Source organism: Delftia tsuruhatensis NBRC 16741, assembly GCF_001571325.1.
GTDB classification, from domain to species: Bacteria; Pseudomonadota; Gammaproteobacteria; order Burkholderiales; family Burkholderiaceae_C; genus Comamonas; species Comamonas tsuruhatensis.
Genome location: NZ_BCTO01000018.1, coordinates 1 through 50,299, shown reverse-complemented (window position 1 = coordinate 50,299; position 50,299 = coordinate 1). Strand labels below are relative to the sequence as shown.

At 68.3% G+C, this 50,299-nt stretch carries 46 protein-coding genes and 1 pseudogene; 19 read left to right on the top strand and 28 right to left on the bottom strand.

All coding sequences use genetic code 11. From position 1 onward, the window contains the following. On the top strand, positions 1–490 hold a 490-nt coding region (gene rdgC / locus DTS01S_RS07990; RefSeq protein WP_169804690.1), incomplete at its 5' end, for a recombination-associated protein RdgC. Between the two features lie 64 nt (positions 491–554). Here the strand turns inward: rdgC and DTS01S_RS07985 are convergent. The 8 genes and pseudogenes from DTS01S_RS07985 to DTS01S_RS07950 all read right to left on the bottom strand — a co-directional run bounded on the left by DTS01S_RS07985 (position 555) and on the right by DTS01S_RS07950 (position 9,524). After that, complete coding sequence (locus DTS01S_RS07985; RefSeq protein WP_061287549.1) at positions 555–1,742, bottom strand: acetyl-CoA C-acyltransferase family protein; 1,188 nt, start codon at positions 1,740–1,742, stop codon at positions 555–557. A 123-nt stretch (positions 1,743–1,865) separates the two neighbouring features. Next, positions 1,866–2,654: an enoyl-CoA hydratase/isomerase family protein gene (locus DTS01S_RS07980; RefSeq protein ID WP_061287548.1), complete on the bottom strand. Its 789-nt coding sequence runs from the start codon at positions 2,652–2,654 to the stop codon at positions 1,866–1,868. Between the two features lie 9 nt (positions 2,655–2,663). Beyond that, positions 2,664–4,499 (bottom strand): AMP-dependent synthetase/ligase, encoded by a 1,836-nt coding sequence (locus DTS01S_RS07975; protein ID WP_061287547.1) that lies wholly within the window; start codon positions 4,497–4,499, stop codon positions 2,664–2,666. A gap of 145 nt (positions 4,500–4,644) precedes the next feature. Then, entirely contained in the window at positions 4,645–5,463 is an 819-nt protein-coding gene (locus DTS01S_RS07970; RefSeq protein ID WP_016447277.1) for an ABC transporter ATP-binding protein, read from the bottom strand. Between the two features lie 25 nt (positions 5,464–5,488). Next, positions 5,489–6,665 (bottom strand): annotated as a pseudogene (locus DTS01S_RS07965) (ABC transporter substrate-binding protein). Positions 6,666–6,701: 36 nt separating this feature from the next. Then, the gene (locus DTS01S_RS07960) at positions 6,702–7,739 is read right to left on the bottom strand and encodes a branched-chain amino acid ABC transporter permease (protein ID WP_034365427.1); all 1,038 of its coding nucleotides are present in this window, start codon (positions 7,737–7,739) and stop codon (positions 6,702–6,704) included. A gap of 22 nt (positions 7,740–7,761) precedes the next feature. Next, positions 7,762–8,643: a branched-chain amino acid ABC transporter permease gene (locus DTS01S_RS07955; protein ID WP_061287546.1), complete on the bottom strand. Its 882-nt coding sequence runs from the start codon at positions 8,641–8,643 to the stop codon at positions 7,762–7,764. Beyond that, entirely contained in the window at positions 8,640–9,524 is an 885-nt protein-coding gene (locus DTS01S_RS07950) for an ABC transporter ATP-binding protein (protein WP_061287545.1), read from the bottom strand. The genes DTS01S_RS07955 and DTS01S_RS07950 overlap by 4 nt, the downstream gene beginning before the upstream one ends. A gap of 130 nt (positions 9,525–9,654) precedes the next feature. Between DTS01S_RS07950 and DTS01S_RS07945 the strand changes: the two genes are divergently transcribed. Beyond that, on the top strand, positions 9,655–10,410 hold the full coding sequence (locus DTS01S_RS07945; RefSeq protein WP_061287551.1) for a TetR/AcrR family transcriptional regulator: 756 nt from the start codon (positions 9,655–9,657) through the stop codon (positions 10,408–10,410). Positions 10,411–10,610: 200 nt separating this feature from the next. Here the strand turns inward: DTS01S_RS07945 and DTS01S_RS07940 are convergent, their stop codons facing one another. The 3 genes from DTS01S_RS07940 to DTS01S_RS07930 are packed head-to-tail and all read right to left on the bottom strand — an operon-like array spanning position 10,611 to position 12,904. Beyond that, a complete protein-coding gene (locus tag DTS01S_RS07940) occupies positions 10,611–12,236 on the bottom strand; it encodes an ATP-binding protein (protein WP_016447283.1) in 1,626 nt (541 codons plus the stop codon). 14 nt (positions 12,237–12,250) lie between these two features. Beyond that, a complete protein-coding gene (gene cueR, locus DTS01S_RS07935; RefSeq protein WP_016447284.1) occupies positions 12,251–12,688 on the bottom strand; it encodes a Cu(I)-responsive transcriptional regulator in 438 nt (145 codons plus the stop codon). Between the two features lie 21 nt (positions 12,689–12,709). Continuing rightward, a complete protein-coding gene (locus DTS01S_RS07930) occupies positions 12,710–12,904 on the bottom strand; it encodes a heavy-metal-associated domain-containing protein (RefSeq protein WP_012201975.1) in 195 nt (64 codons plus the stop codon). A gap of 300 nt (positions 12,905–13,204) precedes the next feature. Between DTS01S_RS07930 and DTS01S_RS07925 the strand changes: the two genes are divergently transcribed. Continuing rightward, entirely contained in the window at positions 13,205–14,908 is a 1,704-nt protein-coding gene (locus DTS01S_RS07925; protein ID WP_016447285.1) for a methyl-accepting chemotaxis protein, read from the top strand. Positions 14,909–15,013: 105 nt separating this feature from the next. Here the strand turns inward: DTS01S_RS07925 and DTS01S_RS07920 are convergent, their stop codons facing one another. The 3 genes from DTS01S_RS07920 to DTS01S_RS07905 form a co-directional block, all read right to left on the bottom strand. Continuing rightward, on the bottom strand, positions 15,014–16,132 hold the full coding sequence (locus DTS01S_RS07920; protein WP_017405069.1) for an alkene reductase: 1,119 nt from the start codon (positions 16,130–16,132) through the stop codon (positions 15,014–15,016). A 287-nt stretch (positions 16,133–16,419) separates the two neighbouring features. Next, entirely contained in the window at positions 16,420–17,028 is a 609-nt protein-coding gene (gene gstA / locus DTS01S_RS07910) for a glutathione transferase GstA (RefSeq protein WP_013799958.1), read from the bottom strand. A 95-nt stretch (positions 17,029–17,123) separates the two neighbouring features. Next, positions 17,124–17,711 (bottom strand): NADPH-dependent FMN reductase, encoded by a 588-nt coding sequence (locus DTS01S_RS07905; RefSeq protein ID WP_017405070.1) that lies wholly within the window; start codon positions 17,709–17,711, stop codon positions 17,124–17,126. Between the two features lie 302 nt (positions 17,712–18,013). Here DTS01S_RS07905 and mnmG point away from each other — a divergent pair, with 302 nt between their 5' ends. From mnmG to DTS01S_RS07865, 8 genes are all read left to right on the top strand, one after another. Continuing rightward, on the top strand, positions 18,014–19,993 hold the full coding sequence (gene mnmG, locus DTS01S_RS07900) for a tRNA uridine-5-carboxymethylaminomethyl(34) synthesis enzyme MnmG (protein ID WP_017405071.1): 1,980 nt from the start codon (positions 18,014–18,016) through the stop codon (positions 19,991–19,993). Further along, positions 19,990–20,652 carry a 16S rRNA (guanine(527)-N(7))-methyltransferase RsmG gene (gene rsmG, locus DTS01S_RS07895; RefSeq protein ID WP_016447289.1) on the top strand — a complete coding sequence of 221 codons (663 nt, stop codon included), beginning with the start codon at positions 19,990–19,992 and terminating at the stop codon, positions 20,650–20,652. Before mnmG ends, rsmG begins: the two co-directional genes overlap by 4 nt. Before the next feature lie 106 nt (positions 20,653–20,758). Continuing rightward, positions 20,759–21,373 carry a LysE family transporter gene (locus DTS01S_RS07890; RefSeq protein WP_016447290.1) on the top strand — a complete coding sequence of 205 codons (615 nt, stop codon included), beginning with the start codon at positions 20,759–20,761 and terminating at the stop codon, positions 21,371–21,373. Between the two features lie 13 nt (positions 21,374–21,386). Continuing rightward, entirely contained in the window at positions 21,387–22,157 is a 771-nt protein-coding gene (locus DTS01S_RS07885; RefSeq protein ID WP_016447291.1) for a ParA family protein, read from the top strand. 2 nt (positions 22,158–22,159) lie between these two features. Next, positions 22,160–22,738 carry an RBBP9/YdeN family alpha/beta hydrolase gene (locus tag DTS01S_RS07880; RefSeq protein WP_017405073.1) on the top strand — a complete coding sequence of 193 codons (579 nt, stop codon included), beginning with the start codon at positions 22,160–22,162 and terminating at the stop codon, positions 22,736–22,738. A gap of 13 nt (positions 22,739–22,751) precedes the next feature. After that, positions 22,752–23,687 (top strand): ParB/RepB/Spo0J family partition protein, encoded by a 936-nt coding sequence (locus DTS01S_RS07875; protein ID WP_016447293.1) that lies wholly within the window; start codon positions 22,752–22,754, stop codon positions 23,685–23,687. 195 nt (positions 23,688–23,882) lie between these two features. Then, a complete protein-coding gene (locus DTS01S_RS07870) occupies positions 23,883–24,917 on the top strand; it encodes a peptidoglycan-binding domain-containing protein (RefSeq protein ID WP_016447294.1) in 1,035 nt (344 codons plus the stop codon). A gap of 24 nt (positions 24,918–24,941) precedes the next feature. After that, complete coding sequence (locus DTS01S_RS07865; protein WP_016452286.1) at positions 24,942–25,766, top strand: class I SAM-dependent methyltransferase; 825 nt, start codon at positions 24,942–24,944, stop codon at positions 25,764–25,766. Positions 25,767–25,779: 13 nt separating this feature from the next. Here DTS01S_RS07865 and sorU read toward each other — a convergent pair whose 3' ends face one another. The 5 genes from sorU to DTS01S_RS07840 form a co-directional block, all read right to left on the bottom strand. Next, on the bottom strand, positions 25,780–26,127 hold the full coding sequence (gene sorU / locus DTS01S_RS07860; protein WP_061287544.1) for a SorU family sulfite dehydrogenase c-type cytochrome subunit: 348 nt from the start codon (positions 26,125–26,127) through the stop codon (positions 25,780–25,782). Between the two features lie 96 nt (positions 26,128–26,223). Next, the gene (gene sorT / locus DTS01S_RS07855; protein WP_061287543.1) at positions 26,224–27,468 is read right to left on the bottom strand and encodes a SorT family sulfite dehydrogenase catalytic subunit; all 1,245 of its coding nucleotides are present in this window, start codon (positions 27,466–27,468) and stop codon (positions 26,224–26,226) included. 56 nt (positions 27,469–27,524) lie between these two features. Next, positions 27,525–28,112 carry a hypothetical protein gene (locus DTS01S_RS07850; protein ID WP_061287542.1) on the bottom strand — a complete coding sequence of 196 codons (588 nt, stop codon included), beginning with the start codon at positions 28,110–28,112 and terminating at the stop codon, positions 27,525–27,527. Further along, on the bottom strand, positions 28,109–28,684 hold the full coding sequence (locus tag DTS01S_RS07845) for an RNA polymerase sigma factor (RefSeq protein ID WP_016452283.1): 576 nt from the start codon (positions 28,682–28,684) through the stop codon (positions 28,109–28,111). Before DTS01S_RS07845 ends, DTS01S_RS07850 begins: the two co-directional genes overlap by 4 nt. Before the next feature lie 98 nt (positions 28,685–28,782). Continuing rightward, entirely contained in the window at positions 28,783–29,793 is a 1,011-nt protein-coding gene (locus tag DTS01S_RS07840) for an AraC family transcriptional regulator (protein WP_074931777.1), read from the bottom strand. Positions 29,794–29,858: 65 nt separating this feature from the next. On the opposite strand from DTS01S_RS07840, the gene DTS01S_RS07835 reads away from it, so the two are divergent. Together DTS01S_RS07835 and DTS01S_RS07830 are read left to right on the top strand one after the other, a co-directional pair. After that, entirely contained in the window at positions 29,859–31,133 is a 1,275-nt protein-coding gene (locus tag DTS01S_RS07835; RefSeq protein WP_016452281.1) for an MFS transporter, read from the top strand. 157 nt (positions 31,134–31,290) lie between these two features. Beyond that, positions 31,291–32,580 carry a M20/M25/M40 family metallo-hydrolase gene (locus DTS01S_RS07830; protein ID WP_012202000.1) on the top strand — a complete coding sequence of 430 codons (1,290 nt, stop codon included), beginning with the start codon at positions 31,291–31,293 and terminating at the stop codon, positions 32,578–32,580. 189 nt (positions 32,581–32,769) lie between these two features. Here DTS01S_RS07830 and DTS01S_RS07825 read toward each other — a convergent pair whose 3' ends face one another. Both DTS01S_RS07825 and DTS01S_RS07820 read right to left on the bottom strand, forming a co-directional pair. Then, entirely contained in the window at positions 32,770–33,771 is a 1,002-nt protein-coding gene (locus DTS01S_RS07825; RefSeq protein ID WP_012202001.1) for a Bug family tripartite tricarboxylate transporter substrate binding protein, read from the bottom strand. 71 nt (positions 33,772–33,842) lie between these two features. Next, complete coding sequence (locus tag DTS01S_RS07820) at positions 33,843–35,051, bottom strand: CaiB/BaiF CoA transferase family protein (protein ID WP_061287540.1); 1,209 nt, start codon at positions 35,049–35,051, stop codon at positions 33,843–33,845. Positions 35,052–35,180: 129 nt separating this feature from the next. Here DTS01S_RS07820 and DTS01S_RS07815 point away from each other — a divergent pair, with 129 nt between their 5' ends. Next, the gene (locus tag DTS01S_RS07815) at positions 35,181–36,086 is read left to right on the top strand and encodes a LysR family transcriptional regulator (RefSeq protein WP_016452279.1); all 906 of its coding nucleotides are present in this window, start codon (positions 35,181–35,183) and stop codon (positions 36,084–36,086) included. Here DTS01S_RS07815 and DTS01S_RS07810 read toward each other — a convergent pair. Together DTS01S_RS07810 and DTS01S_RS07805 are read right to left on the bottom strand one after the other, a co-directional pair. After that, positions 36,076–37,500: an FAD-binding oxidoreductase gene (locus DTS01S_RS07810; protein WP_013799978.1), complete on the bottom strand. Its 1,425-nt coding sequence runs from the start codon at positions 37,498–37,500 to the stop codon at positions 36,076–36,078. The genes DTS01S_RS07815 and DTS01S_RS07810 overlap by 11 nt on opposite strands. Positions 37,501–37,582: 82 nt before the next feature. Continuing rightward, the gene (locus tag DTS01S_RS07805) at positions 37,583–37,942 is read right to left on the bottom strand and encodes an EF-hand domain-containing protein (RefSeq protein WP_061287539.1); all 360 of its coding nucleotides are present in this window, start codon (positions 37,940–37,942) and stop codon (positions 37,583–37,585) included. A 181-nt stretch (positions 37,943–38,123) separates the two neighbouring features. On the opposite strand from DTS01S_RS07805, the gene DTS01S_RS07800 reads away from it, so the two are divergent. Both DTS01S_RS07800 and DTS01S_RS07795 read left to right on the top strand, forming a co-directional pair. Beyond that, complete coding sequence (locus DTS01S_RS07800; RefSeq protein WP_061287538.1) at positions 38,124–38,696, top strand: cob(I)yrinic acid a,c-diamide adenosyltransferase; 573 nt, start codon at positions 38,124–38,126, stop codon at positions 38,694–38,696. A gap of 18 nt (positions 38,697–38,714) precedes the next feature. Further along, on the top strand, positions 38,715–39,620 hold the full coding sequence (locus tag DTS01S_RS07795; RefSeq protein ID WP_016452275.1) for a LysR substrate-binding domain-containing protein: 906 nt from the start codon (positions 38,715–38,717) through the stop codon (positions 39,618–39,620). Positions 39,621–39,632: 12 nt separating this feature from the next. Here the strand turns inward: DTS01S_RS07795 and DTS01S_RS07790 are convergent, their stop codons facing one another. After that, positions 39,633–40,862, bottom strand: coding sequence for a D-amino acid dehydrogenase (locus DTS01S_RS07790; protein ID WP_061287537.1), 1,230 nt, complete (start codon positions 40,860–40,862; stop codon positions 39,633–39,635). A gap of 222 nt (positions 40,863–41,084) precedes the next feature. Here DTS01S_RS07790 and DTS01S_RS07785 point away from each other — a divergent pair, with 222 nt between their 5' ends. Then, entirely contained in the window at positions 41,085–41,966 is an 882-nt protein-coding gene (locus DTS01S_RS07785) for an amino acid ABC transporter substrate-binding protein (protein WP_012202010.1), read from the top strand. 14 nt (positions 41,967–41,980) lie between these two features. Next, positions 41,981–42,748, top strand: a complete 768-nt coding sequence (locus tag DTS01S_RS07780; RefSeq protein WP_061287550.1) for an aspartate/glutamate racemase family protein — start codon at positions 41,981–41,983, stop codon at positions 42,746–42,748. A 167-nt stretch (positions 42,749–42,915) separates the two neighbouring features. Here the strand turns inward: DTS01S_RS07780 and boxA are convergent, their stop codons facing one another. The 4 genes from boxA to DTS01S_RS07760 all read right to left on the bottom strand — a co-directional run bounded on the left by boxA (position 42,916) and on the right by DTS01S_RS07760 (position 48,519). Continuing rightward, complete coding sequence (gene boxA, locus DTS01S_RS07775) at positions 42,916–44,247, bottom strand: benzoyl-CoA 2,3-epoxidase subunit BoxA (protein WP_061287536.1); 1,332 nt, start codon at positions 44,245–44,247, stop codon at positions 42,916–42,918. A gap of 26 nt (positions 44,248–44,273) precedes the next feature. Then, on the bottom strand, positions 44,274–45,701 hold the full coding sequence (boxB, locus tag DTS01S_RS07770) for a benzoyl-CoA 2,3-epoxidase subunit BoxB (RefSeq protein ID WP_047217550.1): 1,428 nt from the start codon (positions 45,699–45,701) through the stop codon (positions 44,274–44,276). A 38-nt stretch (positions 45,702–45,739) separates the two neighbouring features. Continuing rightward, positions 45,740–47,410, bottom strand: coding sequence for a 2,3-epoxybenzoyl-CoA dihydrolase (gene boxC, locus DTS01S_RS07765; RefSeq protein ID WP_016452271.1), 1,671 nt, complete (start codon positions 47,408–47,410; stop codon positions 45,740–45,742). Positions 47,411–47,604: 194 nt separating this feature from the next. Further along, positions 47,605–48,519 carry a helix-turn-helix transcriptional regulator gene (locus DTS01S_RS07760; protein ID WP_013799986.1) on the bottom strand — a complete coding sequence of 305 codons (915 nt, stop codon included), beginning with the start codon at positions 48,517–48,519 and terminating at the stop codon, positions 47,605–47,607. 174 nt (positions 48,520–48,693) lie between these two features. On the opposite strand from DTS01S_RS07760, the gene DTS01S_RS07755 reads away from it, so the two are divergent. Continuing rightward, the gene (locus tag DTS01S_RS07755) at positions 48,694–50,286 is read left to right on the top strand and encodes a benzoate-CoA ligase family protein (protein ID WP_046238978.1); all 1,593 of its coding nucleotides are present in this window, start codon (positions 48,694–48,696) and stop codon (positions 50,284–50,286) included. The last annotated feature ends 13 nt before the right edge of the window (positions 50,287–50,299 follow it).

Genomic DNA, 50,299 nt, shown 5'->3' with positions numbered 1-50,299 from the left:
CCCGGCCGGCTTTTCGATTGACCGTGAATGCGAGCTCAAGGCCGCCGACGAATCCAAGGCCGTGGTGCGCTATGCGCGCCATCCGCTGGACATCGACGAGGTGCGCCAGCACATCGAGCACGGCAAGCTGCCCACGCGCCTGGCGCTGACCTGGGACGACCGCGTGAGCTTTGTGCTGACCGAGGGCCTGCAGATCCGCAAGATCGCGCTGCTCGATGCCGTGATGGAAGGCCAGTCGCAGGACGACGGCGGCTTCGATGCCGACGTGGCGATTGCCACGGGCGAGCTGTCCAGGCTCATCCCCGATCTGATCGAGGCGTTGGGCGGGGAAGGGCGCACGGGCCTGGGCCAGGATCTTCCCGCATCGCTGCAGACGCCTGCTGCCCACGCTCCCGCGACGGCACCGCGCGCAGCGGCATCGGGCCGTGGTGCGCTGACGGGGCCGGCCACGGCACCCGTGGACACGGCGCCTGAAGAAGCGCCGTTCTGAGCCAGCAGCAAGGCACCCGGGCCGGCAATGTTTCATGTGAAACATCGCCACGCCCCCAGGGCGCTCAGACCCTTTCGAAGATGGCTGCGATGCCCTGGCCGCCGCCTATGCACATGGTCACCAGCGCATAGCGGCCGCCCGTGCGCTGCAGTTCGGCGATGGCCTTGGTGGTGATGATGGCGCCCGTGGCGCCGACCGGGTGGCCCAGCGAGATGCCCGAGCCGTTGGGATTGACCTTGGCCGGGTCCAGCGCCAGTTGCTGGATCACGGCGCAGGCCTGGGCCGCAAAGGCCTCGTTGGCCTCGATGACGTCCATGTCTGCAATCTTCAGGCCCGTGCGCTGCAGCACCTTCTGCGTAGCCGGCACGGGGCCTATGCCCATGTAGGCGGGGTCCACGCCGGCATGGGCGTAGCCCACCAGGCGCGCCAGCGGCTTCAGTCCCAGGGCAGCCACGCGATCGCCTGCGGCCAGTGCCACGGCGGCGGCACCGTCGTTGATGCCCGAGGCATTGCCGGCCGTCACGGTGCCGCCTTCCTTGCGGAAGGCCGGCTTCATGGCGCTGAGCACTTCGATGGTGGTGGCCGCGCGCACATGCTCGTCGGTGTCGAAGACCACGACGCCCTTGCGCGTGGCGATTTCCACGGGAACGATCTGCTCCTTGAAGTGGCCGGCCGCGATGGCAGCGGCCGCGCGCTGGTGGCTGGCCGCTGCCAGTTCATCCTGCATTTCACGGCTGATGTGGTAGCGCTCGGCCACGTTCTCGGCCGTGATGCCCATGTGCATCTTCTGCCAGGGATCGTGCAGGATGCCCAGCATGTAGTCGATGCTCTTGGCGTCGCCCATGCGCGCGCCCCAGCGGGCGGCCTGGTCGAAGTAGGGGCCGCGGCTCATGGACTCGCTGCCGCCGCCGATGGCCACGTCGCAATCGCCCAGCGCAATGGCCTGGGCGGCCGAGACGATGGCCTGCAGGCCGGAGCCGCACAGCCGGTTGACGTTGAAGGCCGGCGTCTCGATGGGGCAGCCCGCATCGATGGCGGCCACGCGCGAGAGGTAGGCGTCCTTGGTATCGGTGGGGATCACATTGCCCATGACCACGTGGCCGACGGCGTCGGGCGCCAGGCCCGCGCGCTCCATGGCCGCCTTGACGGCCGTGGTGGCCAGCTGGGTGTTGGGTACGTCCTTGAGGCTGCCGCCGAAGGTGCCGATGGCGGTGCGCGCAGTGCCGACGACGAAGACGTCGCGTAGGGTCATGGTGAAGCTCCTCGAAGCGATGAACACGGGGGTGGCTTGCATTGTGCCGGGCGGGCGCAGTCTTGCGCAGCCACCTCGGTGTCAGGCATGGATGGTCCCCTGCCCGCCGATCCTCACAGGCCCTTACCGGCCTTCGAATTGCGGCGCCTGCTTGGCGTGGAACGCCGCAATGCCGCGCGGCAGGTCGGCCGTGCGCGCACAGGCATCGAAGGCGCAGGCCTCGGCGGCCAGCTGGTCGCGCAGGCTGCGGTCCAGGCCCGCGCGCATGAGGCGGCGCATATGGCCCAGCGCCACCGTGGGACCGGCGGCCAGGCGTTGGGCCAGCTGCTGCACGGCGGCGTCGAGTTCGGCGCGCGGCAGGACGCGGTTGATGAGGCCCAGGCGCTGCGCTTGGGCGCAGTCCAGGGTCTCGCCCAGCATGGCGATCTCCAGCGCGTTGCGCAGGCCCACGATGCGCGGCAGCGCCCAGGAGGCGCCCACGTCGCAGCTGGCGCCCAGGTTGATGTAGGCCAGGTTGAAGCGTGTGCCCTCGGCCGCGCAGACGAAGTCGGCCTGCAGCATCAGCGACAGGCCTGCGCCTGCCGCCGCGCCATGCACCTTGGCGATGACGGGCGCATCAAGCTGGCCCAGCAGCGCCACGGCCTCGTTGAGCGGCGCCAGCAGCTCGGCCGCGCCGCGCACGGGGTCGGCGGCCAGCGTGTCCAGGTCGCCGCCCGCCATGAAGGCGCGGCCCGCGCCTTCCAGCACCACGCAGCGCAGCGCGCGGTCCTGGGCCAGGGCGCGCACGGCGTCGCGCAGCGCCAGCGCCATGGGCACGTCGATGGCGTTGAGGGCGGCGGGGCGGTGGAAGGTCAGCGTGGCGATGGCGCCTTCGCGCTGCAGCCGCAGCGGGGTGTCTTGCGTATCGGTCATGGGAGCGGATCAGTGGTACAGGGCGTCGATTTCGGCGGCGTAGGTCTTGTAGATGGAAGAACGGCGCACCTTCATCGTGGCCGTGACTTCGCCATCGTCGTGGTCCAGCTCCTTGGTCAGCAGATGGAAGCGCCGCACATGCGAGACCTGGGCCAGGCGCGCATTGCCCTGCGCGATCTCGGCCTCGATGAGCGCGCGCACCTCGGGCATCTCGGCCAGGGAGCGGAAATGCGTGAAGGCAATGCGCCGCGCCTGTGCCCATTGGCCCACGGTCTCGTAGTCGATCTGAACCAGCGCGCCCACGAACTTGCGGCCCTCGGCCACGACGATGCACTCCTTGATGAAGGGGCTGGCCTTCATGGTGTTCTCGATCTCCGAGGGCGTGAGGTTCTTGCCGCCGGCGGTGATCATGATGTCCTTGAGGCGGTCCACGATGCGCAGCTGGCCGCCCTGCAGGCGCACCACGTCGCCCGTGTGCAGCCAGCCGTCCTGGATGCTTTGCGCCGTGGCCTCGGGGTTCTTGTAGTAGCCCGCGAAGACCATGTCGCCCTTGATCTGCAGTTCGCCGCTGTCGTCACCCTCGTGGCCCGCGCTGCTGCCGAGGCTGGCAATGCGCCATTGCACGCCTTCGGTGGCCACGCCCACGCTGCCCACGGACACGTCGTCCAGCCGGTGGCCCGTGACCATGCCCGTGGATTCGGTCAGGCCGTAGACCTCGATCAGCGGCACGCCCAGCGTGCGGAAAAAACGCACCACGTCGGGTGGTATGGGCGCGGCGCCGGTGAGTGCCACGCGCACCTGGCGCAGGCCGATGAAGTTCTGCAGTGCGCGCAGCACGCTCCAGTAGCTGGCGGCCCAGGTGAGGTGTTCGGCCAGGCTCCATTGCCTGCGGGGCTTTTCGGCCAGCGGCGCGCAGGCCGCCATGGCACGCCGGTAGAGCGTGCGGCGCAGCGGCCCGGTCTCCTGCATCTTGATGCTGATGGCCGCATGCAGCTTTTCCCAGATGCGCGGCACGCCCAGGAACATGTTGGGCGCGACTTCGCGCAGGTCTTCCTGCACCGTGCGGATGGACTCGCCGAAGTGCACCTGCGAGCCCAGGTAGACCGGCACGAAGCTGGTCAGCATCTGCTCGGCCACGTGGCACAGCGGCAGGTAGGACAGGTGGCGCGTGCCGCCATCCAGCCCCAGCCGCTCGGCAATGCCGGGCACCACGCCGCGGATGTTGCGGTAGGTGATCATGGCGCCCTTGGGCTTGCCGGTGGAGCCCGAGGTGTAGATCATCAGCCCCACGTCATCCAGCGTCTGGCGTGCCAGCGCCTCTTCGATGGGGGCGCGGCTGGCGGCCTGGGCGCCCAGGCGCTCGACCTCGTCGAAGGTGGTGATCAGGGCGCGCAGCTCGGGCGCAAGGCTGCGCAGGCCCTTGGTCTCCATGACGATGATTTTCTGCAGCTGCGGCAGCTCGGGCAGGGCGGCCAGCAGCTTGTCGGTCTGCTCCTGGTCCTCGCACACCATGATGGCGATGTCCGCGTGTCCGGCCACGTAGGCGACCTCGGGCGTGGGACTGGTGGGGTAGACGCCCACGGTGATGGCGCCGATCAGGCCCGCGCCCATCTGGGCCAGCACCCACTCGATGCGGTTCTCGGAGATCACGCCCATGTGGCCGCCTGGCGGCAGGCCCAGCTGCGCCAGGCCCAGCCCGAAGTGGCTGGCACGCTCGTGGTAGCGCGCCCAGCTGGTGGGCTTCCAGATGCCGAAGTCCTTTTGCCGTATGGCCACGCGCCGGGCATCGCTGCGCGCGCGTTCGGCCAGCATCTGGGGCAGGGTGAGTTCGGGAAGGTTCTTCATATCAATGACCCATCGCGCTGCCTGTGACACTGGCGTGCCCCCACACGGGAGCACCGAGGAAGGGCCGCCCCGCACCGAGGGTGCTGTCCCCCTCCCTCGCGAAGCGGGAGAGAGGGGGAAGGCGCGAAGCGACTCAGGGGGTGCTTCATGACAACCAGCGCTTGCGGCGCTTGTAGTGCTTCAGGTCGCGAAAACTTTTTGCCTCGCCGCCACCACCCATGCCCAGGTAGAACTCGCGCACGTCGGCATCCTGGGCCAGGCGTTCGGCCGGGCCGTCGATGACGATCTTGCCGTTCTCCATGATGTAGCCGCTGTGCGCCACGGCCAGGGCCACGGTGGCGTTCTGCTCGACCAGCAGCATGGAGGTGCCGCGCTCGGCATTGATGCGCGCGATGATGGTGAAGATGTCCTCCACCAGCTTGGGCGCCAGGCCCAGCGAGGGCTCGTCCAGCAGCATGAGCTGGGGCTCGGCGATCAGCGCGCGGCCAATGGCCAGCATCTGCTGCTCGCCGCCCGACAGGTAGCCGGCCAGGCCTTTGCGTCGCTCATGCAGGCGCGGGAAGTAGCTGTAGACCAGGTCGAAGTCGGGCTTGACTTGATGGCGGCCCGTGAGCGCGTAGGTCGCGGCCACGAGGTTTTCCTCCACCGTGAGGTCCTCGAACACGCGCCGGCCCTCCATCACATGCGACAGCCCCAGGCGCACCAGCTGCTGGGGCGCGTACTGCGCGGTGGACTGGCCGTTGTAGCGCACGCTGCCGCTGGCCAGCAGGCCGTCCTCCAGCGCCAGCAGTCCGGAGACGGCCTTGAGCGTGGTGCTCTTGCCCGCGCCGTTGCTGCCCAGCAGCGCCACGATCTGGCCGCGCGGCACGGCCAGCGACAGGCCCCGCAGGGCCTGCACGACCTTGTTGTAGATGACCTCGATGTTGTTGATTTCGAGGACCTTGTCCGTGGGCTGCTCGGTCATGTGCGGGCGTCTGTTCGGACGACGGTCAAAGTGCGATCCAGTCGGACGCAGGCAGCATCTTCTGCGCCTTCATGTCCGCCTTGTAGACGCGGCCCACGGGGATGGAATTGCCCTTGATGGTGATGGGCACGCCGATCAGTCCGCCCGTGTCGAAGTCCTTGATGGAGTTGAGCGCTGCCTTGAGGTTGGGGCCGGTGAGCGGCTTGCCCGCGTCCAGGCAACGCCTGGCCGATTCCACGAACAGCATGGCCGCCAGAAAGCCCTGGATATAGGCCGTGCTCTGGTACTCGGGGCGCAGCGCGCGGATCTTGTCCAGCATGGGCGCCTTGGCCGAGGTGTCGTAGTAGTAGCGGTAGGGCATGACGCCCATGAAGCCGTCGCCGGCCTCGCCCATCTTCATGACGGTGGAGCTGTCCATGGTCCAGAAGGTGCCCATCCATCGGCTGGTCATGCCCATCTGCTTGCCCTGCTGGATGAACTCGGGAATGGGCGCGAGGATGTAGCCGTGGAAGATGGTGTAGTCGGGCGCGGCGCAGCTTGATGACTTCGGTGGACACGTCCACGCTGCCGGGCGGCGTCATCAGCTTGGCCACCATGTTCAGGCCCAGCTTCTTGGCGGCCGCTTCGCTGGCCTCGATGGGGTCGCGGCCGAATTCGGAGTCGGAGTAGACGAAGGCCACCTTGGCGCCCGGCTTTTCCTTGGCGATGTGCTTGAGCAGGATGCCGAACATCTCCGTGTAGTCGGGCCCCACGAGGAACTGGTTCGGGTACTTGGCCGGGTTGTTGAGCTCGGTGGCGAAGGAGGCGCCCGCCATGAGGATGGCGCCGTTGCGGTCCAGCTCCGGATTGATGGTCTTGGAAAAGCCCGTGGAGTCGCCGTAGTAGAGGTTGACCTTGTTCTGGCTGGTGATCTTCTTGAACGCGGCCACCGAGACATCGACCTTGTAGCCCGTGTCCTCGGGCACGTAGCGGACCTTGCGGCCCTTGATGCCGCCGGCCTCGTTGACGATCTTCACGTAGTCGCCCATGCCGGCATTGATGCCCACGCCCGCGAAGGCGAACACGCCCGTCATGGGGATGGAGCCGCCGATCACAATGTCTTCGCCGCCAGCCTGGGCGCGGGCGGCCAGCGGCGCGGCCAGGCTGGCGCCGGCCGCCAGCAGCAGGCTGCGGCGGCGCGAGGAAGTCGTGTGTTGCTGCATGCTTGTCTCCTTTTGCTTGTCGTGCGCGGCGCCGCCTCAATTGCGGAAGGGCCACAGGTGGAAGAAGCGGCGCAGGCGCCGCCACATTTGTGCGAGCCCCTGCGGCTCGAAGACCAGAAAGACGATGATCAGCAGCCCGAACACCATGGTGCGCACGGGCGACAGGAAGACGGTGAGCTCGGAGCCGCCGGGCAGCAGGTCCACGATGAGCTTGAGCAGCTCCGGCACCATGGTCATGAAGACCGCGCCCAGGATGGAGCCCAGGATGGAGCCCATGCCGCCGACGATGATGGCTGCCAGAAAGAAGATGGACATCAAGAGCGGAAAGCTCTCAGGCGTGACCACGCGGAAGAAGTACGCCCACAGCCCGCCCGCCACGCCCGCGTAGAACGAGGACAGCCCGAACGACAGCAGCTTGTAGCGCAGCAGCGGTATGCCCAGCACCTCGGCCGAGATGTCGCGGTCGCGGATGGCGATGAAGGCGCGGCCTGTGCGCGTGCGAAACAGGTTGGCCGCGCCCAGCAGCATCAGCAGCGTGACCGGCACGATCACCCAGTACAGCCGGAACGACGTATCCAGCGCCACGCCGAACACCGTGGCCGGCTGCAGCGTCAGGCCCGCCGTGCCGCCCGTGAGCCTGAGGTTGGCGAACAGGAAATGGGCGATGAACGAGGCCGCGATGGTGGCAATCGCCAGGTACAGGCCCTTGACGCGCAGCGAGGGCAGGCCCACCACGATGCCGCCCAGCATGGCCACGAAGCCGCCCGCCAGCAGGTTGAACAGCACGGGCGTGCCCCAGCGCGCCTGCACGATGGCCACCGTGTAGGCGCCCAGTCCCATGAAGGCAGCCTGGCCCAGGCTCACCAGGCCCGTGTAGCCCGTGAGGATGTTCAGCCCCGTGGCGCTGGCCACGTTGATGCTGACCAGGCAGGCCAGGTACAGCCAGTAGTCGCTGGCCATGAAGGGGAACAGCAGCAGCAGCGCGCCGGCCACGGCCAGCCAGATGCGTTGCGTGCGGGAGTCGAACAGCGCCGCGTCGGCGATGTAGCTTTCCTTGAGGGTGCCTATGCGCATGCTGCCGTCCTTGCGAAACTGTCTAGAGCCGCTCGATCTCGTGCGTGCCGAACAGGCCGTAGGGCCTGAGCATCAGCACCACGACCAGCACGATGAAGGTGGCCAGCAGCTTGTATTCGCCGCCCAGGTAGGCGCCGGCCAGCGCCTCCACCAGGCCGATGAACAGGCCGCCGACCAGTGCGCCCAGCACGCTGTCCAGCCCGCCCACGATGACGACCACCAGCACCGACAGGCCGAACACGCCCATGCTCGACGAGATGCCGCCGATGGAGCCGACGATGATTCCCGACACGGCGGCGATCATGGCCGACACCACCCAGACCAGCGAGAACACGCGCGGCACGTTGATGCCCACCGAATAGGCCGCTGCCTGGTCGCTGGCCGTCGCACGCAGGGCCACGCCGCCGCGCCAGTAGCGGAACACCAGCAGCACGGCCGCGATGAAGACCACGGCCACGGCTGCGCCCCAGGCCACCTTGGGCGCGAGAAAGGCCTCGCCGATCATCACGGGCTGCGTGGGCATGAACTCGGGCAGGCGGCGCTGGTCGGCCGTCCAGATCAGCTCCACCAGGCCCACCAGCACCGAGGCCAGGCCCACGGTGACCATGAACACCGAGATCGGCGGCTCGCCCAGCAGCGGCCGGATCATGGTGCGCTCGATCAGCGCGCCCAGCAGCCCCGTGCCCAGCACGGCGGCGGGAATGGCCAGCCACAGCGGCAGCGCGAACATGGCCGCGAAGGTGAAGAACAGGTAGGCGCCCACCATCAGCAGCTCGCCGATGGCGATGTTGACCACGCGCGTGGCCTTGTAGACCACCACGAAGGCCAGCGCGGCCAGCGCATACAGGCCGCCGCCGGCCAGGCCCGTGAGGGCAATCTCGAACAGGTAGGCCCAGTCCATCATGCGGCTTCCTGTGCCAGGGCAGGCTGCGGCGTGGCGGGCTCCGGCCGGGCGGACGCGCCGCGCAGCCGGCGCCGCAGCTCGCCCACATCACCGGCGCCCAGGTAGGCCCGGTTCACCTCGGGATCGGTCTGCACCACGGCGGGCGTGCCCTGGGCGATGACCTGGCCGAAGTTGAGCACCACCACATGGTCGGACAGGTCCATGACCATGCCCATGTCGTGCTCCACCATGAGCACGGTCACGCCCCATTCGGCGCGCACGTCCAGGATGAAGCGCGCCATGTCCTCGGTCTCCTCGCGGTTCATGCCGGCCACGGGCTCGTCCAGCATCAGGATGCGCGGCTGCATGGCCAGGGCGCGCGCCATCTCCACGCGCTTTTGCAGGCCGTAGGACAGGGCGGCCACGGGCGCATGTCGGATGTGGTCTATCTCCAGGAAATCGATGATGCGCTCCTCGATGTCGCGGCGCAGCTCGGCCTCTTCGCGGCGAGCGCGGCCCAGGTAGAGCAGGGCATCGAACACGTTGGTGCGCAGGTGGGCGTGGCGGCCCAGCTTGATGTTGTCCAGCACCGTCATGCCCCGGAACAGCGCAATGTTCTGGAAGCTGCGCCCCAGGCCCAGCCGCGCGCGGCGCGGCGCCGGCACGCGCGTGATGTCCTCGCCCTGGAAGCGGATGGAGCCGCCCGTGGGCCGGTAAAAGCCCGAGATGGTGTTGAACAGCGACGTCTTGCCCGCGCCGTTGGGACCGATCACGGCCGTGATCGAGCCGGGCTGCACATCGAAGCCCACGCCCGACAGCGCCTTCACTCCGCCAAAGGCGAGCGTGATGCCATCGACCTGCAGCAAGGGGGCGGGCGGGCCGCCGTCGGGGTGTGTCTCCATGGCTGTCTCGTGCGTTGGTTCGTCGAGCCGGGCAGGAGCCTACTGGTGCGTAGACTGCTTACTTTGGAGTAGATTCTGGTTGTCGCCCACCGCATGCAGCATCGGTGATTTCCCCGGTGCGACCGCCGCCATGAAGCCATCGAGCCCTGAAACCAAGACCCGACCCAGCCCCAGCCCCAGCCCCGGAACCCGCGCCCGCAAAGGCCGTGCGGCGCCCGCCGTGGACTCGCCCTGGAGCGGCACGCCCGACCGCGAGCAGCAGCGCGAGGCCAAGCGCCAGGCCGTGCTGCAGGCCGCCGCGCAGCTGTTCAACGAGCGCGGCTTCTCCGCCACCTCGCTGGACGACATCGCCGCGCGGCTGGGCGTGAGCAAGCCCACGCTGTACTACTACGTCAAGAACAAGGACGAGATCCTGCTGCAGTGCGTGAACCAGGGCCTGGCCATGACGCTGGAAGGCATCGAGGCCTCGCGCCGCGCAGGTGGCCAAGCCGTGGACCAGCTGCGCGCCTGCATGCAGGTCTATGCGCGCATCGTCACCATGGACTTCGGCATGTGCCTGATCCGTGTCGGCGACGAACAGGTCCCCCCCGACAGCCGCCGCGAACTGCGCCGCCAGAAGGCCGCCATAGACCAGGCCTTCCGGCGCCTGGTGGCCGCTGGCGTGCAGGAGGGCTCCCTGGCCCCCTGCGACCCCAAGATGACGGCCTTCGTGATTGCCGGCGCGCTCAGCTGGATAGGCCGCTGGTACCAGCCCGGCGGCCAGTACTCGGCCGAGGAAGTGGCGCAGCAGTGCATTGATACCTTGATGGGGGGGGTGTTGCGCAGGGCGGAGCCTGCTCGGCGCGCGGCCCCCGCAAAGCGCGCGGCAAACCCTTCCAAGGATTGAGCCGAAGCCGCACATGCCCGCAGAGCTTTGGTTCTATAGAGGTGTTTCCAAGAGCCTAAAAGAGCCTCCGGCAATTTTGGGGCGCTTTATAAGTCGTTGTGGGGAAACAGTTTTTCGCACTCTCTAAAAGAGGCTAAAGAACTTGGCATCTTTTGGACTCATAGACCGGTCTTGATGCCACGGCCCAAACGCTGCAGATATCAATCCGACAAATGCCATCGTGCCCAACGGCGCGCACCCATCAGCTGGAGGCGCCCCTCATTGCGCAGCTCTTTCAGCAAATCCTGAACGGCACTCATTGGCAAGGACGGCAGCACCTGCCGCAGTTCGGCCAGCGCAGCGCCATGCTCTCTGTGCTTTGTGAGGTGTTTGAGCAGCAGCGCCTTGTTGGTCTCTCTGTCCAGGCCGCGTTGCCGGGTATGCGTTCCTTTGGCGCCCAAAGACGCATACAAGGCCTCGGACAGGATGTAGCGCGTCCCTTTGCCTCGACCTATGGATTCCACCGCTCCCGCCGCCAGCAGGCCTGCAAGGCGTTCCCTCAAAGGGGCAGACAGCGGCTTTTCCTGTTGCAGGCATTCCAGCGCGAGGTAGTCCAATGTCGAGAAGCTGCTCAGCTTCTCTTCGCCGAGGTGCTCCATGAAGCGTACGAAGGCCGGGTTGCGCACCCCACCTTCCAGGGTCAGCCGTACTTCGTGGGCGGATGTTCCCGCAAGGCTGGGCAGGGGCTTGCCTTGTCGCACGGCGCTTTCCACCATCAGGTTCAGGCCTTGACCAGAGCGCTCGATCAAGCCGCAGCGGGCGAGGGCTTCGGCGAGTCTGCGATTGCGCGGATTCTGTTGATCAATGATGTTCTCGGGCGTGATTCCGGGAGGCAGCCCTCCCGGGCTGATCACCTCCAGCCGCTTGGAAAATTGCCTGACGAAAATCGAGCCACCCAAGCGATAGTCCCGATGGGCAACCGCGTTCAGGAGCGCTTCCCGGACCGGAACCTCGGCAAATGTCGGCAGGTCCATGCGGAAAAAGTCGTCCTGGTAGCTTTGGCGGTCATTGCGCAAGTTGATCTTTTTCCAGAGCGCGTCCTGCCACGCAAAAAAGCCCTCTCGAAATTCCTCGCGATCGGCAGCCGGTCCTGCAGCTTCGGACGACCGGTATTCAAATACCAGCTCCGCCTGGGCCAACCATCTTGTCAGAGCCGCTCTTTTGCCGAACAGGATGAGCGCGGCATAGCTCACCTGATTGCCTTCTACGAGCAACTCTGCATCCCGCAAGGTCTGTTCGTCGCCCAGTTCGCGTCTGCGAGGGGTATTGCCTTTGCGAGCCCAGCGCTCCCGGAACAATGCAATGGATGACGGCTCCAGATCCTCCAGCGTGGCCCCTGGGCATGGCTGTGCCGAGAAGTCGGGGCCGGTTTCATCGAAGATGGCCCGCAGTTCTTGCGCGCTCATTGCCGCCAGATCATCGCCGGCCCGTTTGAGAAAGCTGCCGTCGATCTGCCATGCCGTGCCGGGCAGCCGGGAGGGCACACGCACAACCAGCACACGGCCTTGCGGCAGGCGCAGTTCCTCAACAGGGATACGGTGGCCCAGTCTCTGGTGCAATCCGGCCTCGGTGCGGCCCGGGTCTTCGAACGCCTGCGTACCTACGATGAGGCGAGGTCGTTTGTCGGTCACACCCAGCACGATGGCGCCGCCGCCTTCGTTGGCCAGGGCTACGCAGTACTTGAGCAGTTTTTCAAAGTCATAACGCTGCTTGGCTTCCTTGAACTCAAGCCGCTGACCTTCAGGCTCAAGCAACCATTGGTGAAGCTGGGTGGGCGTGGTGAGCATGACCACAGCTTAAATTAAGCGCCGCTTCCCACTGTGTCGGGCGCCGCCAGATCATCCAATATCGGGCAGTCCGGCCGGTCGTCGCCGTGGCAGCATTGCACCAGGGTCTTGAGCGTGCGCTGCATGGCCTGCATGGCGGCGATGCGCTCGGTCAGTGCGTCGATGTGGCGCTGGGCGATGTCCTTGACCTGGCTGCTGGCACGGCTCTTGTCCTGCCACAGGCCCAGCAAGGTGGCGATCTCGTCCATGGAGAAACCGAGGTCGCGGGCGCGGCGGATGAAGCGCAGGGCGTGCACGTCGGACTCGGCGTACTGGCGGTAGCCGCCGTCCGTGCGGTGCATGGGCGGCAGCAGGCCCTGGGCTTCGTAGTGGCGCACCATGCGCGCCGAGACACCGGCGCGGCGCGCGGCCTCGCCGATGGAGACGGGCCAGTGCTGTGCTTGGGCGGACATGGTGCGTGTCACTCCGGGGACTCAGGCGACCTTGTAGCCTTCTTCGGCGATGGCCGCGCCCAGCGCCTCGCGGCTGGCGCTGCTGTCGACTTCCACGCGCTGGGCTGCGCGATCGATTTTTACCTGGGCCTGGTCATCCACGCCCTGCACGGCCTGGGTGACGGCGCGTTCGCAGTGGCCGCAGGTCATGCCCTGCACGGTGAAAACATGTTGCATTTCTAGCTCCTGGTTGGGGCGCGCCGAAGTGGCGCAAGCCATGGACGGCATGTTGAACCCTGACACCATGGCAAGGTCAAGCGCCTGGCTGGGCAAGGGTTGATTTGGCCCAACTCGATGTGAGTCGGCCGGCTCAATGATCCGCTGCAATGGCCGATAGATCGAAAAGAGCCGTGAATATGCAAAAACCGTCATAGACCATTGGCGATCATCTGACAAACTGCAACAATTTGTATTTACGTTGGCGCTATGCATTTGGAGACCGTGCGTGCGCCCTGACTGACAGAGAGGAAAACGGTCATGAACTTGTTGGGAATGATGCGGGCTTTCACGATCCGCACGCGGATGCTGGGTGCCATCGCCATGGTGCTGGTGCTGCTGGGTCTGCTGGGCGGAGCCGGGATGCTGGGCATGTTCCGCATCCATGGCATGAGTCAGCAGTTCATGCATACCTCGTACGCCAAGATGGGCTACATGGTGGAGTTGCGCGCCGAGCTGGGCGCGGTGCGCGCCCATGAAAAGGACATGATCATCCAGTACGAGCGTGCCGACGAGGTGCGCAAGGCCCACGGGCAGTGGCTGGCGGCCATCGAGCGCGTCAAGGCCGTGGCGGGGCGTTTTCTGAAGGACGAGGACCCTGCCGACGATGCCATCGTCAGCGGCATCTCCGACCGTGTGGACCGCTACCGCCAGCAGTTCGAGCACATTGCGCGCCAGCTGGAGGCCGGTGGCTACGACACGGCCACCACGGCCAACCGCATGAGCGGCAAGGCCATGGCCGAGGTGGCCGAGGTCGAAAAGCTCATCGCCCAGCTCGACCAGCTGCTGCGCCAGCAGGTCGATGCCATGGCCGCCGAGGAGCAGGGCGTGGCCGAGCAGACGCAGTGGATCTTCGTCGCCGCCGTGGTGCTCACGGTGCTGGTGGTGGTGCCGCTGACGCTGATGAACATGCTGTCCATCTGCCGCCCCCTGGTGCAGGCGCGCCAGACGGCGCTGACCATCGCCCAGGGCGACCTGTCGCAGAGCGTGAAGGTGGAGGGCAAGGACGAGGTGGCCGACCTGCAGCGCGCGCTGGACCAGATGCAGCAGAGCCTGGGCTCCATGGTGACCCAGGTGCGCGATGCCAGCGGCAACATCGCCACGGCCAGCCAGGAGATCGCCACGGGCAACCAGGACCTGTCCTCGCGCACAGAGCAGACGGCCAGCAATGTGCAGGAGACCGTGGCCTCGCTGTCCCAGCTCACGGCCACGGTGCAGCAGACGGCATCGTCCTCGCAGCTGGCCAACCAGCTGGCGGCCTCTGCCTCGACCACGGCCACGCGCGGTGGCGACGTGGTGGCCCAGGCCGTGGTGAGCATGCAGGAGATCACGACCTCCAGCCGCAAGATCGGCGACATCATCGGCCTGATCGACTCCATCGCCTTCCAGACCAACATCCTGGCGCTGAACGCCGCCGTGGAAGCGGCGCGCGCCGGCGAGCAGGGCCGCGGCTTTGCCGTGGTGGCGGCCGAGGTGCGATCCCTGGCCCAGCGCTCGGCCCAGGCGGCCAGCGAGATCAAGGCGCTGATCCAGACCAGCGTGCAGGCCGTGGACGTGGGCGTGCGCCAGGTCGAGGACGCGGGCAAGACCATGAAGGAGATCGTGGACAGCGTGCAGCGCGTGGGCGACATCATTGGCGAGATCACGGCGGCTTCCAGCGAGCAGTCGGGCGGCATCGGCCAGGTCAACCAGGCCGTGGGCGACATCGACCGCATGACGCAGCAGAACGCAGCCCTGGTCGAGGAATCAGCCGCCGCTGCCGAGTCGCTGCGCGAGCAGGCCGCGCGCCTGGCGCAGGTGGTGGGCCAGTTCCGCATTGCCGGTGCGGCCGTGGCATCCATGGGCTCGCATGCTTCCTACGGCCGTCCCTCCCAGGGCCAGCCCAGCCTGGCACCGGCCGCAGGCCGCGCCTCGCTGGCCTCTGGCCGTGACACGCGCGAGACCCAGCTGCTGGAACACGCCTGAGATAGCGGACGCAGGGACAGGGGCCCGGCCCCTGTTCCACATGAATCGTCTGGATAAAAAAAGCGGAGTGCGATGCACTCCGCTTTTTGTTTGTGCGGCCGCCAATCAGGCCTGGCGCGCGAACGGGTAGTCGATATAGCCCTCTGCGCCGCCGCCGTAGAACAGGCTGGAGTTCCAGGGGTTCAGCGGCAGGTCGTCGTGCAGGCGGTGGACCAGGTCGGGATTGGAGATGAAGGCCTTGCCGAAGGCCACGATATCGGCGTGGCCGCTTTCCACGGCGCGCAGGGCCATGTCGCGGTCATAGCCGTTGTTGACCATCCAGGCGCCCTGGCCACCGGCCTGGCGGTAGGCGGATTTGAGGGCCGCGTAGTCGAAGGGCCGGTCCGGCAATTCACGCGGGCCACCGGTGGAGCCTTCGATGATGTGGATGTAGGCCAGGCCCAGCGGCGCCAGCTGGCGCACCACGTATTCGAACAGCGGCTGGGGATCGGCATCGGCGATGTCGTTGGCCGGCGTCACGGGCGACAGGCGTATGCCCACGCGGCCGCCGCCCACGGCATCGGCGGCGGCGCGCGTGCATTCGAGCAGCAGGCGGGCGCGGTTCTCGATGCTGCCGCCGTAGTCGTCATCGCGCCGGTTGGCTCCGGTCTTGAGGAACTGGTCCAGCAGGTAGCCGTTGGCGCCGTGCAGCTCCACGCCGTCGAAACCGGCCGTCTCCACGGCATTGCGCGCGGCCACGGCGAAGCTGTGGACGATGGCGGGAAGCTCCTGCTGGGCGAGCGCGCGCGGCGCAGAGGTGGGCACGAACTGGCCCTTGCCCGAGTCCTCGTCGATCACATAGGTCTTGGATCTGGCCGCCACCGGGGACGGTCCCACGGGCGCCTGGCCTTCGGGCTGCAGGGAGGTGTGCGAGACCCGGCCCACATGCCACAGCTGGGTGACGATGCGCCCGCCCTCCTTGTGCACGGCGTCGGTCACGCGCTTCCAGCCGTCGAGCTGCTCGCTGCCGTACAGGCCCGGCACATGGGCGTAGCCCTGGCCCTGGTGGCTGATGGCCGTGCCTTCGCTGATCAGCAGGCCGGCGCTGGCGCGCTGGGCGTAGTAGGTGACCATGATGTCGTTGGGCAGGGCCTGGGGTGCGCGGTTGCGCGTCAGCGGCGCCATGGCGATGCGGTTGGGCAGGCGCAGTTCGCCAGCCTGTATGGGTTCGAACAGAGAGGTCATGCAACGGGGCTTTCTGTGCGTGAAGCAAAAGCGCCGCCCGTGCGGGCGGCGCGGCGTACGGCACAGATTACGCCCATGGAGTCAATCGTGCAGGCCAGGGATTTGCGCGCTGTCGTGCAGGCGACGCCCGCATGCCGCATGGCCCGGCAGATGCGCGCGGCACCCGCCGAGGTGCAGCCGCGCATCCGCAGGCGCCAGGCCTGCGCCGCAGGCACCAAAGACAAAGGGCCGGCCGGTTCCACACCAGCCGGCCCCGTCAGGCCTTGAGCGCAGCAGCGCGGCGCTGCTTACTTGAGCAGGCCTTCGGCCTTCATCGCGGCCTGCACGGCAGGGCGGGCCAGCACGCGCTCGCGGTAGGCCAGGAGGTTGGTCAGCTCGGAGATGTCCACGCCCACGAACTGGGCCCAGCCCGTCACGGTGAACAGGTAGGCGTCGGCCACGGTGAACTGCTCGCCCATCAGGTAGTCGCGGCCATTGAGCTCGCCGTCCACCCACTTGAGGCGGTCCAGCACGCGCTGGCGCACCACGGGCTTGTAGTCGTCGGGTGTGGCGGGGTTGAACAGGGGACCGAAGCCCTTGTGCAGCTCGGTGCCGATGAAGTTCAGCCACTCCTGCAGGTGGTAGCGGGCCATGGTGCCGTTGGCCGGGGCCAGCTTCTTCTCGGGGACCAGATCGGCCAGGTACTGGACGATGGCCGGGCCTTCATGCAGCGTGTCGCCGTCGTCGAGCACGAGGAAGGGAACATAGCCCAGCGGGTTGATGCCGTAGTAGTCCGTGCCGTCCTGCAGCTTGTGCGTCTTGGTGCTGGCCAGGACCGGCTCGTAGGCCAGGCCTGCCTCGTGCAGGACGATGTGGGGAGACAGAGAGCAGGCGCCAGGGCTGTAGTAGAGCTTCATGGTGGATGGCTTCCGATCAGGGTAAGAAAGACAAGCGCCCATGCTAACCCCATGTGGCGGGGCTGCGCATGATGGGACCGCGCTGGCGCCAGGGTTCAGGCCGACAGGCGCTGTGCAGCCCAGAGCACCTGTTCCAGCACGGCCTTCATGCCCTGCTGGTCCTGTGATCGCTGCAGGCGGCCGGCGTCGTCGAATGCCTGGCCTGCCTGGCCCACGGCGTGGCTCACGGGCGCCAGCCAGCACTGCAGGTTCAGCAGCAGCGGCGCCAGGTGCGACTGGGCGCGCAGGCCGCCCAGGCCGCCGGGCGAGGCGCTGGCCATGCCCACGACCTTGCCGCGAAAGGGCAGGGTGCCATCGGACCAGACCGGATCACCGGCCACGGGGCTGGAAGCCCAGTCGATGGCGTTCTTGAGCAGGGCAGGGTAGCTGCCGTTGTACTCGGGCGAGCAGATCAGCCAGGCCGGGTGGCTGTGCAGCGCGGCCTTGAAGCGCAGCACGTCGGGCGGCGTGCCGCTGGCCTCCAGGTCGGCGTTGTACATGGGGATGTCGAAATCCGACAGCTCCAGCAGCGTGGGCTGGGCGCCCAGTTCGCGCGCCATGTCGGCGGCGGCGGCGGCCAGGCGCCGGTTGTGCGATTGTTGGCGGGTACTGCCCGCGAAGATGAGTATCTGCATGGCCGCCATTGCATCACAGGCCCTGCACATGTTTCTTGCAAGCGGGCCGCGTTGCGGGCGGCGGCGCGCAGCATCCTGCGGAGAATGCGGCCGCCCGCCGCCCTGTTTCACGTGGAACACCGGCACAGTACCGGCCCGGTGGCAGGGCCGGCCGACCCCTTGCAAGGCACTGGTGCGGCAAAGGTGGGAAAATCGCGGGTTCCCCGCTGGGTTCCCCTCGCTACATGAACGAGGGCCACCTGCCATGAGCGCCGGAGCGTGAGTGCTCCGTGTCGGGGGCTTGGGCCGGGCAGGCCCCCGGAGTGATAAGCATGTTGTACCCACAGGAATTTGATGTGATCGTGGTCGGTGGCGGCCACGCCGGCACCGAGGCCGCGCTGGCCGCTGCGCGCATGGGCTGCAGGACGCTGCTGCTGAGCCACAACATCGAGACCCTGGGCCAGATGAGCTGCAATCCCAGCATCGGCGGGATCGGCAAGGGCCATCTGGTCAAGGAAGTGGATGCGCTGGGCGGCGCCATGGCGCTGGCCACCGATATCGGCGGCATACAGTTCCGCATCCTCAACAGCTCCAAGGGCCCGGCCGTGCGTGCCACGCGCGCCCAGGCCGACCGCATTCTCTACAAGGCCGCCATCCGCGACATGCTGGAGAACCAGCCCAACCTGTGGCTGTTCCAGCAGGCGGTGGACGACCTCATGGTCGAAGGCGACCGCGTGGTGGGCGCCGTCACGCAGGTCGGCGTGCGCTTTCGCAGCCGCACCGTGGTGCTCACGGCGGGTACCTTCCTGGACGGCAAGATCCACGTGGGCCTGAACAACTACGCGGCAGGCCGCGCGGGCGACCCGCCGGCCGTCAGCCTGTCGTCGCGGCTCAAGGAGCTGCAGCTGCCCCAGGGGCGCCTGAAGACCGGCACGCCGCCGCGCCTGGATGGCCGCAGCATCGACTTCTCGCAGTGCGAGGAGCAGCCCGGCGACGGCATGCCCGGCGGTGTCAACGAAGGCGTGCTGCCGGTGTTCAGCTTCATCGGCAATGCGGCCATGCACCCGCGCCAGATGCCCTGCTGGATCACCCACACCAACGAGCGCACGCACGACATCATCCGCAGCGGCTTTGACCGCAGCCCCATGTTCACGGGCAAGATCGAGGGCGTGGGCCCGCGCTACTGCCCCAGCGTCGAGGACAAGATCAACCGCTTTGCCGACAAGGAAAGCCACCAGATCTTCCTGGAGCCCGAAGGCCTGACCACCAACGAGTTCTATCCCAACGGCATCTCCACCAGCCTGCCCTTCGACATCCAGTACGAACTGGTGCGCAGCATGAAGGGGCTGGAGAACGCGCACATCCTGCGTCCCGGCTACGCCATCGAGTACGACTACTTCGATCCGCGCTCGCTCAAGAGCAGCTTCGAGACGCGCCAGATCCAGGGCCTGTTCTTCGCGGGCCAGATCAATGGCACGACCGGCTACGAGGAAGCGGCGGCCCAGGGCCTGTTCGCCGGCCTCAACGCCGCGCTGCAGTGCCGCGGCCAGGAAGCCTGGCTGCCGCGCCGCGACGAGGCCTACCTGGGCGTGCTGGTCGATGACCTGATCACCAAGGGCGTGACCGAGCCCTACCGCATGTTCACCAGCCGCGCCGAGTTCCGTCTGCAGCTGCGCGAGGACAACGCCGACATGCGCCTGACCGAAGCGGGCCGCGCCATGGGCCTGGTGGACGATGCGCGCTGGGATGCCTTCAGCCGCAAGCGCGATGCTGTTTCACGTGAAACAGAGCGCCTGAAGTCCACCTGGGTCAATCCGCGCATCGTCGCGCCCGAGGAATCGGAGCGGGTGCTGGGCAAGTCCATCGAGCGTGAATACAACCTGTTCGACCTGCTGCGCCGCCCCGATGTGGGCTACGGCAAGCTGATGAGCCTGAACGAGGGCCGCTATGCCTCGGCCGATGTGCAGCCCGATGTGCTGGGCGATCTCAGCGCCTCCGTCGTCGAGCAGGTGGAGATCGCGGCCAAGTACGCAGGCTACATCGACCGCCAGAAGGACGAGGTGCAGCGCGCCGCCCACTTCGAGAACCTGCGCCTACCGGCCGAGCTGGACTATATGCAGGTGCCGGCCCTGTCCTTCGAGGTGCGCCAGTCGCTGCAAAAGCACAGGCCCGAGACGCTGGGCCAGGCATCGCGCATGTCGGGCGTGACGCCAGCGGCGATCTCCCTGCTCATGGTGCACCTGAAGAAGGGGGGCTTCCGCGGCTTTGCCCCTGATGTGACAGACGCGAAGGGCGAGGAGGCATCCGCATGAGCCAGGAACTGCGCGCTCCTCTCGAGGCCGGCCTGCGGGCGCTGGGCCTGGAGCTTTCCCCTGCCCAGGTCGATACGCTGATGGAATTCCAGGCCCTGCTGGGCAAGTGGAACAAGGTCTACAACCTCACGGCAGTGCGTGATCCGCAGGAAATGCTGACCCACCACCTGCTCGACAGCCTGGCCGCCGTGCCGCCCCTGCAGCGCCATCTGGCCCAGATGCCTGCGCGCGCAGGGCGCACCGCCATGCTGGACGTGGGATCGGGCGGCGGCCTGCCCGGCGTGGTCTTTGCCGTCTGCTGCCCGCAGATCGACGTGCACTGCGTGGACACGGTGGGCAAGAAGGCGGCCTTCATCCAGCAGGCGGCGGCCACTCTGCGCCTGCCCAACCTGCGCGGCATCCACAGCCGCGTGGAGCAGCTGACCACGCGCTATCCGCTGATCAGCTGCCGTGCCTTTGCCTCGCTGGCGGACTTCACCAGCTGGTCGCGCCAGTCGCTGGAGGAGGGCGGCACATGGCTGGCCATGAAGGGCAAGCACCCCGACGAGGAAATCGCCGCGCTGCCTGCCGACGTGCAGGTGTTTCACGTGGAACCATTGAAGGTGCCGGGCCTGGATGCCGAGCGCTGCATCCTCTGGCTGCGCACTGCTGCAGCCTGATTTTTTTACCGAATAGCACACTGCCGCGTTGCGGCGGGGCCATGTTCCCCATGCGCTGGCCATGGCCCTCGCATAAACTCCCAGCTTTCATCGCTCAGGGGTCAGCATGTTCGGCATCTCCGATTTCAGCGCATTCGTTGTTGCCATTCTTCTGTTTTTGCTGATTCCGGGGCCGGGCAATCTGGCGCTGATCACCTCCACCGGCAAGGGCGGCATACGCGCCGGAATGGCGGCCTGCGCCGGCGTGCTGGCGGCCGACCAGGTGCTGATCTGGATGGCGGTGGCGGGCGTGGCCGCGCTGCTGGCCTCCTATCCCGCGGCCTTCCATGCCGTGCAGTGGCTGGGCGCCGCCTACCTGGGCTGGCTGGGTTTCAGGATGCTCACGGCCAGGCCCGGCGACAAGCCCGTGCTGCACATCGAGCCGCGCCACTACTTTCGCCAGGCCGGCCTGATCACCCTGATGAACCCCAAGTCCATCGTGTTCTACATGGCCTTCTTCCCGCTGTTCGTGGATCCCGCAAGCCACCAGGGCCTGCTCACGTTCGCGGTGATGGCGGCCACGGTGGCTGCTCTGACCTTTCTCTATTGCCTGATCGTGGTGCTGTTGACCGCGCATCTGGCCGAGCGCATGCGCGCCAATCCTGCGGTTTCCCGGGTTCTCGAAAAGACTGCGGGCGTGTTTCTGATCGGTTTTGGCCTCAAGCTGGCCATCGCCAAATAAGCGTGTAAATACCATGGCCAAAATCTTCTGTGTCGCCAATCAAAAGGGTGGGGTCGGCAAGACCACCACCGCCGTCAACCTTGCTGCGGGCCTGGCCAAGATCGGCCAGCGCGTGCTGATGATCGACCTGGACCCCCAGGGCAATGCCACCATGGGCTCGGGCGTGGACAAGCGCGCGCTGGAGCTGTCGGTCTACGACGTGCTGCTGGAGAACGCCAGCGTCAAGGAAGCCGCCGTGCGCTCCGAGGCCGTGGGCTATGACGTGCTGGGCGCCAACCGCGAACTCAGCGGCGCCGAGATCGAGCTGGTCACGCTGGAGCGCCGCAACGAGCGCCTGAAGGGCGCCCTCAGGGCGGCCGATGCCGACTACGACTTCGTGCTCGTGGACTGCCCGCCCAGCCTGTCCATGCTCACCCTGAACGGCCTGTGCGCGGCCCATGGCGTGGTCGTGCCCATGCAGTGCGAGTACTTCGCGCTCGAAGGCCTGACCGACCTGGTCAACACCATCAAGCAGGTGCACGCCAACATGAACCCCGACTTGCAGATCATCGGCCTGCTGCGCGTGATGTTCGACCCGCGCACCACGCTGCAGCAGCAGGTCAGCGACCAGCTCAAGGAGCACTTCGGCGACAAGGTATTCGACACCGTCATCCCGCGCAACGTGCGCCTGGCCGAGGCGCCCAGCTATGGCGTGCCCGGCGTGGTCTTCGACCCGGGCGCCAAGGGCAGCAAGGCCTTCATCGATTTCGCGCACGAGATGGTGCGCCGCATCAAGAAGATGTAGCCATGCAAGGTTCACATGAAACGGCAGGGCAGGGCGTGCCGACCGGGTGGGCTGCCGAGGACGTCTGGCTGCTGCCCGGCTGGCAGAACTCGGACGCCGGCCACTGGCAAAGCCGCTGGGAGCAGCGCCACGGCTACCGCCGCCTGGAGCAAAACGACTGGGACCGTCCGCTGCGCGGCGACTGGAGCGCCAGGCTGCAGGAGACGGTGCTCGACGCGCCGCGCCCGGTGGTGCTGGTGGCCCACAGTCTGGGCTGCATCCTTGTGGCGTGGTGGGCTGCGCATTCGCCGCTGGCCGCCCGCAAGGTGCGTGGCGCGCTGCTGGTCGCCCCCGGCGATACCGAGCAGCCCCAGCTGCGCGAGCAATTGCCTGGCTGGTCGCCCGTGATGATGCAGCGCCTGCCGTTTGCCTCCATCGTGGTCGGCAGCAACAACGATATCTATTGCAGCGCGCAGCGCGTGCAGACCCTGGCCGATGCCTGGGGCGCGCGCTTTGTCGATGCAGGGCCTTCGGGCCATCTCAACACGGCCAGCGGGCTGGGCGACTGGGACAGCGGACACGCGCTGCTGGCGTCGCTTTGACAAGGACAACACCATGGTGACCAAGAAACCCAAGGGACTGGGACGCGGACTCGAAGCCCTGCTCGGCCCCAAGGTCCACGACAAGGAAGAGGCCGGCGGCCCCGTGGCCGAGACCGGGCTGCCCAGCATCCTGCAGCTGGACGTGATGGTGCCCGGCCAATACCAGCCGCGCACCCACATGGACGAGGGCGCGCTCTACGAGCTGGCCGAAAGCATCAAGGCCCAGGGCATCATGCAGCCCATCCTGGTGCGCCGCCTGGCCAAGGGCGAACACGCCGGCAAATACGAAATCATCGCGGGCGAGCGGCGCTTTCGCGCAGCCCGCATCGCCGGCCTGGCCGAGGTGCCGGTGCTGGTGCGCGAGGTGCCCGACGAGGCCGCCGCCGCCATGGCGCTGATCGAGAACATCCAGCGCGAGGACCTGAACCCGCTGGAAGAGGCCCAGGGCCTGTCGCGCCTGGTCAAGGAATTCGGCCTCACGCACGAGCAGGCGGCCCAGGCCGTGGGACGCTCGCGCAGCGCGGCCACCAACATCCTGCGCCTGCTGAACCTGGCCGACCCGGTGCAGACCATGCTCATGGCCGGCGACATCGACATGGGCCATGCGCGCGCCCTGCTGTCGCTGGACCGCGCGGCCCAGATCACGGCCGGCAACCAGATCGCGGCCAAGAAGCTGTCGGTGCGCGAGGCCGAGGCCCTGGTCAAGAAGATCGGCGCCGACTTCAGCCTGGTGCGCCAGAAGTCCAAGAAGGAAGGCAAGACGCGCGACATCAAGCGCGTGGAGGAAGAGCTGTCCGACCTGCTCATGGCCGATGTCGAGGTGCGCATCAAGAAGTCCGTGCGCCGGGGCGGCAAGCTGCAGGAAATGGGCGAAGTGGCGATCCAGTTCGGCTCGCTCGATGCGCTCAACGGGCTGATCGAACGTTTGCGCGGCGATGCACCCGAGTGATGACAACAGCTTGTAACCGTCTGTGATCTGTCGTTCTCCAGCAAAGCAGCGCTTTTTCGCGAGGGTGAATCCCGGTATATTTGCGCGCTGTTATGCGGGGTAATTGTGTGTAATCGCTGACTGGCGACGCTGCCAGTGCGTGGACGCCATTGCCCTGGCGCTGATTCACCTAGACCAGACCAAGAGGATTACAACGTGAAGAAGTATCTTGCCCTGACTGCCATCGCCGCCGTGGCGCTGACCGGCTGCGTGACCACCGACATGCGCATGGGTTCGCCGGAAGCCAAGACCGTGGCCACGGGCGCCGCGGGCGGTGCCAGCGCCGAGAACGCCAACACCGAGCTGGAGCGCTGCGATTCCTCGCTGGGCACCATCTCCCTGGTCGAGAACCAGACCGCCGGCTGGTACACCATCCTCACCCAGCAGTACCGCCTGCCGCCCACCTCGCAGCTGCTGCGCCTGATGATCCAGCAGTCCAACTGCTTCATCGTCGTGGAACGCGGCGCGGCCGGCATGGGCGCCATGGCGCGTGAACGCGCGCTGATGGACTCGGGTGAAATGCGCGGCGGCAGCAACCTGGGCAAGGGCCAGATGGTGGCCTCCGACTACGGCCTGTCCCCCGAAGTGATCTTCAACCAGAGCGATGCCGGCGGCATGGGCGGGGCCATCGGCGGCCGCGCCGGCGGCATCTTCGGCGCGCTGGCTGCAGCCACCAAGACCCGCGAGGCCTCGGTCATGCTGGCCCTGGTGGACAACCGTTCGGGCGTGCAGGTGTCGGCTTCCGAAGGCTCGTCCTCCAAGACCGACTGGGGCGGCATGGGCGCGCTGTTCGGCGGCTCCGCCGGCGCCTCGCTGGGCGGCTACACGCGCACGGCCGAAGGCAAGGTGATCGCCGCCGCCTTCATGGACGCCTACAACCAGATGGTGCGCTCGCTGCGCAACTACAAGGCGCAGACCGTCAAGGGCCAGGGCCTGGGCGGCGGTGGACGCCTGGGCGTGGACGGCGGTGCTGCACCGTCGCAGACATCGGCTCCGGGCGCCAATGCCGCCGGCATGTCGCTGCGCGCTGCCCAGCAAAAGCTCAATGCCCTGGGCTACACCGCAGGCACGCCTGACGGTGCCATGGGCAAGAACACCCAGAACGCCCTGCGCGAATTCCAGCGCGACCAGAGCCTGCCGCAGACCGGCCGCCTCGACCGTGCCACCTCGCAAGCACTGCAACAGCAATAAGCGGCTCCCGGCCGGAGGGCGCGCATGATGCGGCGCCTTCCCTGGCCGGCCCCGGCCCTTCTTGCCTGGGCAGGCGCCTGGCTTGTGTACGCCGCGCTGCAATCGACCCTAGGGCCGCTGGCCGCCTGGCTGGCGGCCTGTTTTTTGGGCGTGCTCGCCAGCCTGCTGGCCACGCCCTGGTGGCGGCGCCTGGCCGTGGCGGCGGGCTTTCCGCTGTCCTGCCTGATGCTGTGGGGGCCGGGCGGCCTGGCCGCCATCAGCCCCTGGCTGTGGCTGGCGGCGCTGGGCCTGCTCGCCCTGGTCTACCCGCTCAACGCCTGGCGCGATGCGCCGCTGTTTCCCACGCCCGCCGATGCGCTGCAAGGCCTGGCCGATGCCGCGCCGCTGCCGGACGGCGCGGCCGTGCTCGATGCCGGCTGCGGCCTGGGTGACGGCCTGCGCGCGCTGCGCGGGCAGTACCCGCAGGCGCGGCTCAACGGCATGGAGTGGAGCTGGCCGCTGCGCTGGCTGTGCGCGCTGCGCTGCCCCTGGGCCCGCGTGCGCCGCGCCGATATCTGGCTGGCCGACTGGAGCGGCTACCAGATGGTCTACCTGTTCCAGCGCCCTGAAAGCATGGGCCGTGCAGCCGTCAAGGCCGCCACGGAGCTGCCTGAGGGCGCCTGGCTGGTCAGCCTGGACTTTGCGCTGCCCGGCGTGGAGCCCTCCTGGCAGCGCCAGGGACCGGGCCGGCACAGCCTCTGGGTCTACCGCATGCCGCTGGGCGGTGCCGGCGAGGCCGTGGTGCATGTGCCCGAGCCCGAGGAGACGCCCTACGAAAAGGCCCTGCGGGAGCTGCAGGAACGCCGGTGAGGGGCCGTGCCGCCTACTTCTTCGCGCTGGCCTTGCTCACGTAGAGCGACAGCGCGGCGATATCGGCCTCGCTGAGCGTGGCCTTGAACGAGGGCATGGCGCCTATGCCGTCTCGCAGTGCGCGCGCCACGCGCGCGGCGTCGGGCTTGAGCTCGTCGAGCACGGGGCCGATGGCGCCCTCGGCACCCGCGTCCTTGAGCGTGTGGCACAGCGCGCAGGCGGGCGTGGCCGTGGCGAACAGCTTCTTGCCCAGGGTCATCTGGGCCGCTTCATCGGCAAAGGCGGGGGCGCACAGCAGGGCGCTGCCGAGCAAAGTGCTGCCCAGCAGGGCGGTGTGGATCAGGTGTTTCATCGTGAACATGGCAATGGGGGTACGGGCCCGCCACGGTCTGGCGCCGTGTGCGGGAGGTGACGGGAGTGAAGAGAAGGGGGGGCGGGATGAGCGCGCGGGCCGTGTTCAGGCCACGGTGACGGTCACGGCGTGGTCGGCCCAGCTGGTGTTGTTGTAGCCACTCTGGTTTTCGCCGCGCGTCTCGGGCTGGACCCGGCCGCGCGCGTCGGTGGCGCGGCTGGCCAGCACATGCGTGCCCTTGGGCAGGCGCGCCTGCAGCACGAACTGGCGCCAGGCGTACTTGCCCAGGTCGGGGCCAACCAGGCGCGCGGCCTGCCAGCTCTTGCCGCCGTCCGTGGACACCTCCACGCCCTTGACGGCGTCCATGCCGCCAAAGGCCACGCCGTGGATCTGCACCAGGCCGGCGGCCTGCCCGCCGTCCTCGGGCAGGGGCGAGTTGATCCAGGACTTGACGCTCATCTCCTGCACCGAGGGCTGGCTCGGGTCACCCTTGCTGCCGGGCGGCGAGATGCGGTAGCCGTGGGACATGATGTGGGCCTCGCTCTCGCGCGGCGTGAAGGCCAGCTGCTTGATGTACTTGATGTTGTTCACGCCGGTGTAGCCGGGCACGATCAGGCGCAGCGGCCCGCCATGGGCCAGCGGGATGGGCTCGCCGTTCATCTCCCAGGCCAGCAGCGCGTCTTCCATGGCCGACAGCGGCACCGAGCGCTCGACGATGACGCTCTTGGGGTCCAGCCCCGCAGGCAGCACCTCGCCGCCCGTGCCGGTCATGTAGAGACCGCCGTCTGACACACCGCCCAGGGCCTTGACCACCTCGCGCACGGGCACGCCGCTCCAGACCACGCAGCCGGCCGCACCCACGGTCCAGGCCGTGCCGCTGGGCTTGCTGGGAAAGAAGGCCCGGCCATTGCCAGAGCACTGCAGCACCATGGCCACGGTCTCCAGTCCCAGGGACTTGAGCTCGCGCACGCTGAGGCTGCGGGGCTGGCGCACGCCCTCCACCTGCAGCTGCCAGGCATCGCGGTCGGCCACGATGGATTCGGGCGGCGTGGGCAGGTTGTTGCGCACATAGAGCTGGTCGCTGGGCGTGATCACGCTGGTGCCGAAGGCGCCGCGCCGCGTCTCTATGGTGGTGGAGCTGTGGACGATGAGGGCATCGGCCTTCTTCCAGCCCGCGTAGCCGGGCAGGGGCTTGGCCGCCGGGGCTGTCGGTGCCGCCGCAGCTGCGGATGCTTGGGCCAACGCGCCCTGGTGCAGGCCGGCCAGGCCTGCGGCGGCCAGTGCGCTGGCGCTGCCGGCCAGCAGGCTGCGGCGCGCGGGGGAGGTGGGCGATGTCGGCAAGTGGTTCATGGGTGTCTCCTCGTGGTGGTTGTCAGGGGGCGTGTCGTGGCGTCTCATGGGGCATCTCATGGGGCAGGGGTGCCCAGGGCCTTGCTGGCCACGGCCAGGGCCTGTTTCTTCTGGGCTACCAGCACCAGCGGCCGGCCTTCGCGCGAGCGAACGACCTGCCAGTGCATGTTGGCCCACCAGCCCTGGCCATCGGCCAGGCGCTGGGGCTGGTCGAAGGCCAGCACGGTGACGATGCCGCCCTTCTCGAAGAAGGTGGTCAGGTGGTAGGCGCGCGTGCCGTCGATATCGCAGGGCCGCATCAGCTGGGTGTAGCCGGGCAGCTTCTCGCCGGCCGGCAGGTCCAGGCGGCGCGCCACCTCGGCCTCGGCCATGAAGCTGCCGCGCAGCGTGCGCTCGTAGTACTCATGCTCGATGGCGGCGCGCACCAGCTCGGGCGGGCGCATGGCGAACACGGCGGTGGCGGCCGAGCTGCCCACCAGCAGCGCGGCGATTAGCCGGCGCACGCCGCTGCGCGCATGCCAGGGCGTGTGGCGCAGCAGATGGGCGGGCGGCTCGCCGTGCGGCCCGGGGTCGAAGGCCAGGGCCAGTTCGGCGCGTGCGCGCAGGTCGAAGGCCGATTCGTCGGTCGTGTCCGGGGCAGTCATTTCAAGCCTTGGTATCGGGTGGCGCGCAGCGGGGTGGGGCGCAGCGGGATCACGCTGGCAGTCTCTGGGGCAGGCGCCGGGGCGGCCTGCTCCAGCGCCGCCTTCAGCGCATCGCGGGCGCGTGACAGGCGCGACAGCACCGTGCCCGGCGCAATGTCCAGGGCCTCGGCCATCTGGGCCGTGGGCATGTCGTCGAAGTAGTAGAGCACCAGCACCTCGCGGTGGATGGGAGCGATGCGCGACAGCGCCTTGACCACGTCGAGCCGGTCATCCAGCGCCGAAGGCGAGGGGGAGGGGGCGGGATGCTGGTCCAGCGCCTCGTCATCGCTGACCAGATGGGCCGATGGCGCAAGGTGCCGGAAGGCATGGCGGCGCATGATCTGGAACAGCCAGGCCCGCGCCATCGCGGCCTCGCGCAGCTGGTGGCGAAAGCGCCAGGCGCTGGTGAAGCAGTCCTGCACCACGTCCTCGGCCAGCGCGCGCGAGCCGGTCAGCGCCCAGGCGCTGCGCAGCAGGAATCGGTAGTGCTCGCGCACCCACTGGTTGTAGCGCGACTCGGCGGTGGAGATCATGCGGCATAAGAGCACGCAGGGCGCCGCCCTATTCCATGGGCTGGCCTTAGGCAAACCCTATATCGGATCAGCTATCGCGAAGAGGCGATGGCTCCCTGTCATCCCCTGATCGGCCGCGATACAGCGCCTGATCCGACCCTGTGGGCAGCGGAGCCGGCCTGCTGCCCGAAGAACCGTGCCGGAGGCATGCCCACCGTGCGGTGCACCATGGCGCTGAAGGCGCTGGGGCTGTATCCCAGCTCGGCCGCGATCTGCTGTATGGGAAGGCCGCGCGCGGCCAGGCTCAGGCCGTGGGCCAGCACCACTTGCTGGCGCCAGGTGGTGAAGCTGCAGCCCAGCTGCTGCTGGAACAGCCGGGCCACGGTGCGCGGGCTGGCGCCGGTGTCTGCCGCCCAGTCGGCCAGGCTCTCGTGCTGGGTGGGGTCGGCCACGACGGCCTCGCAGAGCATGCGCAGCCGCTTGTCCTGGGGCATGTTCACGCCAAGGTGGACTTCGCTGGCCCGGCGAAGCTCTTCCAGCAGCAGGGCGCTCAGATGGTGCTCGCGCTGCAGGGTGGCGGCGTCCGGGGCGGGCTGGTCATCGCTTTGCTTGGGCAGGGCCGTGATCAGCTCGCGCATCAGCGGCGAAACCTCCAGCACGCGGCAGCGTGCCCAGTCCTGCGGGTTGCAGGCCACGCCGCAGGGCGGGAGGTCCGGCAGTACGGGGCCCTGGGCCGGATCGTCCTGCAGCACGTAGATGGAGACGAGATCGGCTTCCTCGACCATGGCCACGGCGTGGACCAGGCCGGGCGGAATCCACACGGCCTTGGAGGGTGGGGCGATCAGCGTGCCCTGGGGGGCCGACAGGTGCAGCACGCCGTCCAGCGAGATGGCGATCTGTGCCCAGCTGTGGCTGTGCGGTATGACGCGCGTGCGTGCCGACAGGCGATGCTGCTTGGCGCGCACGGGGCGCTGGGGCGTGGGCACGAACAGGTGCGGATGCAGGGCCTCCACCGGCTCCATCGGCCGGGCCCTGCGCACCGACCGCAGTGCGGCTGCGGGGCAGGTGCTGGGCAGGGTGTCGGCAAGAGTGTCGGCAGGGGTGCCGGGCGTGGAGACAGGCTTTGGCATGTTTGCGATAGAAGTTGGCAGACTATCGCATACAAGACGAAACGCTGCTGCCTAAGATGCGGCCCATGACCGCCTCTTCCTCTTCCATGCCGGACGCCGTGGCGCCGGACCCGCTGCGCAGCGATGTGCGCACCATCGGCCTGATCGGCCTGGCGCATGGTTCCTCGCATTTCTTCCACCTGCTGCTGCCGCCGCTGTTTCCGTGGCTGATCGCCGAGTTCGGCTACAGCTATGCCGAGCTCAGCGTGATGGTGTCGCTGTTCTTCGTGGTCTCCGGCGTGGGACAGGCCATGGCCGGCTTTGCCGTGGACCGCTTCGGCGCGCGCCCCATTCTGTTTGCGGCGCTGGGCAGCTTCACCGTGGCGGGCGTGGTCGCCAGCCTGGCGCAGGGCTATGGAATGCTGCTGCTGGCGGCCTTCTTCGCGGGCCTGGGCAATGCGCCCTTCCACCCGGTGGACTTCACCATCCTCAACAAGCGCGTGTCGGCCAAGCGCATCGGCCATGCGTTCTCGGTGCACGGCCTGTCGGGCAATATCGGCTGGGCGCTGGCGCCGCTGTTCATGGCGGGCATCACCACGGCCACGGGCTCATGGCGCCTGGCCTGCCTGTGCGGCGCGGCCCTGGCCGCCGTCATCCTCACCATCATGGTGCTCAACCGCGAAGCGCTGGACGACCGTGCGGCCGATGCCCAGGCCCCCGCGGCGCGCGCCGCTGCGGCCGCCGTGCCGCAGGAGCATCCCATGGCCTTCCTGAAGCTGCCCTCGGTCTGGCTGTGCTTCTCGTTCTTCTTCTGGAGCACCTGCGCGCTCAGCGCCATCCAGAGCTTTGCCAGCCCCGCCATGCAGTCCATGTACGGACTGCCGCTGAGCGTGACGGCGCTGATCGTCACGGGCTACATGCTCTGCGGGGCGGCAGGCATGCTGGCCGGTGGCTTCCTCGTGGGCCGCGTGCAGCGGCTGGAGAAGGTGATCTCCATCTGCATGCTGGGCTCGGGTGTTGCGCTGTTCCTGGTCGGCACGGGCTGGCTGCCGGCCATGGCGGCCGTGGCCGTGGCCTCCATCGCGGGCCTGGGCACGGGCCTGGCCGGTCCCTCGCGCGACATGCTGATCAAGCGCGCCGCCCCGCCCGGCGCCACGGGCCGCGTCTACGGCACGGTGTATTCGGGCCTGGACCTGGGCTTTTGCCTGGCCGCGCCGGTGTTCGGCTACATGCTGGACCACGGCATGAGCCACGGCGTGTTCTACGGATCGGCCATTGCCCTGGTGCTGAGCGTGGTGTCGGCCGTGGTCGTGGGCGATGGCGTGAGCCGGAAAAGCGGCATGGCGCTGAGCGCGGGCTGATACCGGGTCGCACTCCCCACAAGGCCCCGCAGGCCACAGCTTGCGGGGCCTTTGCTTTGGGCAGTGAGATGGACAAAACAGGCACGGCAATTGCGTGCGCCCTGCGCGGCGCCTGCTATCGTGCAGGCACAACTTTTTCAACACAGGAGACCTGTCCATGCGTTCCGCCTTCGCACCGCTTTCCCTCATGTTCCGCAGCGCCCCGCTGGCGCTGGCCCTTGCCATGGCCGGCCTGTCCGGCAGTGCCCTGGCTGCGCCCAAGGCCGATATCCAGGCGCTGGCGCAAAAGCACCAGCAGCCCTTGCTGGACACGCTGCGCGACCTGGTGCACATCGAGTCGGGCAGCAAGGACATGGAGGGCGTGGAGCAGATCGCCAACTACGTGGCCGGCAAGCTGCGCGAGCAGGGCGGCAAGGTCGAGATCCTGCAGCCCACCGACGTCTACCGGCTGGGTGACACGCCCGAGAAGATCGGCCCCATGGTGCATGCCGAGTTCAAGGGCAAGGGCACCAGCCGCATCATGCTGATCGCCCACATGGACACGGTCTACCTGCGCGGCATGCTCAAGGACCAGCCGTTTCGCATCGACGGCGAGCGCGCCTACGGCCTGGGCATTGCCGACGACAAGCAGGGCGTGGCCCTGATCCTGCACACCGTGGCCATGCTGCGCCAGCTGGGCTTCGACAACTACGGCACGCTGACCGTGCTGATGAACAGCGACGAGGAAATCAGCTCGCCCGGCGCGCGCAGCACCATCACGCGCATGGGCGCCGAGCAGGATGCGGTCTTCTCGTTCGAAGGCGGCGGCACCGACGGCGGCGTGCGCCTGGCCACCAGCGGCATCGGCGCGGCCTACCTCAAGGTCGAGGGCAAGGCCTCGCACGCGGGCGCCAAGCCCGAGGACGGCGTGAACGCGCTGTACGAGCTGTCGCACCAGCTGCTGCAGATGAAGGACCTGTCCAAGCCCGAGACCGGCCTCAAGCTCAACTGGACCGTGGCCAAGGCCGGCACCAACCGCAACGTCATTCCCGCCGAGGCCACGGCCCAGGCCGACGCCCGCGCGCTGCGCGTGGCCGACTTCACGGCGCTGGAGCAGGCCATGCAGGCCAAGGTGGGCCACAAGCTGCTGGACGCCAGCAAGGTGCAGCTCAAGTTCGAGGTGCGCCGCCCGCCGCTGGAGGCCAACGAGGCCTCGCGCAGCCTGGCCAAACAGGCGCAGACCATCTACAGCGATGAGCTGGGCCTGAAGATGAGCGTGATGGAAAAGGCCACGGGCGGCGGCACCGACGCGGCGTTTGCGGCGCTCAAGGCCAAGGGTGCCGTCATCGAGGGCTTTGGCCTGAGCGGCTACGGCGCGCACTCCAATGATGCGGAGTATGTGCAACTGAACACCATCGTGCCCCGCCTGTACCTGGCCACGCGCATGATCATGGATCTGTCGAAGTAGCCCCCACGCTCCCCATGCTTCGCATGGTCCGCTGCCCCTGGCCGGGCGCCCCCCGAGGGGGCCGCGGTTCGCCTTGGGGCGGCCCGGCAGCGAAACCTGGCGCACGCTGCGGATGGCGGGGTCAAAAAGCAAAAAAGGGCATGCCTTGCGGCATGCCCTGAAGGCGCATCGTGGGGCGCTCTGTGTTCTTTACTGCGAAGAGATGTTCTTGTCTTTCGCGATCTTGCTCCAGCGCGTGAAGTCGGCGTTCAGCCGCGCCTTCATGGCCGCGCCGTCCTGGTAGGTGGCGATGGCGCCTGCGGCCAGCATCTTCTTTTGCAGCTCGGGCTCGGCCAGGATGAGCTTGAGCTCCTGGTTCAGGCGCTGGACCACGGCGGGCGGCGTGTTCAGCGGGGCGATCAGGCCGCCCCAGGTGTCGGCGTCGAAGCCGGGGAAGCCCTGCTCGGCCACCGACTTCACATTGGGCAGCAGCTGCTTGGCCTTTTGCGAGCTGACGGCAATGGCGCGCAGCTTGCCGGCCTGGATGTGGGGCAGGGCCGCGACCACGTCGGCGAACATCACGGCGATCTGGCCGCCGATCAGGTCGGTCACGGCCGGCGCGCTGCCGCGGTACGGCACGTGCTGCATGTCGAAGCCGCCCAGGTCCTTGAGCTGCTCCATGGACAGGTGGCCGAAGCTGCCCGTGCCCGAGCTGGTGTAGTTCAGCGCCGGCTTGGCCTTCCTGGCGTGCTCGATCAGCTGCTGCAGGTTGGTCACGTCCGGCAGCTCGCGCGGGTTGATGACGATGGCCATGGGCAGGTCATAGACCGTGGCCACGGGCAGGAAGTCCTTGCGCACGTCGTACAGGTTGTTGTTGAACAGCATGGGCGCCAGCAGCGCGGGCATGCCGAACATGGACAGCGAATAGCCGTCGGGCTGCGACTTGATGAAGGCCGCCGTGCCCACCGAGCCCGAGGCGCCGGGGCGGTTGTCGATGACGATGGTCTGGCCCAGGCGCTCGGTCAGGCGCTGCGCGACGATGCGCGCGGCCGTGTCGGTGGGGCCGCCGGGCGGGAAGGCCACGGTCAGCTTGATCAGCTTGTCGGGCCACTGGCTCTGGGCCCGTGCGGCGGGGGCCAGCGTGGCGATGGCGGTGGCGCAGGCGGCGGAAAGGATCTGGCGGCGCGAGGCCTGGAAGGGGGTGGAAGTCATATGTCTCCTCAAGCGGGAAGGGGTGGAAGTGAGAGCCGTGGAGCGGTCTGGGTGGGAACGTCTGCGCGCTCTCAGATGATGTTTTTGGCGCGCAGCGCGGCGCGGGCCTGTTCGTCCAGGCCCAGGCGCTGCTGCAGCACCTCGTCGGTGTGTTCGCCCTGGTGCGGCGGCGGGCGGCGCACGGGCAGGCGCTGGCCGTCCAGCGCATAGGGCGGGGCCAGCACGGACTGGCTGCCGGCCTCGCTGTCCTCGAAGCGGTGCAGCAGGCCGGCGTCGGCCGTGCGCTGCGAGTTCAGGGCCTCGAACAGGCCCAGCACCTCGCCGCAGGGAATCTGCGCGGCCGCCAGGCATTCGAGCAACTGGGCGCGCGTGAAGCGCAGCAGCTCGGCCTGCACCAGCGGCATCAGCAGATCGCGGTTTGCCGAGCGTGCGGTATTGGTGGCAAAGCGCTCGTCGGCGGCCCACTCGGGCTTGGCGATGACGTCGGTGCAAAAGCGCTGGAACTGGCCGTTGTTGCCCACGGTGATGACCAGAGGGCCGTCGGCCGCCTCGAACACGCCGTAGGGCACGATGGACGGATGGGCGTTGCCGAACTTGGGCGGGTCGCCGGCCTTGAGCAAGGCCTCCATGCCGTAGTAGCTGGTGATCATCAGGCCGCAGTCGTACAGGGCCATCTGCACATGGCGGCCGCGCCCGCTGCGCTCGCGCTCGTAGAGCGCGGCCAGGATGGCCTGGGCCGAGTACATGCCCGTGAACATGTCCACGGCGGCCACGCCGAACTTCAGCGGGCCCTGGCCCTGCTCGCCGTTCATGGCCATGATGCCGGACTCGCCCTGCACCACCAGGTCGTAGCCGGGCCGCGTGGCCTCGGGGCCGCTGCGCGAGTAGCCCGAGATGGAGCAGTACACCAGGCGCGGGTTCAGCTGCGACAGCTGCTCGTAGCCCAGGCCCAGCTTCTCGGCGCCGCCGACCTTGAAGTTCTGTATGACCACATCGCTGTCGGCCGCCAGCTCGCGTGCGATGCGCAGGCCCTCTTCGGCCTGCAGGTCCAGCGTGACCGAGCGCTTGTTGCGGTTGGCGCTGTTGAAGTAGGAGGTGTTGCGCTGGCCCACGCGCACGCCCCAGTCGCGCGTGTCGTCGCCGCGGCCCGGGTGCTCGACCTTGACGACATCGGCGCCCAGGTCGGCCAGCGCCATGGCACACATGGGGCCGGCCAGCACGCGCGAAAGATCCAGGACGCGCACGCCGTCCAGCGGCAGGGAAGAGGGGAGAGCACTCATGCGAAACCTTGTCGAACCACGAAAACCGCAACGGGCCGGTGATGCCCGGGCAGGCCCGCATTCTTCATTCGTTTATGGACTTTGACAATCGTGCTAAAAAATGGACATTGTGTGTACTGAGGTTTGACAATGGATCTGGGCGGACTGTCCCTGCTGGTGGACATCATCGAAGCCGGCAACCTGAGCCGCGCCGCCGTGCGCCTGGGCATGAGCCGCGCCAACGTCAGCCACCGGCTCAACCAGTTCGAGCGCCAGATCGGCCAGCAGCTGCTGCGCCGCACCACGCGCCAGGTCGAGCCCACCGAGCTGGGCCTGCGCCTGTACGCGCATGGCCGCGCGATACGCCAGGAGGTCATGGCGGCGGCCGAGTCGGTGGACAGCCTGGGCCAGAGCCTGCAGGGCACCGTGCGGCTGAGCGTGCCCAGCGGCTACGGCCAGCTGCAGATGTCGGGCTGGCTGACGGAGTTCATGCGCATGCACCCGGGCATCACGCTGGAGGTGATCTTCGACAACGACATCGAGGACCTGATGCAGGGCGCGGTGGACTTCGCCGTGCGCGTGATGACCGAGCCGCCCGAAAGCCTGGTGGCCTGCAAGCTCGGCGACGTGCTCTACGAGGCCTGCGCCACGCCGCAGTTCCTGGCGCAGCATGGCCACCCCGACTCGCTGCTGGCGCTCAAGCGCGTGCCGCTGATCACCTCGGCGCTCACGGGCCAGAAGCTGCGCACGGCCGGCATGAACGGCGCCCGGCCCACCGAGCTGCGCATACGCCCGCGCCTGATGTCGCCCAACTTCCATTTCCTGCGCGATGCCGTGCTGCAGGGCCTGGGCGTGGCCGTGGTGCCGCGCTACATGGTGGCGGCCGAACTGGCCAGCGGCGCGCTTGAGCGCCTGCCGCTGCCGCCGGGCAGCCTGGACTTTCTGGCCACGCGCCAATACCTGCTGTACATGCCGTCCCGCTACCAGACGCGGGCCATCACCACGCTGATCGACTTCCTGCGCGAGAAAGCCGAGGCGGAGGGACTCAGAGGCTGAAGATCTTGCCGGGGTTCAGGATGTTCTTCGGGTCCAGCGCCTGCTTGATGGAGCGCATCATCTGCACCGCGCCGTCGCCGGCTTCCTCGCGCAGGAAATCCATCTTGTGGATGCCCACGCCGTGCTCGCCCGTGCAGGTGCCGCCCAGCGCAATGGAGCGCGACACCAGCTGGTGGTTGAGCTGCTCGGCGCGCGAGCGCTCGTCCTCGTTGTCCGGGTCGATCAGGTAGCCGAAGTGGAAGTTGCCGTCGCCCACGTGGCCGACGAGGAAGTAGGGAATGCCGCTGTCGTCGGCCTCGCGCACCGAGTCCAGCAGCGCATCGGCCAGGCGGCTGATGGGCACGCAGGCGTCGGTGGTGATGCAGCGGCAGCCGGGGCGGCTGGAGACAGCTGCGAAATAGGCGTTGTGGCGGGCCGTGAACAATCGCGTGCGGTCCTCGGGACGCTCGGCCCATTCGAAGGCGTTGCCACCGAACTCGCCCGCGATGTCCTGCACCATCTCGGCCTGCTCCTTCACGCCCGTGGGCGAGCCGTGGAACTCCATCAGCAGCATGGGCTCCTCGCGCAGCGTGAGCTTGCTGTAGGCATTGACCATGCGCACCGAGTTCACGTCCACCAGCTCCACGCGGGCAATCGGCACGCCCATCTGGATGGTCTGGATCACCGTGCGCACGGCGGCCTCGATGCTGGGGAAGGAGCAGATGGCCGCGCTCACGGCCTCGGGCAGCGGGTACAGGCGCACCGTGATCTCGGTGACCACGCCCAGCGTGCCCTCGCTGCCCACGATCAGGCGCGTGAGGTCGTAGCCCGCGCTGCTTTTCTTGGCGCGCGTGCCGGTGCGCATCAGCTCGCCGCTGGCCGTGACCAGTTCCAGCGCCAGCACGTTCTCGCGCATGGTGCCGTAGCGCACGGCATTGGTGCCGCTGGCGCGCGTGGCGGTCATGCCGCCGATGGAGGCATCGGCGCCGGGATCGATGGGAAAGAAGAAGCCCGTGTCCTTGATGGCATCGTTGAGCTGCTTGCGCGTGATGCCGGGCTGCACGGTGACCGTCAGGTCCTCGGTGTTGACCGAGAGAATGCGGTTCATGCGGCTCAGGTCCAGGCTGATGCCGCCCTCGACGGCCAGCAGATGGCCTTCGAGCGAGGAGCCCGCGCCGTAGGGGATGACCGGCACGGCATGCTGGTCGGCCAGCTTCAGCGCGTCCTGCACGTCCTGCGTGCTTTCGGCAAAGACCACGGCCGCAGGCGGGGGCGCCTGGATGGCGCCCTCGTCGCGGCCGTGCTGTTCGCGCACCGCCAAGGCCGTGGAGCACTGGGCGCCGAAACGCTGGGCCAGGGCTTGGAGGAAGGCTTCGGGGATGGGGCGCTGAGCGAAGTCAGGCTGCAGGCGGACGGGGGCGACAGGGGCGTTCATCGGTGTTCTCCAGGGGGAACCGGAAAGAATACCACCGGCCCTGTCGCCCAACCGTGTAGGTCAGCCGCCAGGCATACGGGTGTCAGCGCGGCTGGACAGCCTTGCTGAATTCATCGCGCGACAGCGATCCGTTCTTGTCGGCATCGATCTGGGCGAAATTGCTGCTCACGGCGGGCAGGGCCTCGGCCTCCTTCTTGCTCAGCTTGCCGTCCCGGTTGGTGTCGGCGCGGTCGAATGCGGCCTGCACCTCGTTGGCGCCGCCCGCTGGTGCTACGGGTGCTGGCGCAGATTGCACGCCTGCTGCCGAGCCGCCGCCAAACGTCGGCTGCGGTGCCGTGGACGGAGCCTGCGCCATGGCAGCGACGCTGCCCAGCGAAATGGCCGCGAACAACATCACGCTGCGGATTTCAAAACCGGAGACTTTGCGCAGTTGAGAGGTCATGTGTCGAACTCCTTGTCGAACGTGGAACATGACTGCATTCCACCTGTTGCAGCGCAGCAGGGCCAGCACTTTTGCCGGCTGTTGCCTGCTACAACATTTGCGTGCCGCCTGTAACGCACAATTGGGTGTTGGGCCGTTACGGGTCCGGCTTTCCACCCCCGCACCGCCAAGGAGAACGCCCATGGGCAACCGTTTGACACAGATCGCCACGCGCACCGGAGACGACGGCAGCACGGGCCTGGGCGACAACACGCGCGTCTCCAAGAACAGCGGCCGCCCGCACGCCATGGGCGATGTGGACGAGCTCAATTCCCACATCGGCCTGCTGCTGTGCGAGGCCCTGCCCGGCGACGTGCGCGAGCTGCTGGTCGATGTGCAGCACCAGCTGTTCAACCTCGGCGGCGAGCTGTCCATTCCCGGCTATGAACTGCTCAAGGACGAGGCCCTGCTGCAGCTCGATGAAGCGCTGGCCCACTACAACGCGCAGCTGCCCCGGCTGCAGGAATTCATCCTGCCGGCCGGCAGCCGCGCAGCGGCCCAGGCCCATGTCTGCCGCACCGTGGCGCGCCGTGCCGAGCGCATGGTGGTGGCGCTGGAGCAGGGCGAGGCCATGCGGCCCGCGCCGCGCCAATACCTGAACCGCCTGTCCGACCTGCTGTTCGTGCTGGCACGCGTGCTCAACCGCATGGATGGCGGCGACGACGTGTACTGGAAAAGCGAGCGGCTGGCGCGCGCGCAGTCCGCTCAAGAGTGACCGTGCTGAGGACGGCCCATGCGCCTGCGCCACATCGAGGTCTTCAATGCCGTCATGCAGACCGGCAGCGTCAGCGCTGCCGCACGGCTGATCAACATCACCCAGCCGGCCGTCAGCCGCACCCTGCAGCATGCGGAGCTGCAGCTGGGCTTTGCGCTGTTCCAGCGCGCACGCGGGCGGCTCACGCCCACCAATGAGGCGCTGGCGCTGTTCCCCCACATCGAGAAGCTGTTCGAGCAGCTCGACGAGGTCCAGCGCCTGGCCGACAACCTGCGCCATGGCCGGGCAGCGGACCGGCTCACCGTGCTCACCGTCTTCGCGCTCAGCCGCGAGGTGCTGCCGCGCGCCGTGGCCGGCTTTCGGCGCCGCCACCCGCAGGTGCAGGTCCATGTGCAGGCGCTGCACACGCCCCAGGTGGTCTCGGCCCTGCTGCTGCAGGAGGCCGACGTGGGCTTCGTCATCAGCTCCGTGGGCCAGCCCGCGCTGGAGCATGAGCTGCTGGCCGAGGTGGACATGTTCTGCGTGCTGCCCAAGGGCCTGCTGCCGCCCTCGCGCGTGCGCGAAGAGGGGATGGAGCTCAAGGACCTGGCCGAGCTGCCCGTGGTCGCGCTTGATGCGCGCGACCCGCTGGGCATGCGCCTGGGCCAGGCCTGCCGCGAGCACGGCGTGGGCCTGTCGCCCGTGGTCACCGTGCAGACCTACCACGCGGCCCTGTCCATGGCCGAGTACGGCCTGGGCGCCGCCATCATGGACGGCTGCACCGCCCTGGCCGCCGACCGCCGCAAGGTCCATGTCGTCCCCCTGCTGCCGCGCATCACGGTGGGTGTGAATGCCCTGAGCCTGCCCCAGCGGCCAGGGTCGGTGCTGGCACGGGCAATGACCGAGGAAATGCGCAAGGCCTTGCGCGAGTTGCTGGCTGGCTGAGGCCTGCGGGTTTCAGGCCTGCTCCATCTGCCCCACCAGCCTCTGCGCCGATCCGAACGCCAGCGTCAGCCCCAGCGCGCCGTGCCCTGTCTGCAGCCACAGGTTGCGCGGACCGCCGCGCTGGCGGCCGGTGAGGGGCAGGCCGGTGGGTGTGGCGGGGCGCATGCCGGTCCAGGGGTGGAGGTTGCCGTCCAGCGGCAGGTCGGCGAAGACCTCCTGCGTGGAGCGGCGCAGGCTGGCGATGCGGCGCGGGTCGGTGCGCGTGTCCCGGCCCACGATCTCCACCATGCCGGCCACGCGCAGGCGTTCGCCGATGCGTGCGAAGACGACCTTGCGTGCGGTGTCGGTGACGCTGACCCGGGGCGCGGCGTGCGGCAGCTGCGCGGCGGCATCGGCGGTGATGCTGTAGCCCTTGAGCGGATAGACGGGAATGCGCAGGCCCAGCTGGCGTGCGTGGACCGCGCTTTCCCAGCCGCTGGCCAGCACGTAGTGGTCGGCGCGCAGCGGCAGCGGGCCTGCGGCGGTGCGCAGGCCGGTGATGGCGTCGCCTTCGCGCTCGAAGCCCTGCAGCTCCACGCCGTAGCGCAGTTCGGCGCCGCGTGCGGTGAGCCGGGCGGCCAGTTGCTCGCACAGCAGGCGGCAGTCGGCTGCGGCTTCGCTGGGCGTGTGTACGGCGCCTGCAATGTGCTGCGCGTAGCGGGCGAGCGCGGGTTCGATGCGCGCCACTTCGGCGGCGTTGACGATGCGCTGCGGCGCACCGCCCAGGCCCGCTTGCAGTGCCACCTGCTGCGCGGCGGCATCCAGCGCCTGCTGGGTGGGGTAGAGCACCAGCTTGCCCGGCGTGTGCAGGTCGCAGGCCAGTGCCTCGTCGGCCTGGAGCGACTCGAAGGCCTGGCGGCTTTCGGCGGCCAGGGCGAGCAGGGCGCGCGTTCCTTCGGCCGAGGCATGGGCATTGCAGGCGCCCAGAAAGCGCAGTCCCCAGGCCCATTGCGCGGGGTCGGCGCGCAGGCGGAAGGCCAGCGGCGAATCCTTTTGCAGCAGCAGGCGGGGCAGCATCTTCCAGATGCCGGGGTCGGCCAGCGGCTGCACGTAGGAATAGCTCAGCTGCGCGCCATTGCCGCCGCTGGCGCCCTGGGCGGGGCCCGGTGCGCGGTCCAGCACGGTGATGCGGTGGCCGGCCTGCCGCAGCGCCCAGGCCGTTGCCAGGCCGACGATGCCGGCGCCCACGATGCAGACATGCATTGATCGTTTCTCCATGCAGCCGCACTGTAGGCCGCGCGCGGCAGGCCGGGCCATGGCATTTGGCACACGGGCCATGCACGCAGGTTATGGCCGGGGGCTGCTGCTCAGGGCAGGGCGACAGCCCATAACCGGCGGGCATGGACCGGCCCGATATTGTCATTCCGCAAAGGCCGCCGCCCTTCCTACACTGGCCGCACATCCACCAAAGACGAGGAGACAAGCATGCAACTTCACACCACCGCGCTGTGCGCGGCCCTTGCCCTGGGAGGCCTGGCTGCGGCCCATGCCGACACGCTGGCCAAGGTGCGCGACAGCGGCCGCATCACGCTGGCCTACCGCGAGTCCTCCGTGCCCTTCAGCTACCTGGACAACGGCAAGCCCATCGGCATGACGGTGGAGATGTCCCAGGCCGTGGCCGAGGCCGTGAAGAAGGCGGTGAACCGGCCCGATCTGAAGGTGCAGTGGCAGGCCGTGACCTCGCAGAACCGCATGCCGCTGCTGGCCAACGGCACCATCGACCTGGAATGCGGCTCGACCACCAACAACACGGTGCGCGGCAAGGAGGTGGCCTTTGCCATCAACCATTTCTACACGGGCACGCGGCTGCTGGTGAAGAAGAGTTCGGGCATCAAAAACTACGCCGACCTCAAGGACAAGACCGTGGCCATCACCACGGGAACCACCAACCTGCAGGTGCTGCGCAAGGCCAATGCCGACAAGGCCTGGGGCATGAACATCGTCATGGCCAAGGACCATGCGGACGGCTTCCTGCTGGTGGAGAACGACCGCGCCGCGGCCTTCGGCATGGACGACATCCTGCTCTTCGGCCTGATCCCCACGGCCAAGAATCCCGGCGACTTCGAGGTGGTGGCCGACTCGCTGCAGGTCGAGCCCTATGCCTGCATGCTGCGCAAGGACGACCCCCAGTTCAAGCAGCTGGTCGATGGCGTGATCGGCGACATGATGAAGTCGGGCGCGTTCGCCAGGCTGTATGACAAGTGGTTCATGCAGCCCATTGCCCCGAGGAACGTGGCCCTGGGCCTGCCGATGAGCGAGCAATTGCAGAAAAACCTGCAGGACCTCAGCGACAAACCCGCTTTTTGATTTCGGATCGCAGCATGCAGCAGCAGCTTCAGCCCCCGCGCGCGGTGGGCATTCTCGGGGGCATGGGCCCGGCCGCAGGCGCGGATTTCGTGCGCCTGTTCGTGCAGGCCTGCACGGCGCACCTGCAGCAGCAGGGCCTGCCCGTGCATGACCAGGCCTATCCCGAGCACTGGCTGGTGCAACTGCCCATGCCCGACCGCAGCGCGGCGCTGCGCGCGGACCCGCAGTCGCCCACGGGGCCGGCCCAGCACCTGCTGCAGGGCGTGGGCCGCATGGCGGCGCTGGGCGTGCGCAGCGTGGCCCTGGCCTGCAACACGGCCCATGCCTGGCATGGGCAGCTGCAGGCGCTGTTTCCGCAGCTGCATGTACTGCACATCGCGCGCCAGGCCGCCCTGCACCTGCAAGCCGGCGGCGCGCAACAGGCCATCGTGCTGGCCACGCAGGGCACCTATGACAGCGGCCTGTACGACGCGGCACTGGCCGAGTGCGGCATTACCGCGCTGCGGCCCGATGCCGATGGTCGCGCGCGGCTCATGCAGGGCATCTACGACGGCGTCAAGCAGGGCGACATGGACCTGGCCGCGCGCTGCTTCGGCGAGGTGCTGGCGCCGCTGCTGCAGCGCCATGGCGATGTGCCCGTGATCATGGGCTGCACCGAGATCCCGCTGGCCCTGCCGCAGTCGCCGCTGGCGCGCGGCGCCGAGCTGGTGGACCCTGCCTGGATACTGGCCCAGGCCCTGGCCGGCGATGCCTATGGACAGGTCCGAGCTCCAGCGCATTAGTTTTTAAGGTGTTGCGCGCCATTCAATAACTGCCTAGGAACCTGGCGCGGCTCCACTCAGGGACACCGAGGAAGGGCCTACGCCGGCCGCGCCGCCCCGCACCGAGGGTGTCGCCGGGTGCCCGTATGCCCCCCTTCGGGGGAAGGCGCGAAGCGACTCAGGGGGGGTCAATAAGTCTCGAGGTGCAGCCGGCCTTCGCGCTTGAGGCGTGTACCGATCTGCTCCCAGTCCAGTCCCGATTGCTGCGCCACGTCGCGCAGTGCCAGCACCACGCCTTCCTCCATGCTCTTGAGCCCGCAGACGTAGAAGTGCGCGTTGTCGTCGCGCAGCAGGGCCGCCAGGTCGGCCGCACGTTCGCGCAGCAGGTCCTGCACGTAGCGCCGGGGCTGGCCGGCCACGCGCGAGAAGGCCAGGTTGTTGTCGATGAAGTCGCGCGGCAGGCTTTGCAGCGGGCCGAAGTAGGGCAGCTCCTGCGGCGTGCGTGCGCCGAAGAACAGCATGAGCTTGCCGCCCTCGAACCTGCCGCTCTTGCGCAGCCGCCTGCGCCATTCGGTCATGGCGCGCATGGGGGCGCTGCCCGTGCCCGTGCAGATCATCACGATGTGCGAGCGGGGATGGTTGGGCATCAGGAACGACTGGCCGAACGGGCCTATGACCTGGACCCTGTCGCCGATGCGTGCGTCGCACAGGTAGTTGCTGGCCACGCCGCGCACGGGGCGGCCCTGGTGGTCCTGGGTGACGCGTTTCACGGTCAGCGCCAGGTTGTTGTAGCCGGGCCGCTCGCCATTGCGCGCACTGGCCACCGAGTACTGGCGCGCCACATGCGGGCGGCCCTGGGCATCGGTGCCGGGCGCGATGACGGCGATGGACTGGCCTTCGAGCACGGGGAACGGCTGGCTGCCGAAGTCCAGCACGATGTGGTGGGTCTCGCTGTCGAAGCCCGCCTCCGTGCAGTTGAGGTTGCCGACCACGGTGGCCGTGACGGGGCTCCTGGGGCCATGCAGGTTGGTGTACGGATGGGCGGCCGACCAGGGCGGCACGGTGGCGCCGTAGCTGGCGCTGCGCAACACCTGGGTATCGGCCTGGTCGTCGGGCCGGGACGCATCCGCACCGCGCGTGGCGGCCGCTGCGATCACGGCCTGGGCCTGGCTCAGGTCCTCGGCGGCGGGCGCGTCCACTGTGGCCTGTGCCTGAACCAGTGCCTGGACCAGCGCCTCAGGCGGCAGCTCCTCGGGCAGCTCGTCCCAGAGCAGCTGCTCGGCCACGGGATAGGCGCTCGCCAGCGGCACCTTGCGCCAGTTGTCGATGGCGCCCGTGGGGCAGGGCGAGACGCAGTCCATGCAGCCGTTGCACTGCTCGGCCAGTACCACGTAGTTGCGGTCATCGTGCGTGATGGCGCCCACGGGGCAGGTGGCCTCGCAGGTGTTGCAGCGTATGCAGATCTCCGGGTCGATCAGGTGCTGGGTGAGGATGCCGTGTTCTACCAAGGCGACTGTCATGGGCGACTCCCTGCTGGCGCGGCGCTTCAGTTGAAGCGCACGTATTCGAAATCCACGGGCTGGCGGTTGATGCCCATGACCGGCGGCGCGATCCAGCCCGCGAACTGGCCCGGCTCCACGCAGCGGCCCATGAGCGAGGCGACGAAGGCGCGGTCGGCGTCCGTGGGCAGCCATTCAGCCTCGCGCATGCGCCATTCCTGCTCGCTGACCACGCGGCCGTCGGGGCTCATGCGCACGCCCGCCAGCGCGCCGATCTGGCGGTTGAAGGCCTTGTGCGGCACGGTGAGGCGGAAATCGATGCCGGCCTTTTCCATGACCTTGTTCCAGCGGCCCACGCCCGCGTTGGAGTCCTTGATGTAGTCGTCGCGCAGCACCTCGTTGAGCGCGTTGAGCATGGGCACTTCCTTTTCCTGCAGCCTGCCGTCCACGACCTCCAGCACCTTGTAGTGCTGGTCGTGCAGGCGGTGGTCGTCCGCGCGCTTGCCTTCCTCGTAGCGGCCCTTGAGGCCGCTGCTGTAGAAGGTGGCGGCATTGCTGGACTGGTCGGCGCCGAACAGGTCGATGGTCACGCTGTAGTGGAAGTTCAGGTAGCGCTGCAGCGTGGGCAGGTCGATCACGCCGGCCGCGCGCAGGCGGCCCACGTCGTCGGTGCGCAGCTCGTTCATGACCTGGCAGGTGCGCTGCAGCACGCGCGAGACGCCGGACTCGCCCACGAACATGTGGTGGGCCTCCTCGGTCAGCATGAACTTGGTGGTGCGCGCCAGCGGGTCGAAGGCGCTCTCGGCCAGCGCGGCCAGCTGGAACTTGCCGTCGCGGTCGGTGAAGTAGGTGAACATGAAGAAGGACAGCCAGTCGGGCGTCTTCTCGTTGAAGGCGCCCAGGATGCGCGGGTTGTTCTCGTCGCCCGACTGGCGCTCCAGCAGGGCCTCGGCCTCCTCGCGGCCGTCGCGGCCGAAATGCTTGTGCAGCAGGTAGACCATGGCCCACAGGTGGCGGCCTTCCTCCACGTTGACCTGGAACAGGTTGCGCAGGTCGTACATGGACGGCGCGGTCAGGCCCAGGTGGCGCTGCTGCTCCACCGAGGCGGGCTCGGTATCGCCCTGGGTGACGATGATGCGGCGCAGGTTGGCGCGGTGCTCGCCGGGCACGTCCTGCCAGGCCTTCTCGCCCGCGTGGTCGCCGAAGTGCACCTTGCGGTCGGCCTCGGCCGGGTTCAGGAAGATGCCCCAGCGGTAGTCGCGCATCTTCACGTGGCCGAACTGGGCCCAGCCCTGCGGGTCCACGCTGATGGCGGTGCGCAGGTAGACGTCGTAGTCGGTGGAGCCTTCGGGGCCCACGTCGCCCCACCAGTTCAGGAAGTTGGGCTGCCAGCTCTCCAGCGCGCGCTGCAGGGTGCGGTCTTCGCCGAGGTTGACGTTGTTGGGGATCTTCTCGCTGTAGTTGATGGCGCTCATGGTGGGGTCTCCGTGGATGTTTCGGGGCGTGCCTGCGGTCAGACGCGGTTGAAGTCGAAGCCGGCCTTCTGGCCCGTGCCGTAGAGCTTGAGAGCGCCCTTGTCGCCCACGGCATTGGGGCGGTTGAAGATCCAGTTCTGCCAGGCCGACAGGCGCCCGAAGATGCGCGTGACCATGTTCTCGCGGCTGGCAAAGCGCAGGTTGGCCTCCAGGCCCGTGAGCGCATCGGGCGACATGGCGGCGCGCTCTTCCATGGCGATGCGGATCTCGTCGTCCCAGTCGATGTCGTCGGGCGCGGCCGTGACCAGGCCCAGGGCCAGGGCCTGGTCGCCGTCCAGCGCGCGGCCCGTGGCGGCGCGCGCGGCCTCCAGCGGCGCGGCCTCCTCGTAGAAGCGGCGCTGCAGGCGCGACTGGTCGTTGACCAGGGGCAGCAGGCCGAAATTGAATTCGTCCAGCTGGATGCGCGGGGCGCGCTCGGTGTCATCGGGCAGCACCAGCATGTAGGCGCGATCGGCCGCGAAGGCCAGCTCGGCCAGCATGCCCACGAAGCAGGAGCCGGGCTCGATCAGCGCGAACAGCGTGCGCGAGGACACATCGAGCCGCGCAAAGCTGCGGCGCAGCAGGCCCAGCGTCTCGCGCGCCAGCCAGTGGTCCTGGTGGGCCAGCAGGGCGGCGTCTGCGGCCAGCACGGCGGCGGCATCGCCTTCGGTCTTGAGCAGCCAGGTGCCCACGTCCAGCTCGTTGGTGCGCAGGTGCAGGATGGCGTCGTCCAGCTCGCGGCCCATGGCCAGCGGCCACCAGGCGTCGCCGGCCTGCTCGATGGCTTCGAGGGTGGCGGGCTGCGGGCCTTGCCCAAGCGTGGGCGCCTTCACGGTCAGCGTGGCGCTGCGGCGCGCGCGGTCGATCTGCACGCTGACATGGCGGTAGTGCAGCGCGTCGTCCGTGGCCTCGCGCTCCAGGCGCGTGAGCGTGATGCCCTGCGCATTGGCGGGGCGCGTGCTGCCCTCGGCCAGGCGCTGCGCGCGCTGGGCCACCACGGCCTCGAACTGCGCGGGCTTGGCCACGGCATCCACCAGGCGCCAGTCCACGGCGCGCTGGCCGCGCACGCCTTCCACGCTGGTGCAGAAGATGTCGGCCAGGTCATGGCGCACATGGCGCTTGTCGGTCACGCGCGTGAGGCCGCCCGTGCCGGGCAGCACGCCCAGCAGCGGCACCTCGGGCAGGGAGACGGAGGAGGAGCGGTCGTCGATCAGCACGATGTCGTCGCAGGCCAGGGCCAGCTCGTAGCCGCCGCCCGCGCAGGCGCCGTTGACGGCGGCCAGGAACTTCAGGCCCGAGTGGCGCGAACTGTCCTCGATGCCGTTGCGCGTCTCGTTCGTGAACTTGCAGAAGTTCACCTTCCAGGCATGGCTGGACACGCCCAGCATGAAGATGTTGGCGCCCGAGCAGAAGATGCGGTCGCGCCCGCTGGTGACGATGACGGTGCGCACCTGCGGATGCTCGAAACGGATGCGGTTGAGCGCATCGTGCAGCTCGATGTCCACGCCCAGGTCATAGCTGTTGAGCTTGAGCTTGTAGCCGGGCCGTATGCCGCCGTCCTCGGCAATGTTCAGCTGCATGCGGGCGATGGCGCCCTCGACGGTGAACGACCAGTGGCGGTACTGGGCGGGCTCGGTGCGGTAATCGACAGTGGGGCTGGACGGGTGCATGGACGGCCTCTTGGATGAAAAATAGTGCAGTCGCAGATACGGTGTAGGCACAATTATGCAGATTCATCCCAAAAATGCACGCAGCAACACGCACGATAGTGCGTGTTTTGGCCATATCCAGGGTAAACACCAGCCAGTACAGGCGAAAAAAATCCAGGCCTGGGGCCTGGATGCCGTGGGTTGCTGCCGCCGTCTCAGCGTGCGGGCAGGAACAGTGCCTTCAACTGATCGAAGCTCTGCTCCAGCGTCTGGCCGCTGGTATCCACCACATGGTCGGCCTTGGCGTAGAAGCCGGCGCGGCCTTCGAGGATGCTGCGCAGATCGTCCATGGCCTCGGGATTGGCGGCCATGGGGCGGGTGTCGCCCTGGGCCACGACGCGGGCCATGTGCTCCTCGGGCTGGGCCTTGAGCCAGACCGTGGTGCAGTGCGACAGCAGCTCGTTGAAGGTGGCTGGGTCGGAGACGATGCCGCCCGGCGTGGCGATGACCACGTCGCTGTAGATCTGCACGGCCTCCTCCAGCGCGCGGCGCTCGTAGCGGCGGTAGGCGTTGGCACCGTACAGGTCGTGGATGGCGCGCACGCTGCAGCCCGCAATGCGCTCGATTTCCTGGTTGAGTTCGAGGAAGGGCACGCCCAGCTGCTCGGCCAGCATGCGGCCCAGCGTGGACTTGCCCGCGCCGCGCAGGCCGATCAGGGCGATGCGCGTGTGGCGCTGGCGGTCGCTGGGCGCCGTGCCCAGCAGCTCGCCTGCGGCCAGGCGCACGCGGCGCAGGTCCTCTTCATCGCGGCCTTCCAGCAGTTCGCGGATCAGCAGCCATTCGGCGCTGGTGGTGGTCACGTCGCCCAGCAGCTCGGCCATGGAGCATTGCAGGGCCTGTGCAATATGGTGCAGGACCAGCACCGACACATTGCCCGTGCCGTATTCGAGGTTGGCCAGGTGGCGCTCCGAGACATCGGCCGCCGCCGCCAGGGCGCGCCGCGTCATGCCCCGGCGCGAGCGCAGGCTGCGCACACGCTCGCCCAGCGCCTGCAGCACCTGGTTCCTGGGGGCTTCTGAGAGGGAATCCGCCGCCCCGGCGGACTGGGCTGCCGTCTCGAACTGGTCCATAGAGTTTCCTTGAAGAGGGCGTGAATGATAAACAGTCGGGGTTAACACCAGCCATGCAATATAGTGCTTGACGCTCGGTGGCGTTCTAACTATCTTTCCGGTGCACGCACAATATTGCATGTTGCGCGGAAGATCACAAGTCGGGCCGGATGCCCGATGTCGAAGGAGACCCCGATGATCGACTTCACCCAGCCCTTCAATTTCGCCGCGCACCTGTTCGCGCTCAATGAGGGGCGGCCCGGCAAGATCGCCTACATCGACGACCACGGCACGCTGAGCTACGGCCAGCTGCAGCAGCAGGCGCAGCGCATGGCCAGCGGCCTGCTGGCGGCGGGCATCCACCGCGAGGAGCGCGTGCTGCTGCTCATGCACGACCGCCATGAATGGGCCGTGGCCTTTCTGGGCGCGCTGTATGCGGGCGTGGTGCCGGTGGCGGTGAACACCTTGCTCACGGCCGACGACTACGCCTACATGCTGGGCCACAGCCGCGCCCAGGCCGTGCTGACCTGCGATGCGCTGCTGCCCCTGCTGCGCCAGGCGCTGGACCGGGCGCCCAACGAGGTGCGCCATGTCTGGGTGGCCGGCGACGAAGCGGCGGCGCGCGCCGCAGGCTTTGCGCCCCTGCAGCCCTGGCTGGCGGCGCAGCCGCCGCTGCCCGCACCGGCGCCCACGCTGGGCGATGACCCGGGCTTCTGGCTGTATTCCTCGGGCTCCACGGGCAAGCCCAAGGGCGCGGTCCACACGCATGCCAATCCGTACTGGACGGCCGAACTCTATGGCGGCCCGGTGCTGGGCCTGGGCGAGGGCGACATCTGCTTTTCCGCCGCCAAGCTCTACTTCGCCTACGGCCTGGGCAATGCCCTGAGCTTTCCGCTGAGCGTGGGCGCCACCGTGCTGCTGATGGCCGAGCGGCCCACGCCCGAGGCCACCTTCGCGCGCTGGGTGCAGCACCGGCCTACGGTGTTCTTCGGCGCGCCCACGGGCTTTGCGGGCATGCTGGCCTCGCCGCTGCTGCCCGCGCGCGAGCAGGTCAGCCTGCGCATGTGCTCCTCGGCTGGCGAGGCGCTGCCGGCCGAGATCGCCCAGCGCTTCAAGGCGCATTTCGGCGCCGACATCGTGGACGGCATCGGCTCCACCGAGATGCTGCACATCTTCCTGTCCAACCGGCCTGGCGACATCCGCTACGGCACCACGGGCAAGCCGGTGGACGGCTACCGCGTGGAGCTGCGCGGCGAGGACGGCCGCCCCGTGGCCGATGGCGAGGTGGGCGACCTGTTCATCCAGGGGCCCAGCGCCGCCCTCATGTACTGGGGCAACCGCGACAAGACGCGCGAGACCTTCCAGGGCGGCTGGCTCAAGAGCGGCGACAAGTACGTGCGCGACGCCGATGGCTACTACACCTATGCCGGGCGCAGCGACGACATGCTCAAGGTCAGCGGCATCTATGTCTCGCCCTTCGAGGTCGAGGCCACGCTGATGCAGCACCCGGCCGTGCTGGAGGCCGCCGTGATCGGCAAGACCGACGCCGACGGCCTGCTCAAGACGAAGTCCTTCGTCGTGCTCAAGGACGGCTGCAGCGCCACCGAGGCAGAGCTCAAGGCCTTCGTGAAGCAGCGCCTGGCCGCCTACAAGTACCCGCGCTTCATCGAGTTCGTGGACGAACTTCCCAAGACCGCCACCGGAAAGATCCAGCGTTTCAGGCTCCGAGAGCGCGAAGCCAGTACACCCCCTGAGCCGCTACGCGGCTTCCCCCTCTCTACTCGCTGAGCGAGGGAGGGGG

Coding starts and splice junctions, on each gene's coding strand:
- DTS01S_RS07985 (WP_061287549.1), bottom strand. CDS start 1,742: ATGACCCTACGCGACGTCTTCGTCGTCGGCACTGCGCGCACCGCCATC.
- DTS01S_RS07980 (WP_061287548.1), bottom strand. CDS start 2,654: ATGACCGATACGCAAGACACCCCGCTGCGGCTGCAGCGCGAAGGCGCC.
- DTS01S_RS07975 (WP_061287547.1), bottom strand. CDS start 4,499: ATGAAGAACCTTCCCGAACTCACCCTGCCCCAGATGCTGGCCGAACGC.
- DTS01S_RS07970 (WP_016447277.1), bottom strand. CDS start 5,463: ATGACCGAGCAGCCCACGGACAAGGTCCTCGAAATCAACAACATCGAG.
- DTS01S_RS07960 (WP_034365427.1), bottom strand. CDS start 7,739: ATGCGCATAGGCACCCTCAAGGAAAGCTACATCGCCGACGCGGCGCTG.
- DTS01S_RS07955 (WP_061287546.1), bottom strand. CDS start 8,643: ATGATGGACTGGGCCTACCTGTTCGAGATTGCCCTCACGGGCCTGGCC.
- DTS01S_RS07950 (WP_061287545.1), bottom strand. CDS start 9,524: ATGGAGACACACCCCGACGGCGGCCCGCCCGCCCCCTTGCTGCAGGTC.
- DTS01S_RS07945 (WP_061287551.1), top strand. CDS start 9,655: ATGAAGCCATCGAGCCCTGAAACCAAGACCCGACCCAGCCCCAGCCCC.
- DTS01S_RS07940 (WP_016447283.1), bottom strand. CDS start 12,236: ATGCTCACCACGCCCACCCAGCTTCACCAATGGTTGCTTGAGCCTGAA.
- cueR (WP_016447284.1), bottom strand. CDS start 12,688: ATGTCCGCCCAAGCACAGCACTGGCCCGTCTCCATCGGCGAGGCCGCG.
- DTS01S_RS07930 (WP_012201975.1), bottom strand. CDS start 12,904: ATGCAACATGTTTTCACCGTGCAGGGCATGACCTGCGGCCACTGCGAA.
- DTS01S_RS07925 (WP_016447285.1), top strand. CDS start 13,205: ATGAACTTGTTGGGAATGATGCGGGCTTTCACGATCCGCACGCGGATG.
- DTS01S_RS07920 (WP_017405069.1), bottom strand. CDS start 16,132: ATGACCTCTCTGTTCGAACCCATACAGGCTGGCGAACTGCGCCTGCCC.
- gstA (WP_013799958.1), bottom strand. CDS start 17,028: ATGAAGCTCTACTACAGCCCTGGCGCCTGCTCTCTGTCTCCCCACATC.
- DTS01S_RS07905 (WP_017405070.1), bottom strand. CDS start 17,711: ATGGCGGCCATGCAGATACTCATCTTCGCGGGCAGTACCCGCCAACAA.
- mnmG (WP_017405071.1), top strand. CDS start 18,014: ATGTTGTACCCACAGGAATTTGATGTGATCGTGGTCGGTGGCGGCCAC.
- rsmG (WP_016447289.1), top strand. CDS start 19,990: ATGAGCCAGGAACTGCGCGCTCCTCTCGAGGCCGGCCTGCGGGCGCTG.
- DTS01S_RS07890 (WP_016447290.1), top strand. CDS start 20,759: ATGTTCGGCATCTCCGATTTCAGCGCATTCGTTGTTGCCATTCTTCTG.
- DTS01S_RS07885 (WP_016447291.1), top strand. CDS start 21,387: ATGGCCAAAATCTTCTGTGTCGCCAATCAAAAGGGTGGGGTCGGCAAG.
- DTS01S_RS07880 (WP_017405073.1), top strand. CDS start 22,160: ATGCAAGGTTCACATGAAACGGCAGGGCAGGGCGTGCCGACCGGGTGG.
- DTS01S_RS07875 (WP_016447293.1), top strand. CDS start 22,752: ATGGTGACCAAGAAACCCAAGGGACTGGGACGCGGACTCGAAGCCCTG.
- DTS01S_RS07865 (WP_016452286.1), top strand. CDS start 24,942: ATGATGCGGCGCCTTCCCTGGCCGGCCCCGGCCCTTCTTGCCTGGGCA.
- sorU (WP_061287544.1), bottom strand. CDS start 26,127: ATGTTCACGATGAAACACCTGATCCACACCGCCCTGCTGGGCAGCACT.
- sorT (WP_061287543.1), bottom strand. CDS start 27,468: ATGAACCACTTGCCGACATCGCCCACCTCCCCCGCGCGCCGCAGCCTG.
- DTS01S_RS07850 (WP_061287542.1), bottom strand. CDS start 28,112: ATGACTGCCCCGGACACGACCGACGAATCGGCCTTCGACCTGCGCGCA.
- DTS01S_RS07845 (WP_016452283.1), bottom strand. CDS start 28,684: ATGATCTCCACCGCCGAGTCGCGCTACAACCAGTGGGTGCGCGAGCAC.
- DTS01S_RS07840 (WP_074931777.1), bottom strand. CDS start 29,793: ATGCCAAAGCCTGTCTCCACGCCCGGCACCCCTGCCGACACTCTTGCC.
- DTS01S_RS07835 (WP_016452281.1), top strand. CDS start 29,859: ATGACCGCCTCTTCCTCTTCCATGCCGGACGCCGTGGCGCCGGACCCG.
- DTS01S_RS07830 (WP_012202000.1), top strand. CDS start 31,291: ATGCGTTCCGCCTTCGCACCGCTTTCCCTCATGTTCCGCAGCGCCCCG.
- DTS01S_RS07825 (WP_012202001.1), bottom strand. CDS start 33,771: ATGACTTCCACCCCCTTCCAGGCCTCGCGCCGCCAGATCCTTTCCGCC.
- DTS01S_RS07820 (WP_061287540.1), bottom strand. CDS start 35,051: ATGAGTGCTCTCCCCTCTTCCCTGCCGCTGGACGGCGTGCGCGTCCTG.
- DTS01S_RS07815 (WP_016452279.1), top strand. CDS start 35,181: ATGGATCTGGGCGGACTGTCCCTGCTGGTGGACATCATCGAAGCCGGC.
- DTS01S_RS07810 (WP_013799978.1), bottom strand. CDS start 37,500: ATGAACGCCCCTGTCGCCCCCGTCCGCCTGCAGCCTGACTTCGCTCAG.
- DTS01S_RS07805 (WP_061287539.1), bottom strand. CDS start 37,942: ATGACCTCTCAACTGCGCAAAGTCTCCGGTTTTGAAATCCGCAGCGTG.
- DTS01S_RS07800 (WP_061287538.1), top strand. CDS start 38,124: ATGGGCAACCGTTTGACACAGATCGCCACGCGCACCGGAGACGACGGC.
- DTS01S_RS07795 (WP_016452275.1), top strand. CDS start 38,715: ATGCGCCTGCGCCACATCGAGGTCTTCAATGCCGTCATGCAGACCGGC.
- DTS01S_RS07790 (WP_061287537.1), bottom strand. CDS start 40,862: ATGCATGTCTGCATCGTGGGCGCCGGCATCGTCGGCCTGGCAACGGCC.
- DTS01S_RS07785 (WP_012202010.1), top strand. CDS start 41,085: ATGCAACTTCACACCACCGCGCTGTGCGCGGCCCTTGCCCTGGGAGGC.
- DTS01S_RS07780 (WP_061287550.1), top strand. CDS start 41,981: ATGCAGCAGCAGCTTCAGCCCCCGCGCGCGGTGGGCATTCTCGGGGGC.
- boxA (WP_061287536.1), bottom strand. CDS start 44,247: ATGACAGTCGCCTTGGTAGAACACGGCATCCTCACCCAGCACCTGATC.
- boxB (WP_047217550.1), bottom strand. CDS start 45,701: ATGAGCGCCATCAACTACAGCGAGAAGATCCCCAACAACGTCAACCTC.
- boxC (WP_016452271.1), bottom strand. CDS start 47,410: ATGCACCCGTCCAGCCCCACTGTCGATTACCGCACCGAGCCCGCCCAG.
- DTS01S_RS07760 (WP_013799986.1), bottom strand. CDS start 48,519: ATGGACCAGTTCGAGACGGCAGCCCAGTCCGCCGGGGCGGCGGATTCC.
- DTS01S_RS07755 (WP_046238978.1), top strand. CDS start 48,694: ATGATCGACTTCACCCAGCCCTTCAATTTCGCCGCGCACCTGTTCGCG.